Raw genomic sequence first — 54,334 nt, forward strand, 5'->3', positions numbered from 1 at the left:
CTATTGGCGCTTTCGGCGGCTTCCGCCACTTGGCGCGAGAAGGACGACGCTTCGCTGGCGCTGGCGGAGATCGAGCTGACGGTTTCGGCAAGCGTGCGGCTGGCGGCCGAGATCTGCTCGGCATTGCTTTGCTGGGCGCGTGCGCGCTCTTCCAGCATCTGCGACAGGTTGGCTAGCTGTGGTGCTTGTTGCGACAGGTGGATCGCCGTGCGGGCGATCTTCACCAGTGCCGTTTGGAACCGGTCGAGCAGGGTCTTGATCAACTGACCAACCCAGCTGAGGCTGCCTCGCTCATTTAGCTTGACAGTCAGGTCGACGCCGTCGCGAGTCGCATTGGAGAGCGGCTGCAGATACTGCGTCAGTTTTCGGGCGGATAAAAACATGAATGGACTCCCACACCGGACGAAACGCAACGGCTCGCCCGCCAAATTCGGATCACATGGCTATGCCAGCAGTGTGCACGCGACGCGCAAAGCACTGGGCACCTTACCCGGCATGCTGACATAGGCGCCGCGCCGGATGTTTGGTCTGTATCAAATAGAATAATATTAATTAATACTAATTAATGATTAAGTCAATAGCTACATGTCATTAACAATGTTATCAAGCTAGCCAACTGCTAAACTGTGCGCTCTCCCCGAACTTTGTGGCAGTCTCTATGCAGTTGAAGATTTCCGCCGGCATGCTCACCCCACTGATCGTCGCAACGGCATTGTTCATGGAAAACATGGACGCCACAGTGATATCCACCTCGCTGCCGGCCATCGCCGGCGATCTGCACATCGATCCGGTTTCGCTTAAGCTGGCATTGACCTCCTACTTGGTCAGTCTGGCCGTCTTCATTCCGATCAGTGGCTGGATGGCCGACCGCTTCGGTGCGCGGCGCATCTTCCGTCTGGCGATTGCCGTCTTCATGTTCGGCTCCCTGCTGTGCGCCTTCAGCCATTCCTTGCCCGGCTTCGTCTTTGCGCGCTTCGTGCAAGGGATGGGCGGTGCCATGATGGTACCGGTCGGCCGCCTGGTCATCGTCCGCACGACCGCCAAGTCGGACTTGGTTCGCGCCCTGAGCTACCTGACCATTCCCGCCCTGCTCGGGCCGGTGATCGGGCCGCCGTTGGGCGGGTTCATCAGCACTTATTTTCACTGGCGCTGGATTTTCTTCATCAACATACCCATCGGTATTGCCGGCATTGTGCTTGGCGGACGCTACATCGCCAATTTGCGGGAAGACCATGTGCCGCCACTGGACATCGTCGGTTTTCTGCTCAGCGGTATCGGGTTGTCGGCCTTGATGCTGGGACTCGCCGCCGAAGGCCGGCACATGATGTCTACCGCCGCGGCGCTGCTGATGACGCTGATGGGCAGTGCGCTGATGGTGCTCTACTTGCGCCATTACCGACGTTGTCGCGAGCCGCTGCTGGATTTGTCGCTGTTCCGTTTGCCGACTTTCCACGCCAGTGTGATCGGCGGCTTCGTGTTCCGCGTCGGGATCGGCGCCACGCCGTTCCTGCTGCCGCTGATGTTGCAGCTCGGCTTCGGCCTGTCGCCGTTCGCCTCCGGCATGCTCACCTGTTCGACCGCCATCGGCGCCATCTTCATGAAAACCATCGTGATGAGGGTGCTCGACCGTTTCGGTTTCAAGCGCGTGCTGACCGTCAACAGCGTGCTGGTCGCCCTGTCGATTGCCGCTTACGGTCTCTTTCGCGCCGAGACGCCGCATGCGCTGATGCTGACGGTATTTGTCCTGGGCGGCTGTCTGCGCTCGCTGCAATTCACCAGTCTCAACGCCATTGCCTTCGCCGATGTCGAGCCGGCGCGCATGAGCCATGCCACCGGCCTGTCGGCCGTCATGCAGCAATTGGCTGCCGGCATGGGGGTGACCGTCGGCGCGTTCGCCTTGCAGGGCATCGGTTGGTTGCGAGGCCATGGGGGCCTGGTGAGCGGCGATTTTGCCCTGGCCTTCGTTTTCATGGGGGGGCTGACGCTGTGTTCGACCTGGCTGTTTATGCCCTTGCATCCGCATGCCGGGGCGCAATTGACCGGTCGGCGCCCCGCCTGATTCACTGCCGGCAGGCCAGCTCTCCCAGCCGCTTTAGCCGCGCTTCCTGCGCATCGTCCCAATGACCCGAACCCGCCAGACGCAGGCAGTGGCGGTATTCGCCGCGTGGCGAGAACAACGGACCAGGGGCGAAGCCGATGCCCTCGGCGCGTGAGAGCTGGAACAACGCGACGCTGTCGCAATGGGGCGGTAATTCGACCCAGAGCGAGAAGCCGCCTTGCGGCGCGCAAAATCGGCTGCCGGCTGGGAAATAGCGTTCGACGCCGGCCAGCATCTGCATCATCTGTGCATAGAGCGCGCGGCGGAAGCCGCGCATGTGGCGCGCATAGCCGCCGCTTTCCAGGACGCGCGCCAGCACACGCTGCGAGAGTTGGGGCGTCGAGTGGGTGCCGAGATACTTCTGTAGCTCCACCTGCGGCAGATAACGGCCGGCCTCGATCCAGCCGATGCGCAATCCGGGTGCCAGGGTTTTGGTCAGTGTCGAGCAGTACAGCACATGGCCCGAGCGGTCGAAGGCTTTGAGCGGTGCCGGGCGCTTCGGGCCGAAGTGCAGTTCGCCATAAACATCGTCCTCGATCAGCGGAATATCCCGCTCGGCCATGAGGGCGGCAATACGCGCCTTGGTGGCGTCCGGCATCAGCGAACCGAGCGGATTGGCATAATTCGCGATGAGCGAGACTGCTTGCACCGCGCCGTTGCGTGTCGCCAGCTCCAAGGCCTCGTAGGACATGCCGTGCTGTGGATGTGTCGGAATCTCCAGCACCCGCAGGCCCATATTTTCCATGCTACGCAGCAGCGAGAAATAGGTGGGCGATTCCACCGCCACCACATCCCCCGGCCGTGTTACGGCGCGCAAGGCGAGGTTGAGCGCTTCGATGGCGCCGTGGGTGATGAGCAAATGGGCCGGTTCGAGTTGACCTCCCCACTCCAGCGAGCGGCGTGCGATCTGCAGACGCAGTTCGACGCAACCGAGCGGAGAACCGTAATCGCTCAGTAGCTCCGGATGGTGCCGCAAGGTATCGACCATCAGCTTTTGTAGTTGCGCGACCGGTAACAAGGACGGTGCCGGGGTCGCACTACGGAAACCTTCGAACACGCGCGGATTGTCCACCGGAATTTCCTGTACATAGCTCCACAGCAGCGGATCGACCGCGATGGCGGTCGGTGTGCCGAGCGCGGCCGGTACCGGGCTGGGCGCCGGCCGGCGCACGAAAAAGCCGGACTGCGGGCGCGCATCGACCAATCCCTGATCCTCCAGCAGTCGGAAAGCCTCCTGCACCGTGCTTAGGCTTAATCCCCGGCGCAGGCGCATTTCGCGCAGCGAGGGCAGTCGTTCGCCGTGCCGGAGAATACCGCTGTGAATCTGCAGGGCGATCTCGTCGGCCAATTGGCGGTAGAGCGGGATGGTGGCGATGGTTATGACTACATCATAACGATTGTCATGCCGCGCTGTAGTGACAGTTTCATGGGAAATGGATCGGTACAGTTAGGCCGAGACGGGCGCTGTACGGGATTGAATCGCGTCACTGTGTGGCTACTGGTCGGCGTGCGCGCTCGTTAAGCTGATCGGACTTACCCAGGAGATCGGCCATGCAGACTCTGCTTTTGACACCTTCGCGCCTGATTTGGTTATCCCGACATCGGGGCGAAACGATTCTCTGCCGCCAGGGACGGGTGTGGCTCAGCCACGCAGGGCAAGACGTGATTCTGGAGGCGGGGCAATCATGGCGCTTCGCGCCTGGCGAACGCCGGGCATTGGCGCAGTCGCTGGGCGGCGATGTCTTTTTGACCCAAACGGCGCCCGGCTGGCGCGCTTAACGCGGGAATCAGGTCATTACCCGATAGTCGACCGCCGACCGTGCCGGCACCATGCCGGCATGAACCGCTATCTTGACCCGGCAGGCGCTCTGCAATTTGTGGCAGGGCGGGTGACCGAACTTTGCTGGCCGGTTGCCGGGGTCGTCCTGTCAGGACGATTGGGCACCGGTCAATGCCGTGCGCGCAGCTTCGCCTACGGCCCGACCGTGGCGCTGACGGTCGAACGCGCACCCGCGCGGGCGGCCGAGGCCTGCCTGGTGCTGGCAGCGACGCCTGCGGCCAGCGATGACGGGCTCTATCTGGACGACGGTCGATTGTGGTTGTTGCGCCGTTATCCGCCGCGCTTGACCGAGTCGGAATTCGATTTGCTGCTCAAACAGCAGCAGACGCTGGCGATCTTGTTGGCCGAGCGTCGACGGCCCGCCGATTGCGCCATGCCGGTCATCGGACGCTTGGCATGATGCGGCGCATGGCACTTCTCTGCCTGTTTGCCGGGCAGGTCCAGGGGCAGGTCATCGCATGGCAAGGGCCGCCATTCTTTGTTTCCAGTCGGCACATGCCGCTATCGACGGTGTTGGATAACCTTGGGGCCAATTACCGCTTGCCGGTCGTCGTCAGTGCGAAGGTCGTCGAAGGGTTTTCCGGCCAGATCGAGGAGCGCCGGCCCGGCGAGGCGCTGGGTATTCTGTCCCGGCGCTATCAATTGCTGCCCTATTATGATGGCGCGGTACTGTATATCTACAAGGCGGCGGAGTTCGACCGCACCTTGCTGACCCCCTCCACCCTGAGTGCCTCGGAACTGGCCGCGATGCTCGGCGCCAGCGGGTTGACCGATGCCCAGTCCTGTCGAGTGCGGGCCGTCGGTAGCTCCCATGCGCTGCAGATCGCTGGCGTGCCGGTGTGTCTGGCGCGCCTGGACGCCTTGGGGCGTCAGCTGGACGAGCAACACCGGCAGCAGGGCGCAAGCAAGGAAACGGTGCGCGTCTATCCGCTCTCCTATGCCAACGCCGCCGATACGACCTACAGCTACCGCAACCAGACGGTGGTCGTGCCGGGATTGGTGTCGGTGCTGCGCGAAATGGCGAAGAGCCGAGCGCCGGCGGCACCGGGCGGGACGGTGTCCGCGGCCGAGAGCGGGCTGCCGGTCTTTGCCGCCGACACACGGCGTAATGCCGTGCTGGTGCGCGATCTGGTCAAGAACCACAGTCTGTATCCGGCGCTGATCGCACGTCTTGACCAGCGTCCGAGCATGATCGAGATCTCGGTGGTCATCATCGATATCGATGCCTCCGATTTGAGCCAGTTGGGGGTCGACTGGAGCGGCAGCGCCCAGCTAGGCCGCACGCGCATCGGCATCAATACCGCCACCGGACTGGCTGGGGGGAGTTTTTCGTCGCTGATCTCCAATACCGACTCATTCCTGGTGCAGCTCAACGCCCTGGAGCAGAACGCGCACGCGCGCATCATCTCGCGCCCCTCCGTGGTGACGCTGGACAATGTCCAGGCGGTATTGGACAGCAACGTGACCTTCTATACCAAGTTGTCCAGCGACAAAAATCCACAGCTGGCCTCCGTCTCCGCCGGGGCATTGATGCGCGTGACGCCGCGGCTGATCGATGAGACGAAAGTCTTGCTGACACTGGATATTCAGGACGGGCGGCAGATGCCGGCGGTCAGCGAGGCCGAAGGGTTGCCGCAAGTTCAGAACGCCGAAATCGCGACGCAGGCGACTTTGCAGACGGGCCAGTCCTTGTTGCTTGGCGGCTTTGTCCAGGATGAAGACCGGCAGGGGGAGCGCAAGGTGCCGTTTCTGGGCGATCTGCCCCTGGTCGGGCGCTTGTTCCGCTTTAACAGCAGCAGCGAACGCAAAGTCATGCGCCTGTTCCTGATCAAGGCCGAACCCCGCCCCCATGCTGTGCCGGTCAAGGAGTGAGCCGTGGAGATGGCATTCAAACTCTGGCTGCTCAATGGTCCCATGGCGGGTAGGGCGCTGAACTTGCCTCCCGGCGTATTCACGATCGGCACCGATGACGCCGATCTGGCGCTGCCGCTGCAACAGGGGCGGATGGCCACGCTCACGGTCGCGCCCGATGGTGTGCTGTTGCAGGACGACACCCCCTGTTGGGTCGATGGCCAATCGGTGAGACCGGGTGCGTTGCCGCTCGGACATTTCATCGATCTTGCCGGTTTGCACTTCGTATTGGGGCCAAGCGATGGCGAACGAGCCTCCGTATCGGCCGTAGCGCGCGCCAGGCCGCGCAGTGTCTGGCTGATGCTGGCGCTGGGGGTGTCGTGTGTGTTGGCAACGGCACTCGGCTTGGCTTGGTGGTTGGCCCCCGCGCCCACCGTTTCCCCTCCGCCGCAGCAATGGGTCGCCGCCGCGTTGCGTCCCTTCCCGGACGTGCTGGCCGAGTGGCAGGACGACGGTGTTTTGCGTGTGAGCGGTCGCTGTCCCGACAGTGCCGCGTTGGCCATGCTGCGAACGCGGCTGGATGCCGCCGGGGTGCGCTATCAATGGCTGGCGCAGTGCGATGACGAGTTGCTGCGTAGCGTGCAGGCGCTGCTGCACAACTATGGTTATCCGCATGCGATCGTGACGTTGACGGCGGACGGGAAAGCACAGATCCAAGAAACCGTGCGCAACGACGAACGTTTCGCCCAACTGACCGATGCGCTGGATCATTTGCCGGGGCTGGCCGGTTGGCAGATCGTCGACCGCTTCGGGCAGGAGTTCGACCGATTGCTGGCGCGGCTGCGCGCCGACCGACAGCTCGACGGTCTGAGCGTGCGGCAGGGCCGGTTCAGTTGGGTGGTTTCGGGCGAGTTGCCGCCGGCTCGGGTCGAGCGGGTGCGCGCGCTGTTGAACGATCTGACCCACCGTGGCGAGTTGTCCATGCCCGCACACCTAGTCAATGCCGCCAGCACCGCCTCGGCCGGGGAGTTTCTGCCAGCCGATATCGCCGGTATCGACGGCAGCCGTACCAGCCCCTTTCTGACGCTGACCAATGGCATGCGCCTGTTGTTGGGGGCGACGGTTCGCCAGCAGATGCTCATCGTCGCCATCCACCCGGACGGCGTCTCGCTGGCGGGACGCAATACCTTGGTATTTCTGCCGATCCACGCTTGAGAGGAGGAGAGGATGTTGACCCTGACCGCGCTGGAGGACCAACTGGCGGCGGATCTCCACGGAAGGTGGCGCACTCGGTGTCTGGCGTTGCTGAGAGACCTGGCCGAGGCTTGCGGCCGGCGCCTGCGCGAGCCGCTGCCGGCTGCCGAGTTCGCCGTACTGACGCGTCGGCGCGCTGCCTGCCTGGCGGCCATGGCCGTGATCGAAATCGTTTGGGCGCGTCAGCACGAATTCAGGTGCTAACCCGATAGCCTTTGCCCGGCCTGGCAACGATGATGTCTTTGCATGAAAAGAATAAGGAGGTGCGGTGCTGCGGTTGTTCATCATCCTGACTACCGGCCCAGGGCAAATCTTGATCGAGGGGCACGGTCATGCCGTGCCGATCGCCGGCGTTAGTCTGTTGTTGACGTCGACCGATCAGGTGCGTGTCGGCGCATCGGGCGCTTGCTATGGTTTTTCAAGCGCCGAACTGCAAGCGATCTACCGGGATATTCGTCATCTGCTGCCGCCGGTCGGCCTGAACATGTCGATGCTGCATACCGTGCATACGGTGGCGGCCGAGCCGGCATTGTTGTCGGCGATGCAAAGCCTGGCAAAGATGAACCCGGTGGCGATGCTGCACTTCGTGCTCATGTATTGCCTGACTGTCGACGGCGGTGTCGGCACGGCCTTGTTGCAGCAAGCCATCTCCGGCGACTGCGATATGTTCGAGTTCATCTACCGGCACCGCTTGCAGGCCTGGGCCGTGCAGCGCTACGCCGACGCGCTGGGCGTGCCGGTGCGCAAGTTCAATCAGATTTTCAAGGAGAAGTTCGGCGTATCGGCCAAGCACTGGCTGTTGGCGCAACGATTGGAGCACGCATGCCGGTTACTGCAGACCACGCCGAAAAAGGTGATCGACGTGGCCTTCGAGTCCGGCTTTTCCAACCACGCACATTTTTCCGATAGCTTCCGACGGCATTTCCAGTTATCGCCGAGCGAAGTCCGCCGCGGTCAGCCGGTGTTGCCCGCGGCCGGCCGGATTCCCCGCACCAAGAGGCCCCGCCATGAATCTTGACGCCATCGTCAATCAGTTGAACAGCCGAGTCGGATCCACGGAGAACGATTTACGCACCGCGATGAGCCTGGATGCGACCAACAACCCGACCGCCATGCTGCAAATGCAGTACGCGCTGCAGCAGTACTCGATGGTGGTCAGTTTCGAAAGCACGATGATGAAGGCCGTCAAGGACATGATGTCGGGCATTTTGGCCAAGATGTGAGGCGGGCGATGGCTGACGGTGTTAACGATGCGGCGATCCGCCGCTTGGTGGTCGAAGCCGGTTTTGCCGCGGTCAACCATGGATTGCAGAGGGAGATGCGCACCATCCTGGCGTCGTTGCCCGACTGGCTGGACGATCCGGCGGTCTTGGCCGCTTGCCAGGCCACCCTCTTGTTTGGCTTGGGCGATCGGGCCGGCGCCGAGAGCCGGCTCGACAGTGCCGACCCGGTACTGTGCGCACCGCTTAGGCAGCTATTGGGCGATGCCCCGGCTCGGGCAGAATCATTTGGAGAACTGACATGAAGACTGAAGCTGTGGGGGCGTTGCTGCCCGCGTTGAGTCGTCCGCAAGGCGACGCCATGCCGCCGCCGCCCGACCCGGCGTCGAGCGAGCGTTTCGCCGCATTGCTGGCCACCCCGGAGGTGCCGGGCTCTCCCGCCGAGCTGCTGCAGGCGCAGGCGCAATTGATGAGCCTGTCGATGGGGAGCGACTTGACGGCCAAGGTGGCCGGGCTGTGCACACAGGCGATCAACAAGCTGGTCCATATGCAATGAGGTCGGTACGCCTGCTTTGTCTGCTGATGCTGATGATGCTGGCTGGTTGTAAGACCGATTTATACAGCCGTCTGGAGGAGGGCGAGGCTAACCGGATGATGGCCTTGCTGTTGTCGAATCGTATCGCTGTCGACAAGTTGCGCGACAAGGATGGCGTGACACTACGCGTCGATGAGGCGCGTTTCGTCGACGCGATCGAACTCTTGCGCCAGAACGGCTTGCCGCGCAAGCCGCTCGTGGGGATCGAGGATTTGTTTCCCAGTGGGCAACTGGTCTCTTCGCCCGAACAGGAAGGCGCCAAGCTGCGCTACGTCAAAAGCCAGGAGATGGAAAAAATGCTGGCCAACATCGAAGGGGTGATCGTCGCCGAGGTATCGGTGGCGCAGCAAAGCACCGCCGAGGGCGCCGCCGACGTGCCGGCCTCGGCGGCGGTGTACATCAAGTACAGCCCCACGGTGAATCTCGCGGCGCACGAGGCGGAGATCCGCGCGCTGGTCAGCGACGGTATCCCCGGTTTGGCGCCGCAACGGGTTAGCCTGGTCTTGCAGCGTGCCTTGGTGCGGTTATCCGATCCCCCGCGCGAACCGCCCATGCTGCGTTGGTCGGTGGTGGTGGCGTTGCTGACGCTCGTCGGGCTGTTCGTCGGCAGCGCCTGGTTGCTCTGGCGTAGGAGACGCGCGTGACCACGGCGAAACGATCGGCAAGCTTGGCTTTATGGTGGCAGCCAGGGCGCTATATGGCCGACGACTGGTGGCATCGATTGGATCTGTCGGCCTGGCAAGCGGCGTACGGCCGGCACGCCGCACTACGGCCGGCACTCGACCGCCTGATCGCCGAGCGGCTCGGCCACGAAGGCGTGCCGCCGCCCGACGATGCCTGTGCCGACCGGCTGCTGGCCGAGGCGGATCGGCGCGACGCGCTGTGCGTGGGGCTGGGCCTGTGGGCCATGCGGTGCCCCGATTACTTGTTGCTGCGGCCGTTCCGTCAGACCCTCATGGCCACGTTGTCGCAGCAGCAGCAGACGCAGTTGCTGGCTTTGTTTCCCCGCACGCATCGGTGCGAGGCAAGGTTGGCGCCGCCGCAATTGGCGACGGTGGCGCGGCAAAGCGGCGCCGCTTGGTTGGCCCGGGCCGACGAGCCGGCGTTGGCGTTGTGCCGCCTGCTCTGGCCGCACTCGACGGGGCCGGCGCCCGATGGCCCGGTACGGCCGGTGTTGGACAAACTGGTGCGCTGGCTATGATCGCCAATCCCCTGCAATTGACTTTCATCCGCTTGCCGTTGTCCTGCCCGCAAGCCGAGCCGTTGCGCGCCCAAGCTTTGCGTGCCCCGCTAGCGCTGGCCGACGAACTGGCGGCGGCCGAAGCCGAGCTGACCGCTTTGCGCGCGGAGGCCGACGCCATGCGAGCGGAGGCGGAGCAGCAGGTCGAGGCGATACGCGAGGCCGCGGTGGCGGCCGCGTATGCCGAATGCGAGGTCATTCGCCGCCAAGCGCGCGAGGACGCGGTGGCGGATGCCGTGGCGTGGATGGTGAGCGAGGCCGAGTTGGAAGCCGAAGTGGCGCGGCAACTGATGCAACGCTGGCGGCCAATGCTTGCCGACGTGTTGGCCGCTTTGCTGGGGCAGGCCGAGCAGAATGAACAGTATCTGAGCCAGCTTGCGCGATGGGTGTTGGAACGGTTGCCGCAAGGGCGTTTTCGGCTCTCGGTATCGGTGGCGCAACACGCGGCGGTGGTCGCGGCGTTTGCCCACTTGGCCGAAGTGTCGGTAGAAGCCGATGCCGACCTGGCTTGCGGCCAGGCCGTGCTGGACAACGGCTTAGTCCGGGTGCGGCTGGATTGGCCGGCCCATCGGGATCGGTTGCTGCGGCAACTGGCAGGAGAATGCGAGGACGCGAAACATGGTTGATCCGATCATCCCCCAAAATTCATCGGCGCATATCGGCGCGAACTCGCCGGTGGTGTCGATCGCCGGCCCCGGCCATGCCGGAGAATCGGTATTTTCCCATGCCGCCGCGGCGTTGGAGGCATTGCAAAGCGATCTGTCCGAAACCGGCGAAGACGTCGGCTTTGCACTGGGCAGCCGGCGCGGCGGCGATGCGGCGCATCGACGCAACCGAGTGACGGCCTGGAAGTTGGTCGCCGAGCTGGGGGCGTCGGAGGAGGCGGTTCTCGATGGCTTGTTGACCGACGCCCAGGGCTGGTTGCAGGCCGCGTCGCCGCGCGCGGCTTTGGAGCTACTGACGCAGGATCGTGGGCGGCAGGCGCTGCTGTTGGCGGCTGCGTTGGCCCGCGGCAAGTTGTCGCCGCAGCAGAAAACCCGCCTGGAAGAGGCGCTGAGTGCCCTGTTGGCGGAAGAGGACATGGCGCTGGCGGTCTTCGGCGCCTTGCATGGCGGCGTGCGCACACCCGATTTGCGCCAAGCGCTGCGGCGCCTCTATCAGCGCGCGGGGGACACGCGCAGCAAACTATCCGAGTGGTTGGCCGAATTGGGCGAGCGCGAGACGCGCCGGCAAAAACTGGCCGCCATGATCCAGGTGCTGGCCTTCGAATTGTCGGCCAGCGGCGAGCCGATCGTCGGTAGCCACCTGGTCGCCGTGATCGGCGATTTACAGCGCTTGCTCAATCTACTTGGCCTGGAGAGTCATTGCCAGGAATCGGCGCATCGCCTGGCCTGCCCGGACGTCGACGGCGAATGGCTGCTGAACGCTGTGGTGCGCTTGAGCGAGCAGTTGTGGGCCGATGCCGAACTGGTGGCGCAGATGCTGCCGATGACCGAACCGACCTGGCGTTATCCGCTGATCCGGACGTTGTCTCAACTGATCCAGGTGATGCCGGCCCGCTGCTTCGTCGACGATGAGCACCAGGCGCGGCTGTTGTCTGCGCTGGCCGAATTACGCGATCGCCATGCCGATTGAAGATTCGCCCGCTTTCGGAGGACGGAGGATCCGCGTGCTTCTTGCGCTGCGCTAGAATCCTGCGCTGCATGACCTCGGACGTTGCGAGGCGCACTTGAACGGATCCCCAGAAAGAGAGGCGAAATGAATGTCGAGCCCTTGCGCGTGCTGATTGTCGAAGACCATGGTTTGCTTGCCGATGGCGTGCGCTATCTGCTCGAACGGCAGGCGTGCTACCAGGTGGCGGGGGTGGTACTGGACGGCTGCCAAGTGTACCAAGCTTGCCTTGAGCTCCAGCCGGAACTGGTCTTGCTGGATCTCGGCCTGCCAGGCATGGATGGCATCGACGTGATTCACCTGCTGCGCAAACGTTGGCCGGGGCTGCGTATCCTGGTGTTTTCCGCCGAGGCCGGCGAGCGCCGGTGCATGCAGGCGCTGGGTGCCGGCGCCATGGGCTACGTGCTCAAGCGTAGCGCCCGGCACGTGTTGTTGGAGGGGCTGAGCCAGGTGGCTGCCGGGCGCTGCTACGTCGATCCGGCGTTGGGTGGCGAGCCGCTATGCTGGCGGCCGGCCGCGGGCGATGGTTTGGACGAGCGCCTGACGCCGCGCGAGCGGCAGATCCTCAAGCTGATTGCCGAGGGCAAGCGCAATCGCGAAATCGCCAGCTATCTGTCGGTCAGCATCAAGACGGTGGAAACCCATCGCTGTAACCTGATGCGCAAGCTGGATGCACACAATGCCGCCGAGTTGTCGACCTGGGCGCGGCGCATCGGCCTGGTGGAATGCTGAAGCCGCGATTCCTACTCCGATAGCCGCGACTGAACCTGCCGCAGCACCTCGGCCACCGCTGCGAACAAAGGCTCGGGGATATAGTCGCCCGGCCGGGTATCGCGTAGCAGCGCCCGCGCCAGCCCGACTTGCTCGACAATCGGAATACCCTGCCGTGCGGCCAGTCGCACGATGTGGCGCGCGCGGAAATCGCGGCCGTTGGCGAGCACTTGCGGCAACGGCGTCTCGCCCGGCACGAAGCGCAGGCAGACGGCGATGTGGGTCGGGTTGCGCACCACCACCGACGATTGGGCGACGCTGCTGGCTAGACTGCCGCTTTGCACCTCCTGATGCTGCTCGCGCCGACGCCGCTTGATCTCGGGATTGCCCTCGCTGTTCTTGTGCTCCTGTTCGATGTCTTGGCGCGACATACGCAGCTGCTTGAGCAAGCGATAACGTTGCATGCCGTAATCGGCGATGGCGAAGACCGAGGTGGTGACGAGCAGCACCGCCCACAACCACAGCAGCATCTGCGTGCACATCATGAAGCCGGTCGCGAGATCGGCTTGCGCCAGGTGGGCAAAGGAGGGGCCGTACTGCTTGATCAGATAGGCGAAAGTCAGCCCGAGCACCGTCACCTTGAGCACCGACTTGCAAAGCTCGAACAGGTTTTTCAACGAGACCAGGTTCTTGAGGTTGCTCAGCGGATTGAGGCGTTCGGACTTGAGCTTCAGCGCCTTGGGCGCGAACAGGAATCCGCTTTGCAGCATGCCGGAGAGGCCCAGCGCCAAAGTCAGCACGACGGCCAGTCCGAAGGCGAAACGAAGCCATAAAAGCGCGAAGTCCCCAGCATATTGGGCCAGCGCGTGCTCGACCGGTTGCCGGCCGACGGCGATGGCCAGCGACACATTGTCGGCCAGCGCCTTGTACAGCGCCGGCCCTTCCATCATCAACCACAACAGCATGACGCAGCCTTGCACCAGGATGCCGATTTCTTGGCTGATGGCGACTTGGCCCTCCTCGCGTGCGTCGCGGATGCGCTTGGCGGTCGGCTTCTCGTTCTTTTCACTCATGGGACACGCTTTGCAAGCCGTGAACCAGTCCGCCGTCGAGGCGCGCGAACTGTCGCTCGACACCCTGCAGGCAGAACTGCATGGCGATGAGCATCAGCAACAGCACGGCAAGGCTTTTGATCGGCATGGCCAGCGAGAACACGTTCATCTGCTGCACGGTGCGGTTGATCAACCCAAGGCCGAGGTCGATCAGCACCATGATGACGATACCCGGCATGGCAAAACCCAGACCGAGGGTGTATAGCGTCCGCCAGTCGCTCAACAAGAATGGCAGGAAGCGGGTGCCGAACGTCCAAGGCTGACCCGGCGGCAGTAAGAGATAGGAGTCGAACAACGCCGTCAGTAAGGCATGAAAACCGCTCGAAACCAGGAACAGCGTCGAGATCAATTGCGCAAACAGCGTCCCTAGTACCGAGGATTGCACGCCCAGTACCGGATTGAGTACGCTGCCCATCGAGGCGCCGCGCAGGGTGTCGAGCAGGTGGCCGGCCGCATCGATGGCCCAAAACGGGATGGCGACGGAAAAGCCGAGCAAGACGCCGATGGTCAGCTCGCCCGCCAGCAGCCCGGCATAGGCCATCGGCTGCCGCCAGGGGTCGGGCAGGGCGAGCGACAGCATCAGCGGGAACGTCGGCAGCGCGGCCATGAATGCCAAGGCGTTGCGGATCAGCGCCCCGCCCAACATCGCCGTGCCGAACACCGGCGTGAGGAGCATGGCGCCCAGAGGGCGCATCATGGCCAGCGCCATGAGCGGCAGCGAGGTACTCAACCAGTCCATGGCGCTACCCCATGCGCGAGATCAGCGACAGACTGCGCTCGGTGTAGCGCATCAGAAGGTTTCCCATCCAATGGTAACTGGCCGCTAGCGTGATGCTGGCGGCCACCAGTTTGATCAGAAACGGCGTGGTCTGATCCTGTACCTGGGTCAGCGCCTGCAGCAGGCTGATCAGGATGCCGACGATCGCGGCCACCAGCACCACCGGCATGGACAGGATCAATACCAGCCACAACAGCTCTTGGGCCAGTTGCAGGATCGGAGACAGCGCCATGGGTTTTCCTTACTGATACGACAGCAGCAGTTGGTTGAAGAGTTTGTCCCAGCCGCCGACCAGCACGAACAGCAACAGCTTGAACGGCATCGAGACGGTCATCGGCGAGACCATCATCATCCCCATGGCCAGCAGAATATTGGACACGATCAGGTCGATGGCGATGAAGGGCAGGAACAGCAATAGCCCGATCTTGAAGGCCTCGATCAACTGGCTGACGGCGAAGGCCGGCATCAGGATCAGCAGCGAATCGTCGCCGATGCGATTGCGCAGCGCCTCGGGCCAGTGCTTGCGTGCGGTCTCGAGGAAGAATCGTGTCTGTTGCGGCGCGGTGTATTTCCGCAGGAATTGCCGGTAAGGGTCGAGAGTATGGTCCTCCAGCCGGGCCAACGGACTGGCGTTTGGGGTCGGATCGGCGGCCAGCCGGTCGCGCACCTGGTAGCCGATGGGCGCCATGATGAATAGCGTCAGCACCAGCGCCAGGCCGTACAGGGCGATGTTGGGCGGGATCTGCTGGATGCCGAGGGCATTGCGCAACAGCGAGAACACCACGGCCAGTTTGAGAAACGACGTGCCCATGACCACCAGCAATGGCAGCAGGGACAGGGCGGAGAGCAGCAAGATCAGCTCGATCGCGGCGGGCGGCGGCGTCATGGGGGGCGTCATGGCAAATTCTCGTGAGTTCGGCATGCGCCAGTTTGGCGTCTTGCCGCCGCGAACCCCATCGGGTCAAGACCTGACTCTGGCCAAATTCAGGTCTCCGCCCGATGGCACGCAACATCCCGGCCCGGCACCATGCGCCACTCAACGAGAGGAGCGGGCGGATGGATTTACAGTGGCAGCGACAAGTCGAGCTATGGCAGCGACTACTCGATCGCGACGCGGCGTGCCAGACAATTTGCCGGGTAGGCGGCGACCGGTTGCAGCTGGAGCAGCAGGACGGACGCGCATTGTTGACGGTGTCCAGAACGCTGGCCGACAGCTTCCTCGCGACCGCCCTGCAGCGGCTGCTGGTCTTCCTGTCGCCCGAGGCGTCCAACGGTTTGCCGTTGCGCGCCTGGATCGGCCAGGGACGGCTCTGGCTGATCGTGACCATGCCGAGAGAGACGCCGGCCGAGGATTGGTATGCCATGTCGCAACGGCTGACAGAGCTACTGGATCGCGCGAGCAGGGACGGTCATGGGTTGGGTCAATAAGAGCTTGGCGCTCCTGCGGGGGCGCCAGGATGTGGTGCTGGCCGCCGTGCTGTTGCTGGCGATCTTCATGATGATCCTGCCGCTGCCGACACTGCTGGTCGATGTGCTGATTGCCGTCAACCTGGGCTTGTCGATCCTGCTGTTGATGATGTCGGTGCACCTGCGCGAACCGATGGAGTTCTCCGCCTTCCCCGCGGTGTTGTTGATCACCACCCTCTATCGGTTGGCGCTGACGATCAGCACCAGCCGCCTGATTCTGCTGCAGCACGACGCCGGCGATATCGTGCAGACCTTCGGCGAATTCGCCATCGGCGGCAATCTCGCGGTGGGGTTGATCGTGTTCGCCATCATTACCGTGGTGCAGTTCATCGTGATCACCAAGGGGTCGGAACGGGTGGCCGAGGTCTGCGCCCGTTTCTCGCTCGACGCCATGCCGGGCAAGCAGATGAGTATCGACGGCGACTTGCGCAACGGCTCGATCGACGCCGCCGAGGCTCGACGCCTGCGCTCGATGGTACAGAAGGAAAGCCAGCTGTACGGCGCGATGGATGGCGCGATGAAGTTCGTCAAGGGCGACGCCATCGCCGGCATTATCGTGATCCTGGTGAACATCTTCGGCGGCATCGCCGTCGGCGTTTTCATGCAAGGGATGAGTGCCGGCGAGGCCGCCGCCACCTACGCCATCCTGTCGGTCGGCGACGGTCTGATCGCCCAGATCCCCGCACTGCTGATTTCCATTGCCGCCGGCATCATCGTGACCCGTGTGCCCGGCGAGACGCGCCGCAATCTGGCCGCCGAGCTGTCGAGCCAGGTGACGCGCCATCCCGGTGCCTTGTGGCTGGTGGCGGCCGTGTTGGCGCTCTTCGCTTGCTTGCCGGGTTTTCCGGCGCTGGTGTTTGTACCGTTGGCCGTCATGGTGGCGGGCGGTGCGTTTTGGCTGCAACGCCACCCGCAAGACGCGCAGGGCGAAGGAAAAACGACCGCCGCCGGCCAGCGCGGCGGCGACGAAACGGTGGAGCGCGAGCTCTCCATCGGCGCCGTGCCTTTGCTGTTACGGGTTGCGCCGGATCTGGCGCGCACCGGGCAACTGGAAAAGATGCTGCAAGCCCTGCGATTGGAGCGCTTCGAGTTAACGGGTCTGCCGCTACCCGAGGTGGTGCTGCAGGTCGATGCCTCTCTGTCCGCCGGTCAACTGGATTTTCTGCTGTTCCACGAGTCGATTCTGGCACTGACCCTGCGCCCGTTGGCGATGGTCGACCCGATGGCCGCGCCGTTGCCGCAGGCGGTCGCTCAAGACCCCTTGCCGTTTGGCGGCATGAGCGTGCAGTGGGTGGCGGCCGAGATGGCGCCGCTGTTAGCGGATCTGGGGGTGCGCTTGTTTCAGGGCGCGGAGCGCATCCGCCATTTACTGATCTTGCTGTTGGAGCGCCATAGCGCCGAGTTGATCGGGGTTCAGGAGACCCGCTTCCTGATGGACAAAATGGAGCTGCGTTATGGCGAACTGGTGAAGGAGCTGCAGCGTCAGTTGCCGGTGATGCGGGTGGCGGATGTATTGCGCAGGCTGGTGGCCGAGGGCATTGCGATCCGCGATCTGCGCGCGGTATTCCAGGCGCTGGTCGAGTGGGCGCCGGTCGAGAAGGACCCGGTGATGCTGGCCGAGTATGCGCGCCTGGCGCTCGGACGCCATATCCTGGGCCGCTATCGTGGCGGGCTGGTGTGGCTCAACGCCTGGCTGGTGGGCGCCGAGATCGAGGAGCGGTTGCGCGAATCGATCCGCCAGACCTCGGCCGGCTCGTATTCGGCGCTGTCGCCCGAGGAGAACGAGCAAATCGTGGCGGCCATCCGCGCCGCGCTGGCGCGCGACCGGCCGGCCGGCGCGGTGCTGGTCACCGCCATCGACGTGCGCCGCTTCGTGCGCAAATTGATCGAGCGCGAGCTGTTCGACTTGCCGGTGCTGTCGTTCCAGGAGGTGGGCAATGAAGTGGAGCTCAAGGTTCTGGGCCATATCGATCTGATGGTCGACGACCATGCGCTTGCCTGACGTGCCGGCCATCGTGGCGGCCATGGCGCCGCCGGCGATCGACCTGGGGCGTGCCGAGGTGCAGGAAGGGCGCGTGAGCGAGGTTCGACCGACGCTGTTGCGCGCCCATCTACCGCAGGCGGGCTTGGGCGAGTTGTGCGAGTTGGCGGGGGGCGGTCTTGCCGAAGTGATCGGTTTGGCGGCAGGGGACGCCCTGTTGTCGCCCTACCGCGAGCCGGTCGGCGTGCGGGTGGGATCCTTTGTCCGCCCCTGCGGTGCCAGAGCCCAGATCGGCGTCGGCCCGGCGCTGCTCGGGCGTGTGCTCGACGCGCTCGGCCGGCCGTGCGACGGACTGCCCGCACCGCGGGTCGAGTCGCGGCGCAGTGTGGATACCGATGCGCCCGACCCGATGCGCCGGCTGGCCATCGACCGTTGCCTGCCCATGGGCGTGCGCGCCATCGACACCACGCTGACGGTGGGGCTTGGGCAGCGGCTGGGCATTTTCGCGCCAGCGGGGTGCGGCAAGAGCACGCTGCTGGCCATGCTGTGTGCCGGCAGCCGCGCCGATGTGGTGGTGCTGTCGTTGATCGGCGAACGGGGCCGCGAGGTGCGCGAATTCCTGGAGCAGGTCCTGACGCCGGCTGCGCGGGCGAAGAGCGTGGTGGTGGTGGCGACCTCGGATCGGCCGGCGCTGGAGCGGCTGAAGGCGGCAGCGACCGCCACCACGATTGCCGAGTACTTCCGCGATCAGGGATGCAATGTGCTGCTGCTGGTCGATTCGTTGACGCGTTATGCGCGTGCCGTGCGCGAAATCGGCCTGGCGGCCGGCGAGCCGATGGTCGGCGGCGGTTACCCGCCCAGCCTGTATGCGCAGTTGCCTAGGTTGTTGGAAAGGGCCGGGCGCGGCGAAACCGGCAGTATCACGGCGTTTTACACCGTGTTGATGGAAGATCGCCACGATCCGCTGGCCGAGGAGGTTCGCTCCTTGCTCGATGGCCATATCGTCCTGTCGCGCAAGCTGGCCGAGGCCAACCACTATCCGGCAATCGATGTATTGGCCAGTATCAGCCGGGTGATGCACCAAGTGGCCGAGCCGGCGCATCGCGCCGCCGCCGGCCGCTTGCGTCAACTGTTGGCGACGTGGAACGAGGTCGAGCTGTTGCTGCGCGTCGGCGAGTATCAGCCCGGTCAGGATGCCGAAACCGACGAGGCGATCGACCGGCGTGCCAAGCTCAATGCCTTGCTGCGGCAGCCGGTGGATCAGTACTGCGACTTCGCCGACGCGCTGGCGCAATTGGCGCAGTCGGTGGGCGTGCCATGCTGAGCACCCTTGTGGCCATCAAGGCGCGGCGCGCGAGCCGGCTACGGGCAAAGCTTGCGCGTTTGGCGCTCGAAGCGGCCGAGCTCATGGCGCGTCGCGACGAGGTGCAGCGGCAGCGCGCGGCGTTGCGGCTGCAGCGGCAAGCCCTGTTGCACGAGAGCGGTGTGCTGAGCCAGCGCGACTTGGCTGCACTACGTACTCGCCTAGACCGCCAACGGCAATCGGAGCGCGCGCTCTTGGGCGAACTGCGGTCGCTGGCCGAGGCGCGGTGCGAACTGGATGTCATGCGCGACGCGCTGTCCGAGCAATTGCGCCGGCTGCTGCGGACGCAGGAGAAACTGTCGATGATGATGGAGCTGCTGTGAAAACGACTCTGGGCCCCAAGGCGTTTGCCTTTCCCGCCGCGGACGACGAGCACGAAACGCACCAGGCGCCGCCGGACGCCATGGCGACACGTTTTACCGCGCTGATGGCCGAGCCATCGGTCGACGATGTCGCGCACGCACCGTCCTCGGCCGCCTCGCCGCCTCTCGGATCGGGCCGGCCGCCATGCCAGATCGAGAGCGCACAGTCTTTGGTATTGCGAGTGAGCAATGGCCCGATGGCGGGCATGCAATTGCGCGTCTTCTGGCGCGACGGGCGGCTGGAGATTCGCTTCAATCCGACCGACCCGGCGCTCTCGCGACAACTCGATGAGCAAGACGCCGAGCTTGGCGCGGCATTGAGCCAGGTGTTGGGTGTGACGGTGCGGGTGGGGGCGGAGCGCGATGGCGCTGCATGACGATCCGACGCTCGACCTGTTTCTGCTCAGCCGCATCGGGGCGTCCGCCTTCAGCGATGAGACCCGGGTGACCGCCCGCCGTGCGCAACCGTCCGGCAGCGGCGTGCGCATCGACGCACAGTGCGACGGTGCGGCGCTGGCTTTCTGGGTGGCAGAAGCGGATTGGTGCGCCTGGCTTGCGCCGCATTGGCCCGTGCCGGCGTTGGCGGCGCTGGATAAGGCCTTATGGCCGCTGGCGGCGGGCATCACCTTGACGCCGCTTGAGCGCTTATTGACGGCCGCCGGTTTGGCCCCATGCCAGGCCGCCCGGCTGACCCCCGCCGAGGCGCCGACGGTGCGCAGCTGGTGCCTGCTGTGCGAAGACGAGGCGCGACGGCTGCCGCTCTATGTGCAGACCGCGCCGTCCGATTGGCTCGCGGGCTTGCTGCAAATGCTGCGCCCGGACGACTCGGCGATGTTGACCGTGCCGCTGGGGCTTGGCTGGTGCATGGCGTCGGACGGGTTGGCCTTGGGCGATGCACTGCCGGTGCTGGGGGCGGGGGACGCGCTGGATCGGTTCTGGCTGCATCCGGCGCTGGCGCCTGGCCGGATTCGACTATCGAGCGCCACGGCGGCGCAAATCGATGAGCCGCTGGCTCAGCCGACCGGCTTGGTGGGCGCCTGGTCGGTCGAGGTCGCGGCACTGCGGGCGGCAACCCACCAACTCTGGCCCTGGCAGCCGGGTGCGGCGGTGGATGTCCAGGTGATGACGCATCCGTTGGCACGGTTGGTGTCGGCGGGCCGGACGCAGGCATTGGGTACGCTGCTGCGCCTGACGGACGGCTGGGCGGTACGTATCGAGCGACTACGGCCGTAGGGTGCGTTCGCGAAGCAACGCACCGACCTCCATGGCGAAGGGGGCCTACGCGCCGGGGGGCAGCAGGCGGGCGTTGGAGAGCGAGGCGACTTCGGGGTGATCGGGCTCGATTTGTCCTTCGTCGTCGGCCAGTCGCAAGGGGAGGCGGGCCAGGTCGGCCATGACGTCGCCTTCCTTGCCGATTTCCGGGTCGCCGAGCAAGGCCAGCAGCGAGAGGCGGTAAGCGGTTTCGTTATACGTGTCGGCCAACACGGCCGCCGTCAGCGGCGTGGCCTGGCGCAATCCCGCCAGCGTTTCGTATAACGCCTCGGCAGCTTCCAGCCGCTCGATTTCCACCTCGGTCGATTCGGGCGCCGCCGCCGCATTAGGCAAAGCGGCATCGCGCTCGCGCGCCCGTTCGCGCGCCAAGAGTTCGAATTCGGCCACATCGGCCATCTCGGGCGTCGACAGGAACGCCGGTTCCAAGCAGAAAGCCAGGCGGTCGGCCAGTAGCGCGGCCAGTTTATCGGCCGACAGGTGGCGCAAGTAATCGGCGAGGTCGGTGGAGGTCAGGCCGGACGCGCCCAGGTGGACGCGCTGGGCGGCCAATTGTGCCAAGCGCCGTTCGAAGGTGCCCGCCAGCGCCAGCATGCGGCTTTGCGCCAGCGCGATGGCTTGTGCCTGGTTGAGCGTGGCCAGCGACAGATCGTCGCCGGCGGTCAGCGTGCGCACCACCTCGGTCGATTTGCCCACCCAGCGCCACACGGCTTCCAGGCGGTGCTGCGCGGCGCGGATGCGGAATTCCGATTGCGACTCCAGCGCTTCCTCGAACTCGGCATACAGCTCGTTGAGTCGGGCCAGCAGGTGCTTGAGCGCCTCATCCGATACCTGGCCCACGGCTTGCCCTGCGGCGACCTGGCTGGTCAGATAGCCCAGTTCGACGTCGTCGCCGGCGAAATCGATCATGGTCGATAGCGCGGCCAGTGCCACGCGCGCGCCTTCGGAGAGTTGGTACAGCCCGGTGTCGGATTGCCAGATCAGCAGCTCGCCTTCGCGCAGGCGCTTGAGAATGGTGTCGAGCTTGACCGGCTGCAAGTAGGCGAACCGCTGGGCCAGTTCCTGCGGACTCCAGAACGGCGTATCGGTCTGGGCGCCGAGTTCGCGCAGCACCAATAGGCGCATCAGCACTTCCTCGTCGCCCCCGCGGAACAGGGTGATGAAGACCGATAGATAGGGCCAGGCGCCGGTCAGGCGCGTGACCGTCGCCAGTTCGGCGGGTGCGATACCCGCCTGAAAAAACGCTTCCAGGGAATCCACGCAGCGTCCGTTAGTCGTCAACGCCGGCTACGGGTTGGATCAGACTGGATCGCTGCGCCTTGGCTTCGGCGGCCTGCTGTTTCTCCACCTCGGCGGCTGCCCGTGCGGCGGCGCGTGCCACTTCCAGATAGTCCATGATGGCACGGGTCAACTCGCGCGTCCCTTCGCCGGTCAAGGCCGAGATGGTGAACACGCGGTGGGCGGCCATATCGAAACCGTCGCGGTCGTCGGCAACGTCGCGCGGCCAATTCAGTCCGTCGAGGAAGGCTTCGATTTTCTCGCGGCGTTCGTCGTCGTCCAGCATGTCGAGCTTGTTGAGTACCAGCCAGCGAGGCTTGTTGTGCAGCGCCTCGTCGTACTTGCGCAGCTCCTCGACGATCGCTTGCGCTTCGCGCACCGGATCGACCTCGGGGTCGAACGGCGCCAAGTCCACCACATGCAGCAGCAGGCCGGTGCGGCTCAGATGCTTGAGGAAGCGGTGACCCAGGCCGGCGCCTTCCGCCGCGCCTTCGATCAGGCCCGGAATGTCGGCGATGACGAAACTCTGTGCATCGTTCATGCGCACCACACCCAGGTTGGGGTGCAAGGTGGTGAACGGATAATCGGCCACCTTGGGCTTGGCGGCGGAGACCGATCGGATCAGGGTCGACTTGCCGGCATTGGGCATACCCAATAGACCGACGTCGGCCAGCACCTTCAATTCCAGGCGCAACACGCGCTTTTCGCCTTCTTCGCCCGGCGTGCACTGGCGCGGCGCACGGTTGGTCGACGATTTGAAGTGCAGGTTGCCCAGACCGCCCTTGCCGCCGCGGGCCACTTGCACGCGTTGGCCATGCTGGGTCAGGTCGGCGATGACTTCTTCGGTGTCCACGTCCACCACCAGCGTGCCGACCGGCATGCGCAGCTCGATATCTTCGCCGCCCTTGCCGTAGCAGTCGGAACTGCCGCCACGTTCGCCGTGTTCGGCCTGGTAGCGCTTGACGAAGCGGTACTCGACCAACGTATTGATGTTTTCGTCGGCCACGGCATACACGCTGCCGCCCCGGCCGCCGTCGCCACCGTCCGGACCGCCGAACGGCACATACTTTTCGCGGCGGAAACTGGCGGCGCCATTGCCGCCCTTGCCGCCGACCACCTCAATACGTGCTTCGTCAATGAACTTCATCTCTATTCCTCCCGGAATTGATCTTGCTCGGTCGTGCCTGCGCCGGATCGTCGATCCGCGCTATGAAAAAAGCCCTATCACCAAGGATAGGGCTTTTTCAGGGGGGCTCAAGCGCTTCCCCTGCCGGTCGCGACGATTACTCGCCTTCGACACCGGTGTACGGAACCACGGTCACGTACTTGCGTTGCTGTGCACCCTTAACGGTGAACTGAACGTAGCCGTCAACCTTGGCGAACAGCGTGTGATCCTTGCCGCAACCGACGTTTTCACCTGCGTGGAAACGGGTGCCGCGCTGACGCACGATGATGGAACCGGCCGGAATCAGTTCGCTGCCGTATACCTTCACGCCCAGGCGTTTGGATTCGGAATCGCGACCGTTGCGGGAGCTACCGCCTGCTTTTTTATGTGCCATGACTGTTTACTCCTTACTTGGCAATCGCGTCGATACGGATTTCGGTGTAGTTCTGACGATGACCCTGATGCTTCTGGTAGTGCTTGCGACGACGCATCTTGAAGATGCGGATCTTTTCGCCGCGACCGTGAGCAACGACAGTTGCCGTAACGGTAGCGCCAGCGATGCGGGGGGTCCCTACGGTAACCTGATCACCGTCAGCAACCATCAATACTTCTTCAAGTACGATCTGGCTGTCGATGTCTGCAGGTATCTGTTCTACTTTGAGTTTTTCGCCAACGGCAACTTTGTATTGTTTGCCGCCAGTTTTTACGACCGCATACATTCGTATAGCTCCTAAAGTTCATATCTACCCGCCAAAAAGACGGGAAGCCGGTCATTCTATTCGGGCGATTGCAAACTTGTCAAATATTTCATGAGCTTAGCCTGTCATTCAGTTGGCATGGCGAGTCCGACGGCTTTTCTGCTAGAATCGAGCGGTTTCCTCGGCATAAACCAATAACTGGCTCATATAAACCGTGTCCGTGACCCCGCTTTTCCGTTCCCTGATCGCCGATGATATGCAAGCGGTCGACCGCGTCATCCGCACGCGCCTGCACTCCGATGTGGTTCTGATCCGCCAAGTATCGGAATACATCATCTCGGCCGGTGGCAAACGCCTGCGTCCCGCGCTGACCCTGCTGTCCGGTCAGGCCTGCGGCTATCGCGGCGAGCATCTGTTCGAATTGGCCGCCATGGTGGAGTGTATTCATACCGCCACGCTGCTGCACGACGACGTGGTGGACGAGTCCGAGCTGCGGCGCGGCCGGGAAACCGCCAACGCGCTGTTCGGCAATGCGGCCAGCGTGCTGGTGGGCGACTTCCTCTATACCCGCGCCTTCCAGATGATGGTCACCACCGACAATATGCGCATCCTGCAGGTGATGGCCGAGGCCACCAACATCATCGCCGAGGGCGAGGTACTGCAGTTGCTCAACATCGGCAATGCCGATGTCGACGAGACCGCCTATCTGCAAGTGATCGAATACAAGACGGCCAAGCTGTTCGAGGCGGCCTGCCGTGTCGGCGCCTTGCTCGCCGGCGCCGATGCCGCCACCGAAACCGCGCTGGCCGACTACGGCCGCTACCTGGGCTGTGCCTTCCAGATCATCGACGACGTACTCGATTACAGTGGCGATGCCGAAACCATCGGCAAGAGCCTGGGCGACGACCTGGCCGAAGGCAAGCCGACCCTGCCGTTGATCTATACAATGAAGCACGGTTCTCCGGAAGAGGCCGAATGCGTGCGGCAGGCGATCACGCATGCCAGTCGCGATCATTTTCAGCAGGTACTGTCTGCGGTACAATCCTGCGGCGCGCTGGGCTATGCCCACCAAGCGGCGGTACAGGCCTCGCAAAAGGCCATCGCCGCCATCGCCGGTCTACCCGAGTCGGACGCCCTTCGCGCCATGCGCGAACTGGCCGACTATGCGGTCAATCGGCAATCCTGATACTGGTCTCCGTAGTTAAATGGATATAACAGCCCCCTCCTAAGGGGCAGTTACAGGTTCGATTCCTGTCGGGGGCGCCAAACTCTTGTTTCATGGTATTTCATGAACCACAAAAACCCGTTGAGCGTAAGGCTTTGCGGGTTTTTTGTTGTCTTGGCGTGTTGCGCGGAGTTTCTTGATATACCGTCAAGCTTGGCATCATGCCCTCTTAATGACTACCTGGTATGCAACGAGTGTGATAAGGGGGGGCATGATCGTGAAACGAAACGCTGTTGGCACGCTGCCGGGGTCGTGGCTTAAAGTGAGAATTCGATGCCTCACCCCGTCAATGGCAGGCTAGAAGCAAAGCCCTAGAAAGCAACAGATTCGTGTAAGGTGATTGCGCTATCGTAAAAGGAAAATAATTGTAAAACCGTATGCCTAACTATATTAGTTAAAGTTTTTGATATTACAGGTTGACGGATGGATAAGTGTGTTGAAAAAAAGCCAGCAATGTTGTTTTTAACAATCTACCGGCTTTTGTTTTTAATGCCCCGCATGACTGAAGGTGTGGTGGCGAGGAGTGTGTGGTTTAATTTGTGAATGCTTGGTGTTCTTTATTTTGGAAACATAAAATTTTTTAATTATTTGGTTTGAGTGATGGGTAATGTGTTTATGTGATTTGTGATTTCTGAAATATATTTATTAAAATTTTTGTCTTTATTATCTGGCAACATGAAAATATGACCAATACTACTGTTTATTATTTGGGAAACAATCGCACCACCAATCGCACCTCCAACAGCACCATATCCTGCTGCCTGGCCGTAGCTAATTGAATTACTGTTTGAGACAGAACGGGATGCCAAGCCACCAGTGGCACCACCTAGAGCACCCGCCGTTGCAAACGCAACCGTATTGACGCCAGTTGATTTTGAGTCAGGGGGAAAATAGGCATTAGAGCAACTTGCACCAGAAGGGGCTGGTGTGAAAGTGGGTTCTGTTGTTGAGAAATATTGGTATATGAGAGGTTTTTTTCCTGGCGACTTAGGTATAAATATACCACCATCATGATTTTTGTGCATAAATGGTGTTGATGGTTTGTTAGCCAATTCATCTTGCATGAAGTATAGACCACCAACTGGTGCGCGATAGTAAACACCATTTTCATCTTCAAGCTCGGAAATATAGGGTCCATCGGCAAGTTTAATGGTCCATTTGTCTTTAAACAGACCATCTTCCCAATGTGCTTCAACCCCTTTGGGAACTTCAATGCAAGTCAATGGCCTGGGAGTTGTCAGTTGGCTTGGATTTATTTCCGTTGCACAACCACTCAGTAGGGAAACAGTGAAAACTAACACTGATGTTGACAATAATGTTGTGAAATTTTCCATGATTTTTTTATGAGAGCACTTGTAGAAGGTGAAAATTAATTCTGTAAGGGAATAATACAATATTTTTTCACTAATAGCAGCCAACACAGGACGAATGAGTTTTCTGAACAAAAAAATGGACGTACTGGCTGAGACGCGGTAGTGGTACCGTTGGAAGATGCATATATTAGGAAAATCATGGTTATCCCGTGGCTACCGTTGAAGTTTTTTGCCATATATTCATGGTCTTGCATTGGACTGTGGTGGGGTGTGTATCCCGGAATCAGGGACGATGGCTAGCAAGTGCCTGCGGTTGGCCGCCCACCTTCATGGACGGTGTGTTTGGCGATATGATATGAGTGGAGAAATTTTAAACCTATTAATATAAAATAGATGCGTTGCTTATTCGATTCCTGTCGGGGCGCCAAACTCTTGTTTCATGGCATTGCATGAGACATCAAAACTTGCTAAGCACAAGGCTTTTCGGGTTTTTTGTTGTCTTGGCGTGTGTCAGAGGGTTTCTTGACATACCAGTCATGGCTGACTGAGTTGTGTATTGTAAAATGAGGGTATGAATGGATATCCAATTTAATGAGCCATTTGAATTTCAGCTTGATGTGGTTGAGGTGGATGATCACGTTCCATCACTGCGGGCGCACGTCCACATAAATATGGGCATCGGGAAAAGCAAGCTGATATACGATGACTTTATTTGGATTGAATGCGAAGTATGGGATCGTTTTCTAAAGGCGTTGCGAAGCCCTCCAATCGATCCTGTCTCGTTGTATGATATGGACGAACACTGTGCATTATCGATCCATCGCTCAGAGCAAGGAGTCGTTTTGACGTGGAATCTCTTAGATCCATATGGGTTCTGCATCTGCCAACAAAGCATGACAGCCTTGTTTACGGCGGTGATCACTGAAGATGCCCATGCAAAGATTCGAGAAGCGTTTGAAGATTTTCCATCTTGGTGGTGATTATTGCTCGTCATTGGCAAATAGTGTTGCCTCACATCAAAGCCAGACATGACCATAGCCATTAGGCTTCAAATTTTGATGCGTAGGTTGCCAGGAGAGGCTCTTTGATTACCGCCATCATTCTCATTAGCCTATTTCTGATCTGCGCCCTGCAGTTGGTGATTGCCATCCACGCCTTTCGGATATCGACTCGCGAAGGGCTGTTGTGTTTGTTCTTTCCGCTATACGTCTACTTCTTCGCCCGCAAAACCGATAGCGCCCGTAAGTGGTTGTTGACGCTGTACGCGGCGCTTGGTCTATTGCTGGTTGGCGTGATTCTGGCGGCTGTCTGACAATCCCAGAGTGCTAGCGCGAATGGGTTGATCACACACGGCAATGGCTGTCGTTGCTGTAACGGCTTGAGCCGCGATTAGCCGTCAACATCACAGATTCGCGACCGCTCCCTCCGACCTCCGTGTTGTGCTTGCTACATGGCCGTCGCCCAAATGCCGACGCGGACATATTCCTGGCTTTTGGGTTGTATGCCATGCATGCTGCTAGAGATCTATTTGTTTTGTATAACGATTCGGCTGAAGAAGGCTAAGAGTTATGTCAGAACACTCATGGCGCCTGTGTCTGCTACTGCTGTTGTGCTGGCTGCCGAGCGCGGCGCGTGCGGTCGATGCTCGCTGCGATAAGGTGGTGATTTCGGCTGATCCGGCGTATCCGCCCTTGCACTGGTACGACGGAAACACGCTGCAAGGCGCCAGCATCGCGATCGCTACCCGGGTGTTGTCCGACCTGCACGTCCCTTACGAAGTTCGTTATGTCGGCCCGCTCAAGCGGGTGCTTGGGTTGGCCCAGAGCGGGCAAGTGGATGTGGTGGCCACATTGAAGATGACGCCGGAGCGCCAGGCGTTTTTGCGCTATGGCAGCACCCCGGCGCTGAACAACCCCGTTGCGGTGTTTGTGACGCGGCAAGGCCGCTTTCACTATACCGATTGGCAAGACCTGATCGGCAAGCGCGGCGCGGTGGCCGCGGGGAATCAGTTTGGCGACGGGTTTGACGACTATCTGCGTGGTCGTTTGACGGTTAGCGTGGTGCCGGATCTGACGCGGCTGTTTCTGCTGCTGCAGTACCAGCATGCCGATTATGCCGTGACCGGCCTGTATCCCGGCATGGCCTGGCTGGCGGCCAAAGGTGACGAAAACCGCTATGTCGCCTTGCATCCGTTTGTCGTCAATACACAGAACTATGTGACCTTCTCCCGCGCCAGTCCGTGTGCGACTTTATTGCCGGCCTTCGATCAGCGCCTGCGCACGTTGATTCATGCGCATGCCTTTGACCATATCGTCGAGGATTACATGGCGATGTGGCGCCAGCATCCGGTGCTGGGAAAGTGAGTGGCGCCAAGCGATCTGCATAATTTAGAAGGAGCGGCTGCAGCCGCTCCTTCTAATCTTTAGGGCGCGCTATTCGGCGCCCTGCGATTACGCGGTGATCGGCTTTTTCAGAATGCGCAACATGACCGCCGTCACGACCGTGCCGACGACCAGACTCAACACATAGAACCCCAAGTGCGTGACCGCATCGGGAATCAGCAGGACGAAGATGCCGCCGTGCGGCACATGCAGTTCGGCGTTCATCCCCATCGACAGCGCGCCCGTGATGGCCGAGCCGACCATCAGCGACGGGATGACGTGCAGCGGATCGCGCGCGGCGAAGGGAATGGCGCCTTCGGTAATGAAGGAAATACCCAGAACGGCAGCAGCCTTACCGGCTTCGTGCTCATCCTTGGTAAAGCGATCCGCGAACAGCATGGTGGCCAGCGCGATACCCAGCGGCGGGGTCATGCCAGCCGCCATCGCGGCTGCCATCGGGGTGTAAACCTGGCTTGCGAGCAGGCCGGTGGCGAAGGTGTAGGCCGACTTGTTGATCGGGCCGCCCATATCGAAAGCCATCATGCTGCCGATCAATGCGCCGAGCAGGATGGCGCTGGAGCCCTGCATGCCCTTGAGCCACGCGGTGACCGCAGCGAGCAATTGGGCGCAGGGGGTGCCGATGACAAAGATCATCAACAGGCCGACCAGCAGCGAGCCCAGCACAGGCAGGATCAGCACAGGCTTCAGGCCTTCCAGATGACGGTGCAGCTTGATATGGCGGTTCAGCCAGTCGGTGCTGTAACCGGCGAAGAAGCCGGCGACGATCCCGCCAAGGAACCCCGCGCCGGTGCTGGCTGCCAGCATGCCGCCAACCATCCCTGGGGTGATGCCGGGGCGGTCGGCAATGGAGTAAGCGATGTAGCCGGACAAAATCGGAACCATCAGTGCGAAGGCCGACTTGGCGCCAATCTGGAACAGCGCCCAGGCGAAGGAGCCTTGGTTGCTGTCTTTAAAGACATAAATGCCGCCCAAGGCAAAGGCGAGCGCAATCAAGATGCCGCCCGTCACCACAAAAGGCAGCATGAACGACACGCCGGTCATCAGGTGCTTGTATACCCCGCTGCGTTGCGCGGTCAGCTCGGCTTTGGCGGCCTTGGTTTGGTCGAGCAAGTCTGGTGCGGCGGTCCCATGTACTTTGGCCTCTGCCTGCGCCGTGTTCACCAGCCCGGCGCCATCGCCGATGGCGGCCTTGGTGCTGGTCGAGTACAGGCGCTTGCCGACGAAGCGGCTCAGGTCGACGTTGGTGTCGGCGGCAATGATGACGAGGTCGGCGCGCGCGATTTCTTCGGCGCTCAGCGTATTTTGCGATCCGACCGAGCCCTGAGTCTCGACTTTGATCTCATGACCCAGTTGTTGTGCGCCCTGGGTGAGCCCTTCCGCCGCCATAAAGGTATGCGCAATACCTGTTGGACATGAGGTAATGCCAACGATATAGAGTTGAGACATGTCTTTCTCCTGTTCTAATGAGCGTGCTGTGTGGTGTTGTGGCTGGTCTTGACTGCAATACGCGTAAGCATGACCTCGCCCGCCAGACGGGCGATTTCACGCTTCGGGGGGAGGTGCGGCCCTATCCGGGCAAGCTTGCCGGCGGCGAACGCCATGGCCTGCCGCATGGCGGTTTGCCATTCGAGTTGCTGCTGCTGCGCGGCAATCCAGCCTGCCAGCAGCGCGTCTCCCGCGCCAACGCTGCTAACGAGGTTGATCGGAGGTGGGGTGGCCAGCCAGCAGCCTTCCGCGCCGACAAAAAGTGCGCCTTGTTCCGCCAACGAAACGATGACGTGCCGCACGCCTTTGTGATGCAGCGCCAGCGCGCACTCGGCCACGTCGTCCAGTGTGGGAAGCTGACGCTGTGCCCATTGCTCCAATTCGTGGCGGTTGGGCTTGATGCAGAAGGGCAACGACGCGCCGGCCAGTGCCGCGCTCAATGCCGTGCCGCTGCTGTCCAGTGCCACCAGCGCGCCCTGGCCGGCCAGGCGCTCGCACAAGTGGGCATAGCAATCGTCGGCGAGGCCGGTCGGCAGACTGCCGGCGAGGACAAACCAGCGCTTGGCGGCACACTGTTCGTCCAAGCGTGCGATCAGTTGCTCAAACACCGCCTGGGGCACGTCTTGCCCTGGCAGATTGATATCGGTCGTTGCGCCGTCGTCGTCGCTGACGAGTTTGATGTTGACGCGGTTGGCGCCCGGTTGCGTTACGAAGCGATTGCTGATGCCCTTGGTGTCGAGCAGGGCGGCGAATGGCGCGATGTTGTCTTGTCCCAGAATGCCGGTTGCCACGACCTCGACCCCCCAGTCCGCCAAGCAGCTCGCAACGTTCACCCCTTTGCCGCCAGCGTTTAAGGTGACGCCATAGGCAATGTTGACCTGGCCATGTTGCAGCGCCGGCAGCCGGACTGTCTGGTCGATGGCCGGATTAAGGGTCACGGTGACGACGGGGCCGTTCATGATGCATCCCCTGCGAGGGCACGGATGGCTGCCGTGCTGTCGCACTCGAGTGCCTGCTGCGCGAGATCGACTAGTGCCGACTGGGTGCTGGCGCGTAACCGTGCCTTGACGGCGGGAATGTCGCGCGGGCTGAGCGACAGCTCGTTGACGCCCAATCCCGCCAAAATCGCCGCGCCCAGCGGATCGCCAGCCAGGCCGCCGCATACGCCGACCCAGATGCCGTGTTTGCGCGCGCCTTCCACCGTCTGCTTGATCAGTCGCAATACGGCAGGGTGCAGACTATCGGCTTCGGCGGCGAGATCGGGGTGCTGGCGGTCGATGGCCAGTGTGTATTGCGTCAGGTCGTTGGTGCCGATCGAGAAGAAGTCGGCGTGCGCGCCGAACTGATCGGCCATGGCCGCCGCCGCGGGCACTTCGATCATGATGCCGATCGGCATGGGGGCGGCGGATAGTTCTTGGCGAATACGCTCGCATTCTGCCCGCAACGCCATCAGCTCCGAGATGTTGGTGACCATCGGGAACATGAGGGAAATCGGGCCGTGCGCGGCGGCGCGGTAGAGTGCGCGCAGTTGCGTATCGAGCAGGTCGGGGCGGCGCAGCAGCAGGCGTACGCCGCGAACCCCCAGGAAGGGGTTCGCCTCGCTGGGCAGTCCGAGGTAGGGGACGTGCTTGTCGCCGCCGATGTCCAGCGCGCGGATCACCAGGGTGCGGCCTTGCAACGCTTCGACCATGGCGCGGTAGGCCTGATATTGCTCTTCTTCATCCGGGGCCGTGTCGCGCTCCAGAAACAAGAACTCGGTACGCATGAGGCCCACACCCTCGGCGCCGGCCGCGAGGGCTGCCGCGACCTGGTCGGCGCGGTTGATGTTGGCGCCGATATCGATGCGTAGGCCGTCCCGGGTTTGTGCGGGCAGCGCGCTTTGTGCTTCATCCTGGCGCGACTGCTCGCTTTGCCGGTTGATCCAGGTGCGTGCAGCGTCGATGTCTTGTTCGCCCGGATGGAGATACAGACGGCCGCTGTTGCCGTCGAGAATGGCGGGTGTACCGTCGGGAATGTCGAGGATCGCGTCCCCGCCGGCCACGAGGGCCGGCAGACCGAGTGTGCGGGCCAGGATGGCCGTGTGCGAGGTCGGTCCGCCTTGCGCGGTACATAGCCCCAGAATGCGCGAGGTGTCGAGTGTGGCGGTATCGGACGGGGCTAAGTCGGCCGCCAGCAAGATCAAGTTGGACGCCTGCTGACCGGCCTCGGGCTGGCGCTTTTCCTGTGGTAGCAAGGCGATAAGCACGCGCTGACCGACATCGCGAAGATCGGTGGCGCGAGTCGCAAGCAATGGATTGCTGTGTGCCGCAAGGGTGTTTGCCTGTTGTTCGATGGCCTGATGCCAGGACCAGGCAACGCCGTGTCCTTGCATCATCAGGCGGCAGCAATGCGAGATCAGGTCGGTGTCGGCCAGCAATTCCGCTTGCGCGCGGAAAATGCCGGCTTCGGTCTCGCCGAGGCGGCGCGCGGTGTCCTCGGCCAATTGCGCCAGCGCTTTGCGCGTGCCGATCAGCGCGTTATCGAGTTGTTCGCTGCCTTCCGCCAGGGGGGCGGGGATGTCTTGGATGCTGGCGATGGCCGATTTCCAGGTTTGAGTGGTGCCGACAACGAGGCCGGGGCTGGCGCCTATGCCCTTGATGGCGAGTTGGGCGGTGCTCGGTGCGAAGCCATGGTGCACGGCTTGCTCCGCTTTGATCTTTGCGGCGGCGGCGTCCGCCAGTTCTTGGGCGCTGACTCGGATCATGGTGTCGCGCAGGGCGGTCAACGCGGCGTCGGCTTGCGGTCCGCTGGCGGAGACCGCCAGTAGGTCGCCGCATTGCAGTCCGAGCTGCAAGAGGGCGACCAGTTTCTTTGCGTCGGCGATGTCACCGCCATGGCGTATCTGGATTTTCGCGTCGAAGCGCTTGGCGGTTTCAACCCATTTGGCGGTCGGACGCGCATGCAGGCCGTTGGGGTAATCGATGTGCCATTCGAAGGATTGTTCCAAATCGGTGGCCGGCACGGCCGGGGCGGCGGCCGGGGGCGCATCGCCGTTGAAAATGGCGCAGAGATAATCGGGATCGGTGGTGGCGAACAATTGCGCGAGCTGTGCCGGGTCTTGCATCAAACGTGTCAGGCGCTGCAAGAGCGTGATGTGTTCATCGGACTGCGCGGCGATGGCAACCATCAAATGCACCGTCTCCCCGTCATTCCATTCGAGGCCTTGCGGGATCTGGATGACGGCGATGCCCGTCTTGTGGATCAGGTGGCGGTCCTCGATCATGCCGTGCGGAATGGCGACGCCATGCCCGAGAAATGTATTGGAAACGTTTTCACGGCGCATCATGCTATCGATGTAGGCTGGCGCTATCACGCCCGATGCGGCAAGTAGATGGCCTGCTTCGCTTATTGCCTCTGATTTATCAATAGGTTTTGATCCGAGCTTGACGAGTTCTCTCCGTAATGTGCTGACGGACATATCCACCTCCCGTATACATTTATCTGATGTGATATTATGATTTCATTGAAAACGATTACCATTGGTTGTGTCAACTTTTTCCTAGTGCCGAACGGGTGTCGGGCGGGACGGACGTTTGTCGATTCGGCTGAGGCAAGGTTTGGTGGCGAACGGTGCGGGTAGGAACCTAGTTTAGATGAGTGCGAAGATCAAGGATGTGGCCGAGTGGGCGGGGGTGTCGGTGGCGACTGTGTCCCGTGTGTTGGGGGGTGGCGCCGTGAGCATCGAACTCAGGGAGCGTGTCGAGCTGGCGGTGGCTCAGTTGGGCTATCGTCCCAATCTGTCGGCGCGTCGTTTGCGTTCTCAACATAGCAAGACGGTTGGTCTGATCGTGTCCGATATCCGTAATCCCTTTTTTACCGCGGTGAGTCGCGCTGTCGAGGATGTTGCCTACCGCGCGGGGATGCGGGTGATCTTGTGCAATGCCGATGAGGATCCCGACAAAGAAGCCATGTACTTGCGCCTGATGCAGGAGGAGCGCGTGAGTGGGGTGATTTTCTCGCCCACGGGTATGACTGTGCGTTGTTTCCGTGCCGACCTCTACGAATTTCCCGTGGTGATGATCGATCGGGATGGCCCGACGGGGCTGACCGATGCCGTGGTGTTGGATAACCGGCAGGCAGGCAAGATGTTGGTGGAGCATCTGATTGGCCACGGCTATCGCAAGATCGGCGGCTTGTTCGGCAAAATCAGCACAACCGGTATAGAGCGCCATGCAGGGTATGAGGCGGCGCTGGCTCAGCACGGCCTGCCTTCCGCCGTGCGGTTCGTCGCACCATCGACCGAGGCGGCCGCGGCCGCGGTGCGCGCATGGCTTGCCGAGCCGGATTGGCCGGATGCGCTGATTGTCAGTAACGGTCTGCTGTTGCTGGGGGCTGTGCACGCGCTGACCGAGGCGGGTCTGTCGATACCGGATGACATGGCTTTGGCCGGATTCGACAACGATGTGTGGACGGGGTTGGTGGGGCATGGTCTGACCGTGATCGAGCAACCGGTCTACGACATCGGTGTTGTGGCCATGGAAATGCTGCTCGCCCGGTTGGAGAATCCGAGCATGGCTAAACGGAAGGTGGTGTTGAACGGCACCTTGTTGCCGCGCGCCTCGACGAACTGTCGGGCAGGGCTTGCCCAAACACGCGCTACATGAGGGGCCGGGCGTGCATTCGCCGCAGGCAATGCACGTCAGGCGTACGTGGCCAGGCAGGCTTGGCAAATGATGCCGAACGATTCGACATCCAGGGAGGCGCCGCCGACCAGCGCGCCATCGACGTTGTCGATCGCCAGGGTTGCGTCGGCGTTGTCTGCCTTGACGCTGCCGCCATAGAGCACGCGCACGGCCTCGGCGCCGCCGTGGGTTTGACGGCAGTGCTGCTTGATGCAGGTGTGCATCTCACGAATCTGATCCAGTGTGGCGACCTTGCCGGTGCCGATTGCCCAAATCGGCTCATAGGCGACGATGACGCGGGTGGGGGCGAGCTGGGCCAGGATGTCGAGCTGATCGCGAATGACGGTCAGATGGTCGCCCGCCTCGCGCTGTTGCAGTGTTTCACCGACGCATAACACCGGCGTGATGCCGGCTTCGAGCGCATTGATCAGTTTTTGATTCAACACTGCCGTGGTTTCCGATAGGTATTGGCGGCGTTCGGAATGGCCGATGAGCGCATAGCGGCAACCGATGTCGTGCAGCATGCCGGCCGAGACCTCGCCGGTATAGGCGCCGGCAAGGCCGAACTGACTCATGTCCTGCGCGGCTATCGCCATCGGGCTCGCTGCCAGCAAGTCCGACAGCTGCATCAGATAAGCATGCGGCGCGGCGATGGCGACGCCGTCGCGATTGATGTGCGCATCTTCCAGCATGGCCTTGATCAGTTTTCGGTTGGAATCCAGGCGGCCATTCATTTTCCAGTTTCCCATGACCAGTTTGCCAGACATTTCAGACCTCTCCATGTGGCGTGTGCGGTAGTTTTTTGTAAACGATTACAAATTTATATGGCAAAAATAGTGCTGTTTCATCTGGTAATTGCTGTTTATTTGACGCTTGAATGGATTTTTCAATCTGTTATTATTGAAAACGTTTACACAAGGGATGTCAATTTTTTCATGCTGGGAGAAATGAATGGCACTCGTTTCATTACGTCAGCTGTTGGATCACGCGGCCGAGTTCGGCTATGGCTTGCCGGCCTTTAATGTCAACAACCTAGAGCAGATGCGCGCAATCATGGAAGCGGCGGACGCGGTCGACGCGCCGGTCATCGTGCAAGCCTCCGCTGGGGCGCGCAAATATGCCGGCGCGCCGTTTTTGCGCCACCTGATGCTGGCTGCGGTCGAGGCGTTTCCGCATATTCCCGTGGTGATGCACCAGGATCATGCGACGACGCCGGATATCTGCCAGCGATCGATTCAGCTGGGCTTTAGCTCGGTGATGATGGACGGCTCATTGAAGGGGGATGGCAAGACGCCGTCGGACTATGATTACAACGTTGACGTCACGCGTACCGTGGTGCGTTTCGCCCACGCATGCGGCGTGTCTGTCGAAGGTGAAATCGGCTGTCTGGGATCGCTGGCCACCGGCAAGGCTGGCGAGGAGGATGGCGTGGGCGCGGAGGGAACGCTCGATCACAGTCAGATGTTGACCGATCCGGAAGAGGCGGCGCACTTCGTGCGCGATACCGGCGTGGATGCATTGGCCATCGCCATCGGCACCAGCCACGGTGCCTACAAGTTCAGCAGCAAGCCGACCGGGGAAGTGTTGCGCATCGATCGCATCAAGGAGATTCATGAGCGCATTCCTAATACCCACCTGGTGATGCACGGCTCGTCGTCCGTGCCGCAGGATTGGCTGGCGATCATCAATCAGTATGGCGGCGACATTCCCGAAACCTACGGCGTGCCAGTCGAGGAGATCGTCGAGGGCATTAAATACGGCGTGCGCAAAGTGAACATCGATACCGATCTGCGCCTGGCCTGCACCGGCACCCTGCGTCGCTTTTTGGCAACACACCGCGCGGAGTTCGATCCACGCAAATATCTGGCTGACACGGTGCAATCGATGCGCGACGTCTGCATCGCGCGCTATGAGGCTTTTGGCGCTGCGGGGCAGGCTGGCAAGATCAAACCGGTCGGCTTGGAGGCCATGGCAGGGCGTTATATCAAGGGGAAATTGGCGGCAATCGTCAATTAATCTGCGAAATGTCATGTAAATGTGGTTGCATTTCGAGCACACTAGTGTAGTAAAACTACATTTCTAGACTGAACGGAGTGAAAGAAAATGACTATCAAGGTTGGTATTAATGGTTTTGGCCGTATCGGCCGGATGGTGTTCCGTGCCGCTGTTCAGAACTTCGCCGATATTGAAATCGTCGGTATCAACGATTTGCTGGAGCCGGACTATCTGGCCTACATGCTCAAGCATGATTCCGTGCACGGCCGCTTCAAAGGCGAAGTCTCCGTCGACGGCAACACGCTGATCGTCAACGGCAAAAAGATCCGTCTGACGGCGGTGAAAAATCCGGCTGAGCTGAAGTGGGACGAAATCGGCGCGGACGTCGTCGTCGAATCGACCGGCCTATTTCTGACCAAGGAAACCGCGTCGGCTCACCTGGCCGCGGGTGCCAAGAAAGTCGTCCTGAGCGCGCCGTCCAAAGATGACACCCCGATGTTCGTCTATGGCGTGAACCATCAGTCCTATGCTGGCGAAGACATCGTTTCCAACGCTTCGTGCACCACCAACTGCCTTGCGCCGCTGGCCAAGGTCATCAACGACACCTTTGGCATCAAGCGTGGCCTGATGACCACCGTGCATGCCGCCACTGCCACCCAGAAAACCGTGGACGGCCCGTCCAACAAGGACTGGCGCGGCGGCCGCGGCATTCTGGAAAATATCATTCCGTCGTCCACCGGCGCCGCCAAGGCCGTGGGCAAGGTGATTCCGGAACTGAACAAGAAGCTGACCGGCATGGCCTTCCGCGTGCCTACCTCCGATGTTTCGGTGGTTGACCTGACCGTCGAGCTGGAGAAGGCGGCGACTTACGAAGAAATCTGCGCCGCCGTCAAGGCCGCCTCCGAAGGTCCGATGAAGGGGGTGCTGGGTTACACCACCGACAAGGTGGTCTCGACCGACTTCCGTGGCGAAGTGTGCACCTCGGTGTTCGATGCCGACGCCGGCCTCGCGCTCGACACCACCTTCGTGAAGCTGGTTGCTTGGTACGACAACGAAATGGGCTACTCCAACAAGGTGTTGGAAATGGTTCGCGTCGTCGCCGGTAAGTAAACTGCCAGCGCTTGGCGCATACATGCCGTTCACTTTTGCAAGTGAACGGCATTTTTATTTTTTGAGGCTTTGCGACTGTCGACAAATTACAACTGTCAGAACTTTCGCAGCATAATGCCTACACTTGCCTAGCAATGGAGGCGGACAAGCGTGGTGTGCAGAGGGATCTGTCCAAGGAGTGGGGGCTGATGGGGGCGAAGATTAAAGATGTGGCCGCGTTGGCCCGCGTGTCGATTGCGACGGTGTCGCGCGCACTGGGAAACGGCCCGGTCAGTGCCGATCTGAAGGAACGTGTGGAACAGGCGGCGGCGCAATTGGGCTATCGCCCTAATCTGTCGGCGCGGCGCTTGCGCTCGCAGCAGAGCCGGACGGTGGGGTTGCTCGTTTCGGACATTCGCAATCCGTTTTTCACCGCGGTCAGCCGCTCGGTCGAAGATGCGGCCTATCGTGCCGGTATGCGCGTGATCCTGTGCAACGTCGATGAGGACGTGAAGAAGGAAGCGATGTACCTGCGGTTAATGCAGGAGGAACGTGTCTGTGGCGTGATTTTCTCGCCGACCGGCGACACGGCGAGCCACTTTCGACCTGATCGTTTCGAGTTTCCGGTGGTGATGATCGACCGCGCCGGCCCGCCGGGCGTGACCGATGCCGTGGTATTGGACAACATGCTGGCGGCGCAGCAATTGGTGACGCACCTGATTGAGCGCGGCTACCGCAGGATCGGCGGTCTGTTCGGCAATAGCAGCACCACCGGGGCGGAGCGCGCCGCGGGGTACGAAGCCGCGCTGATGGCGCAAGGCTTGCCGGTTGCGGCGCGTTTTGTTTCGCCTAACGTGGACGCTGCTGTTTCCGCCGTCAAAGCTTGGTTGGCCGAGCCGGACCATCCCGATGCGCTGATCGCCAGTAATGGCCTGCTGCTGCAGGGAGCCGTGCGGGCTCTGATGGAGGCGGGCATGTCGATTCCCGGCGACGTGGCGCTGGCCGGCTTCGATAACGACGCCTGGACGGGACTCGTCGGCCAAGGGCTGACCGTGATCGAGCAGCCGGTGTACGACATCGGCACGCTGGCGATGGAAATGCTGCTCTCCCGTCTGGAAAACCCCAGTCTGGCCAAGCGCAAAATGGTGCTCAACGGCGTCTTGCTGACGCGTGGATCGACGGCCACCAAACAAGTGTAAGTGGAACGGGCTTGTCATCGACGAAATCTGTCGACACCTTGTGTCATGCGTCTGACGAGTGAGTCCCCTGAGAGGCGCGGGTTCGAGGTGTTCGCAGCACCACCGAACCCGCTGGCCAAACCCACTCGAACAAGGCGTCAGTAAGGAATTGAATAGCTAGCTAGATATCGATTGCTTTGCCTATTTAAGCCAGTGCATTGCCATCGCATGATTACGCGCCACCGATACAGCTCGTATAGGGCGCAGGCTCTCCGGGAACAATGGGACACAATTTGATCGGTGCAAGCCTTTTGAAACGGTCCATCCATTTCGATTTGTCGAACTTAATCGGCTCTGAGGAAGCGTCGCCCCTCTCTGCCCATTGGATCGTGTAGTAGTCGCTCTCTCCCCTGATGACAATCAACAGCGTGGATTCGCTATACAGATTGCCAGTCGGGTTTGCAACGCCACAACTGATGAGCGCAGCAAATGCATCATAGTTGCCGAGCTTGAATGCCCCTAAGCCTGTTCCGTTAAACGAGGTCGGGCAGTCATTCTTGAAACCGCCAGCCATTCTGCTTGCAAACAACAGCGGTGTGATGTTGGGATTCGACGCAATGCCTTTGGCTCCCGTAATCGTTACCATCTGCGACCACTTCTGTGTGCTCTCTCCAGTGAGAACCGCTTCTCGAATGTATTGAGGACCTTTTGCATCCTCAAAAACCGTTGTGAAGCCCTTAGGAAACGAGAACATCACGAGTTGGCCAAAAATTGGGGAGATGGTCCTAACCGAGTATCCTTGCGATCTCAATGTGTCGATGTTGTTCGAAGGGTTAGTCGGGCATGGAAATCCTTGGGACAGCGCTTGATAGATGTCGGCTTCCGTCAAATCCTGTTTTTCCGGGTGCTGGCTCATGTACTTCCTGAGTGGGAGCATGAGATTGTCGAGTGTTGTCCCCGGTGGAGTACAAATTCCCTTGCCATTATTTTCAGTAGCAATTTTCGAAGCCGCTATGGCAAAACTGGCTGGGTCGCTATTTTGTGCAAAGGCCCATGTACTTGTTGCCAAAAAGATGGCCATGAGCCAAACATCCTTGAGCGTGTAGCGATTCATTCGATTGCCTATTCTCCAATGGTCAGAGCGGGGCGTATGAGCACCCTTAACGAGGCCGTTGTACCCCATTTGTCATCGTCGCATCCTGTCACTATCCAAATGGAATGGCAACAGCAACAACGGGGAATTTTCAGCATTTTCTGACGGTCGCGCTTGGTTGTCAGTTTGTATCTGGCTGGGTAAGGTATTTGGTGCGGCGTTTGCCGCGAAGAGGCGCGGGTTCGGGGTGTATCCAGCACCGCCGAACCCGCTGACCAAACCAACTTATCGGAGCAAGTTAGAATGGCTACTCGAAATGTTAATCCAGCCCCAGTCTTTTTTCCAAACCAGGATTTCCGCCAGCAGCAGTTACTTTCCCTGATTTCCATGTTGTGCTTGCCGCGTGGCAGTCGTCCAAATTCCGACGAGTGCCGTTTGGTGGTCGATAGCCGTTTGCCGTGGGCGTTCGAGTCGATCGATGGCAGCACTTCCTGGATGTATCTGCCCAAGGCCGCGCGCGTGCGCGAGCTGGCGGGTTGCCTGGTGCTAACGGCCGATTAAGGCTTTCGCCGGAGGCGGGGGGCGAAGCCCCCCGGCAGGCCGCCGCATGATGGCGATGCAAGCCGCAGATCGCCATTCGGCATGTTTTACACGCTCATGACGGGTTTTCTGTTGTCAGGCGATTTCATGTCGGTCGATGGGGCGTGCAACGGCAATGCCACGTCGATGCCGATAATCCCACCCTCGGGGCCATGATGCACCACCACGATCTTTCCTTCTTGCCCGCTTTTCAGCATAGAGAATGACAGTGCCAGGTCGTCGGCGATTTCCGCCAACGAGGCGTTGGCGATCGGGCTTCGGCGATCCATGCCGGAAAAACGCCACAGGTTGATGCGCGACCACAGCACCAGCGCGCCGCCCAGCCCGACGGCAATCGACCCATAAATCAGCAGGATGTCGAGACTTTCCCGCAGGTTGCCGGATCCGGGCTGAATGTCCGGGTCGAAGTTCAGCACGAGTGCCAAGGCGAGGGCGGGTAGCCACAGATAACACCAGATTCCCCAACCCAATAGCGTGAGTAGCCATGACAGCGCTCGCTGGCGCAATGTCAGCACATGGCGTGCCTCGATAATCAGATCATGCCTGGTTGACATGGTGTACTCCCCGGTCTGGGCTGGTCCAACGCGCCCGTTTGCCTTTTTTACGCACCAGTGCCTGCGGGAAGGCGACGATGGTGGTGCCGACGTTGATCAACCAGAAAGCCAAGGGGTACCAGATCATCCAATAGTAATTGCGCCCAAGCCCGTGGTCGTAGTGACCGTCGATCAGCTTACTGACGGCGAACTGCACCATACAGGTGAAGCCGAGCACCAGGCCGTACCAGCCGGGGATGAATGGACTGGCCACCGGCACGGGGTGCCCGGGCAGCAAGGGGCGAAGCAACCAGTAGGCGATGACAAAGGCCATCGAGTACGACCACAGCACGCTGGCAAAGTACTCGAGATAAATCGGCACCATATGCCGATGGCGCCAGCGGCCCAGTACCCAGGCATTGCGCCACAAGGCCTGCGTACCGCCCTTGGCCCAGCGTAAGCGTTGCTTCCACAGCCCGCGCAGGGTTTCCGGCATCAAAATCCACACCAGCGCGCGCGGCTCGAAACGCACGTTCCAATGGCGCAGCTGAATTTTCCAGCTGATGTCGATGTCTTCGGTCAGCATGTCCTCGCTCCACAAGCCGGCCTGAAACACGGCGGTTTTGCGAAAGGCGGTCAGGACGCCGGAGACCGTGAACAAGCGGCCATAAGTGCGTTGCGCACGCTTGATCAGGCCGATGATGGCGGTGAACTCGCCGACTTGCAGACGGCCGAGCAGGCTGGTGCGGTTGCGGATGCGGGGGTTGCCGGTGACGGCGCCCACGCGCGGCGAGGTCAGGAAATGGCGCATCAGCCACTTGCCGGCATAGGGGTCGAGCACGGCGTCGCCATCGATGCACAACAGGAACTCGTTCCGTGCCAGCAACAGCGCTGTGTTCAAGCCGACCGCCTTGCCCTGGTTGGGATCCTGATGGATGACGCGCAACCGCGGATGCTCGATGGCCATCTGGTCGAGGATGGCGCCGGTGTCATCTCGACTCCCGTCGTTGACGGCGATCACCTCGAAGTCGGGGTAGTCCAGCGCCAGCGCATAGCCGATGGTTTCGCGCACATGGGCTTCCTCGTTGTAACAGGGCACCACCACGGACAGCGGCGGATAGGGCAGATCCGGCGGCTGATCCAGCGGCGGATCCTTGCGCTCGTAATGAAAATAGTAATGGGCCGCGCCCTGCATCCACAGCCACGCCATGAACAGCGGGTAGTAGAAGGCAAAGGCCAGCAGTATTTCGATCAACTGTTTCATGTCGTCACATCCGCCTCATTGCAGCGGCAGGCTTCGCATGGAGAACACGCGTTTAAATTCGGCCAGGGCCGGGTGATCGTTGAAGACGTCGTCGGGGTAATAGGCGATGCCTCGGGCGCCGAGGGTATTGAGCAGGCGCACCCAGTCCGCCATCTCCTTGGTCGGCACGGGCATTTTGGTGCGCCAGTTTTCTGCCTGCAGCTCGAACACCGTCTTGTCGAGCGCACCCGGGACCGTCGCCACTTGCTGGAACAAGCGCTGCAACCAAGCCTTGGGATCGCTGGCGTTCTCCATATACGGCATGGCCATGATGGCGACGCTGTCGTAATGCGCCAGGCCGCTCTTCAGGGTCTGGGCATACCATTCGCGCGCATTCGGATTGAGGATGGCCTCGGCGTAATAGTTGCGTGCGGTTTTGAGGCCGGGCTGCCATTCGTTCACCGCTTGCGCCAGCGTCATGCTGAAATCGTCCAGCACGGCGATCTTATCGTCCGTCCAACGCGCCATCGCGGTGGGCTGGCTGCGGATAGCGGCCAGCGAGTCGCCCAGCCCGTCGTGGCGGTACGCCGCGAGGGCTTCGGGACTGGCATCCTCGAAATCGGACAAGGTGGCATCGTCGTGAAACAGCAAACCGCTGAAGTGGGCGTTTTGCGCCAGATCCTCGTACAGCTCGCGGATCACTTGGCGCGCCTGTGGCGAATAAGGGCTCAGCCGGCGGTAGCCGCGCACCCGCGGGGTGGGGTCGTCGCGGCTATCGGACAGCACCAGTTGGTTGCCGGCCGGGTTGTCCGGCGGCAGGCGAAAGGCCAGTAGCGGCATCCAGGCATAGACCTTGACGTTGCAGCGGGTTTGCAGTTGCCAGGCGACGCGGTTGAAGAGATCGGCCCGCATCGGCATGTGACGGTTGGGGAAATACAGCGCGCTGGCTTCGCCGCGGCCTTCCGGGTCGACAAAAGCCTGCAGATAGACGGTGGAGGCGCCCATCGCCTTGACGCGGTCGAGCAGGCGACCGAGATTGATTTCGGTCTGCTTCGGATCCGGGTCGTAAATGTAGTCCAGGTCGATGTGCATGATGCGGCTGGGACTCGGGGCGATACCGTTCGGATAGCGCATGAAATCGCGGAACTGGTCGGCCATCTCCGCCAAGCTCGTGCGCGCATCCATCAGTTCGCGCCGCAGCACCGCTAGCGGAACCTGCGCGGTATTGACCCCCGCATCCAGCGATAGGGTGATCGGCATGCCCAGTTCGCCGGCAATCCGGGTGGCCGGCAAGGTATAGCTGCCATAGGGCCAGATCATGACCCGTGGCGCCTTGCCGGTTTCTTTACTGATGAGTTCGCTGTTCTTTTGCAGGTCGTCGTGTACGCGCCGCAGATAGGCCGCGGTGGATTCATACTGGCCATTGAGATAGAGGTGGCTGCTGAGCGCCGGCTCGGTGTTGCCCTGCGGGTTGGCCACCATGCCGGTGTGTAGCGCATACGAGTGGCTGGCCACTTCGATCAGGCCGCTCGCTTGCATTTCGCGCACCTGCTCCCAGGTGAGGAAACGGTTGCGCGGCACCCATAGATCGCCATATTTCACTTCTTGATCGAGGCGCGGCGTGAGCCAGGAGCCGACCAGCGCGATCACGGCCGGCGCGTTGAACTGGCGCAGCACCGGGAACACCTTGGTGTAAACACTGCGGTAGCCATCGTCGAAGGTCAGCAGCACCGACTTGTCCGGTAGCGGTGCGCCGCCGTTTCGATCGGCCAGGATCTGATCGACGCTAACGAAGTGATAGCCTTGCCCTTTCATCCAGGACAATTGCTGCGCCAGCAATTTGACATCCACGGCATAGGGATCGGCGAGGCCGGCATCGGCCTCCGACACCTCGTGGTAGCACAGGACGATCAGGCGGGCGTTCGGGTTACCGGTGGCCAACGCCGCCGGGCCACAGGCCGCCAACCAGAAAAGCAGAAGAATTTTGAGCAGGGTTTTCATCGGAATCGCCAGTCGAGATTGAGATAGGCACGGTTATTCAAACTTTGGCTACCGTCGTAGGGATGGCTACTGCGCGTCAGTCCATAGGTCAGCGAATTGCCGTGGCCCCATTGCCAGGATTGCTCTACCGACAGCCCCCACAGATTGTCGGTGCCATCGGTGGCTTGGTAATAGCGGCCGCGCGTCAGACCGAGCCGCTGATGCCAACTGCTGTCGTACCAGCGCCAGAGTGTCCAGTCGTTGGTCACCGTCAGGCTGGTTTCCAGATCCTTGAGCGGGTTGAAGTACATCGCCTGCGCGACCTGCTGGTTGTGGCTGGTGGCGACAGCGGCCAGCGTACCGAGCTGCCAGAGGGGGCCGGTCAGCCAGTGTCGATCCCAGCTGAGCGCGAAGCTCTGGCGACGATTGCCATCGGAAAAATCGAGTTGGCTGGCCTGCAGCAGCCATTGGTTGTCATCGTTCGGGCGATATTGCAGGCTGCCGCGCAGCAGATTGCCAGCGACATTGTCCAGGTGCGCGGGCAGCGGCACTTCCGCACTGTTCTGCTCGAAGCGCAAGCCCAAGGTCCAGCGGTCGTCCGGCGTCCAGTCGTAGCCGGCAAAGCCTCCCTGACGGTCACGGCCATCGATTTCGCTGAACAGTCCGAACTCGCCCGTGCCGTACTGGCCGCGATGCTGTCCGCCCATGCCCAGGGTTTCGTAGCGGGCTTGCTGCGTGGGTGTCACGTTCGTGAAATCGGCCGTTTGCAGTTGGTGCTGGCCAAATAGCCGCCAGTGCCCAAACGCCTGGCTATAGACGCGGGTCAGGCTGTCCCAGGCATTCTGATCCGCCACCCCCTGGTTGCCGCCCATGTCGTGCCCGCTCTCCACCACCAGTTGCGGGCGCAAGGCATCGGCGAGGCGCAGCTGACGTTCTTGTAGCTCGGTTCCGTCGGGCTGTTCGGTGGCCAAGGCGTTCAATATTTGCCCCGCCTGGCCGAACTCCATCAGTTCCAGGGCCACATCCGCCTGCCCCAGTACGGCCGTGCGCGCGGATTCCGGCTGCTGGTCGACCTGAATACGGCGGAAGGTTTCGCCTGCCTGACGCGGCCAGCCGCGCAGCAGTTGATTTTCGCCCTGGCCCTGCCGCAAAACATTGTCGTACGGGGCGTCCGCCAGCAGATCGTCCAACTGGTGCGCCGCGTCGGCGTTACCTTCCAGGTAGGCCGTCATCATCGCCTGATGGTAGGCCACGGTTTGATAGTCGGGATTGAACGTCGGCAAGCCGTTCGCGCTATCGATCTGATCGCGCGGCACGCTGGCCAGCAAGCCGCTCATGAATTGCCGGGCATGGCGGTATTGCCCCGATTCCAGCAGGGCGTACGCCAGGCCAATCTGCCATTCGATGGCGTCCTCGGCTTGCGGTGCTTGCGCCAGCGCTGCGCGGTACAAGCCTTCCGCCTCGCGCGGTTGACGCAACGCCAACATGGCGCCCGCGACCGCGGCTTGTGCCGGGGCCGACCAGGCCAGGGCGGCATGCTGGCGATACAAGTCGACGGCTTGCCGCCATTGCAGCCGCTGAGCGAGCAACTGCACGCGCAGGTCGAGCCCTTGGCGCCGCATGTCGTCGTTTAAGTCCGGTGCGGCCAGCCAGGCCGCGTTGAGCGCCAATGCTTGGTCGGTCTGCGCATGGCGCGCCAAACCCTGTTCCTGCCCGGCCTGAATTTTGCCCCACAGTCCCAACTCGACACTGCGGTTAAAGGCGGCTTCTTTCGCCGGCGAGCGTCCGGGGCGCATCGGCGCGGCAGCGGCCAGCGTTTGCTGTTGGGCCACCAGCCCCAAGGCCTCCAGCACGGTCATATAGGCATCGTTGAGCACGGGGTCGGTCGCGTAACGCGGCTGCCAGCGCATGAGCCACACCAGCGCCTGCGTCCATTCGTTCGAACCGATCAGCAACAGCGCCCGCTCCCGCGCTTCCTGCAAGACGGCATCGGGCACCGGTGTGTCGCTTGCCTGTGCCGCGACCTGGATGGCGTTACCGTTTTGTCGCTTGGCTCGCCACTGGGCCACGAGCGCCCGCTGTGCGTCGTCGCCCTTTTCGTCGACCGCGCGCTGCAACTGCGCCAGGGTGCGGGAGGTCAGCACGCGATCGTGTCCTTGCGCCAACAGCAGTGCCTGAGCAGCCCGCCCTTGCCGGCACAACATCACGAGGTAGTCGTTGAAAAAAGCCACCGGCGGCAAAGCGCGCTTATACACCTCCGTCACCCATGCCGTCTGGCCGCTCCCCACTTTCTGGCCCAGTCCGGAAAAACGGTATAGCGCAGTCCGGTCATCCGCCTGCAAGTCCCCCGACGGCATCGGTACGCCAAGCCGTGTTAGCACGGCGCGATAGCGTTGATCCAGTTCGGCGTCGGCGGGAAAGTGATCGCGTGCATCGCGTAAATAGTCGAGCGTGCGCGCATAGTCGCCCGTCAACATGAGCACATAGGCGCGCGCCCGCGTCAGCACCAGCGTGTCCTGTTCGCCATGTGGCGAGGCCGCGTCGAGCGCGGCCAGGCCATCGGTCGGTCGGCCAGCCTCGGCCAGTACCATGGCCAGCGCCGCCTGTATGTCGGCGCGGGGCGCGAGCCCGGCTTGCCGCCGGTAAAGTTGCTCGGCCAGGGTGAAGTTCTTCGCGTCGCGCGCGGCATTCGCCAACAGGCGAAGGGTATCCGGGCGCAAGTCGCCCTCACGTCCCGCTAGTAACGCCAAGGCCGCGGGCGACTGTCCCGACCAGCACAGCAAGGTCAGATAATCGTTCCACAACGGGGCACTCAACGGGCCCTTGGCGCGCTCGGCGGCCAGCATGGTCAGTGCTGCGCTGGGATCGCCCGCGCGGGCAAGCTCGATGGCTTGCACATAGGGGGGTGTTTGCCACAAAGGAAGCGCGCCGAGCACGCGGGGGGCAATCAGGCAAAGACACAGCGTGCCGGCAAGTAGCGGTCTTGGTCTTAGTTTCATGCTATTTATGTATTTGTCATAATAGATGGCAACAAGTCGCCGCTGCACAAAAAAACCGGCTCAATTTGGATCTCTCATCCAAGGGGAAAGTACGAATACAAAAGAAAAACAGGTGGTTAGATGACAGATTCAGCGTGTCGCCGAATGCTGATGTCAGCAACCAACGTAACCCCTCGCAATAGATAGATGTGCAATTAAATTTATTTAGTTATTCTTACAAATAGTATTCTATCAGATTTTTTAACCACTATGAATACATGAGTTGCATTTTTGATTGTTTATGACAATGCATTGCGCATTGCCCTGCGCTTCGAGCGCGGCAATGCCAGGGATGAAATCGCTTCTCATGCGGCGTGGCTAATGCTCATTCCTCTAGCCGGTATTTCTTCTTGAGCGGGTCTAGCTGGCCGGAAGCCTTTAACTGATCGAGCCCGGTATCGATGGCCCGGATCAGATTCGACGCTGCCGGATTGCGCTTGGCGATACCGATCACGAGCATGAGCGGCTGCTCAAGGCAACCCGCCTTGCGTATCTGGGACGAGACGCCAAGCCTGTCGGTCAAATGATCCATGACAGCCTGATGTTCGAGCATGACTGGGTAACGTTTGGTAAGCAGTTTGCTGAGGTTGGTTTCGCCGGCGGTCTGGCCTTTGTTGAAGTCGAAGAGCACGCCATGGCTGGTCGGGGCGGCAAGCAGGCGATCGAATGGGCCACCATCGTAGCCATAGTCGGCGATCACGCCGATGGTGACGTCATGCAGGGATTTCAGGTCGTGATACTGCCATTCGTTATCCTTGAGCGTATAAAAACAGGCACGCGAATAGGCCATGGGCTTGCTCAAGCGTAGGCGATTGTCGAGCGCGGGTGCATAGACGCCGTCGATCAGGCCTTCTTCGGCCATGATCATCGCGCGATTCAAGGGGAGAAACACCGATTTGAGCTCGTACTGCTGCAAGGCCAGTGCTTGCTCTGTCAAATCGACCAAGAAACCGCCGACGATCTTGTTGTGATCGGCGCAGATGTACGGACACCAATCGTCCGACGCGATTTTCACTACGCGGGCAGAGGGTGCCGCCAGCGCCGCTGCGCACAGTGTGCCAACCAATATCCCGGTCAATGCCAGCCATACTTTCGCCACGACGATGTCTCCCGTGTGAACGGTTTATTCTCATCATAGCGACTTAAAATCCGCAGCAAGCCGACAGACTCAAAAGGGTCGAAGGAAGCCGACCATGCGGGCAATCAAAGCAAGCGGCTGCCGTTGGCCAGCGACATTGGGAATTCCGCCAACACCACCCGGCCGGCTTCGTCATGCACGCCGGTCACCAGCACTTCCGACGCCACGCCGGCAATGCGTTTGGGCGGGAAGTTGCAAACGCACAGTACGCGTTTTCCGATCAGACTAGTCGTGGTGTAGTGATCGGTGATCTGGGCGCTGGAGGTTTTGATGCCCAGCTCGCCCAAGTCGACCTTCAGCACATAGGCCGGCTTGCGGGCGCGTTCGTTCGGTTCGGCCTGGACAATGGTGCCCACCCGCAGATCCACTTTGAGGAAATCGTCCCAGCTGATCGAGTCCATGCTCGCCTCCTGTAGTCAAATGACGTGCCAGTATGGCCGTGACAGGAATGCGTTGCGCGTGTCGGACGCCGGTTTAGCTGCGCCGGACTCTGGCGCGCCCCTGGCCGGGCGGGTAGCCGTAGTGTTGCCGATAAGCGGCACTGAAGGCCGAGGCGGACTGGTAGCCCACCTGCAGTGCGACATCCAGCACGCTAGCGTGCAGACTTTGCAGTAGCCAGTGCGCCCGTTCCATGCGCATGCGGGTCAGGTAAGCCATGGGGGAGAGCCCGGTTTCCGCTTTCAAGCGTGCGTGGAAATGACTGGGCGACAAACGGCAAGCCGACGCCATATCCACCACAGCCAACGGCCGCGCCAGCCGGGTTTGCAGAAAACGATCCAGCCGCGGCGCGAGCACGAAGCCCGACGGCGCCAGCCACTGCAGCAACAATCCGGCCAGCGCCGGCTGGCTGGTGTCCGGCAGCGGATGGCGCGCCGCCCAAAGCACGAGTTCTCGTGCGGCGGGCGGCAGGTCGAGTTGTCGCGGCGATGGCTCGCCGAGTGCGGGCAGGTTGAGCACCAATTGCCGATTGCCCGTGCCGCCCGCGTAGCAATGGGAAAAACCGGCCGGGATGCATACCGCGCGCCCAGCGGCGTTGCGGTACGCGTGCCCCGCCATTTCCAGCTCGAGCGCGCCCTCCAGGCCAACCACCCACTGATGGTGACTGCCGTGTACGTGACTGACGCTTTCGCTGCCGTAATGCAGCAGCTCGATTTGGGGGCGGAACATGGCGGAGGCGGGGGAGTGTAAAGCCATCACGATAAGCAAATCGTGAGTCCAGAACAAGCGTTCATCGGAACTTCGTCTGCCGTCATCGTCGGTCTGGTCACTCCTATTCTATTTTCGTATCGCCCCTGTACCAGTCATTGCCTACTTGCCGCAAGTCCGGTGCCTGGGCCGGCCCTAAGGCGCCTGAACCCGTCCTGGAGTCGTCGATGTAGCTAATTCTATCGAGTTGGACGGTTGTATCTAGGTCGTAAGTCACGCTGTAAAGCACGAGCGTGCCGTTTGCCCAATCGATACTTTTCAATTTTCCCTGTTCGATGGTCGGATTGATCGTGTAATCGTTGAACTTTCCATGGAGCATGAGATAAGTGCCCACTTGAATCGCGCTAAGCTGATCTTTTAAGCTTTGGTCCATTTGATTCTCCGTGGTTTAACGGGGGGAGACATGGCGATTACTGCTAGCCGAATGGCTAAATCCGTTTTTTCCAGCACCACATCACAAGCGTTCTGCACGCGAGTGAACTCTAGCCTAGGTGCCAAGATGGACAACTGCCCTCTTTGGCAGCGTCACGGGAGATTTCGCCTTTTCATGCCGCAATCTTTTTCAAGCGAGGCGAGGGGGGGGGTTAGGCGCTGGAGGGGGGTACGCAATTTCAGCTTTTTCTGACGGTCGCGCTCGGTTGTCAGTTTGTGTCTTGCTGGGTAAGGTATTTGGCGCGGCATCTGCCGCGTAGAGGCGCGGGCCCGGGGTGTTTGCCCACCACCGAACCCGCTAACCAAACCAAACTATCCTGGAGTTCAGAATGGCTGCCGTCGATAGTAAAACAGTCCCTGTCTTTTCTCAAAACCCGGATTCCCGCCAACAGCAGTTACTTTCCCTGATTTCCGTGTTGTGCTTGCCGCGTCACAGTCGTCCAAATTCCGACGAGTGCCGCCTGATCGTCGATAGCCGCCTGCCGTGGGCGTTCGAGCCGATCGATGCCAACACGTCTTGGTTGTATCTGCCGCAGGCCGCGCACGTGCGGACACTGGCGGGTTGCTGGGTACTAACGGCCGATTAACGGCCGCAACCGGAGGCGAGGGGCGAGGCCCCTCGGCTGCTGTTACTTCAACTGCGTGTGCCAAGCCTCGATCAGCGCCGCATCAGCGCCGACGCCGATGCGATCGTCGTGGTAGAGCACCCGCCCTTGCGCATCCAGCAGCACGATTCGGGTGCTGTGGTTGATGGTGCCATTGTCCAGACGGCGGTATTTGATCCCCAGTACGCTGGCCAATTGTCGGGTATCCGCTTCGTTGCGCGCGACGGCAAGGCGAAATACTTTGGGGTCGAGCTTGTCGTCATCGATCAGCATGTTCAGCGAATCGGCGGTATCGTTGGCGGGATCCAGGCTGACCAGCAGGATGCTCAAGTGTCGATAAGCATTGGTCGGCAGCTTCTTGGCGCTGGCTTGCAGCTTCTTGAGCAACACCGGGCAGGCGGAGCTGCAGTTGCCGTAAAACATGCTGACAGTGAGCGGTTGGCCGGCGAAGTCGGCCAGTTTGACTTGCTTGCCGGCCATGTCGGTCAGCGATAGATCCAGTTGATAGATCGAGTCTCCCGGCAGCGGCGCGGCCATGAGCGATGTCCAGAACAGCAAGCCCGACAGGGCCAGCAGCCAACGGCTTTTCTTTTGCATATTTGTCCCCCGTACCATTTAGCGATGATCGACCGGCTTGGCGCAGCGAAAGCCGACCAGGCCGAGCGTATCGTTCCCGTCCAGCGCGGCCAGCATGGCGATGCGCATCAAAATCGCGTAGTTCTGCCGGTCGCCCAGCGACAGCGCCGCGGCGCCGCAGGTTTCCAAATTCTGAACCACCCCTTGCGTGCGGCTGTCGCTGTTGACGAACAGCCCGTTGTAGTCTTCGACCCATTCGTAGATCAGCCGGTGCAGATCGTAGATGCCGAACACATTGCGATCGGAACCGACCGGCGGCAAGGCGCCGTGCTGTGGGCTGGCGTACCAGTCGAGCATCGCTTGGCGCCAAGCCGGATCGTCGCGCGCGTCAGCGCGGCTGGCGTCGGCCGCCGCGGCGAATTCCCATTGGTACCAACTGGGCAATGTCGCCCCTTCGCTGGCGCAATAAGCGCGGGCGGCATACCAACTGACCCGGGTGACCGGCGCTTGCGGATCGATCTTGCCCAACTCGGTCGGCCCGGCCCAATCGTCCAGATAACCGCGAGCGGCGAACAGTGCCGGCACCCGGTCGCGCCGCCATTGCGGGTTCTGGCGCACGAATGCCAGGAACTCGCCCTGCGTGACCGGCAGGGCGCGCAGGGCGTAGGGCGGCAGCGACACGGTCGGTCGATCCGTGGGGGGGAGCGCAGTGCGGAACTCCCCGCCGGGAATCGGGCGATACTCGGCCGCGCCGGCCTGAATGCTGGCCAGTAGCAGCAAGCCGGCCAGCCAGATCGCTCTCACGGATGGGCCGCCTTGGCCGTGCGCAAGTCGCGGACGCGTTCGGGCGTGATGGCCACCTTGCCGTCGTTGAACTCTTTACTGACATAGTTCAACACGGCGGCGATCTCCTGGTCGGTCAAGGACTGCGGCGGCATGACCGAGTTGTAGGTCACGCCTTTGACCGTGATCGGGCCGGCTCGCCCGCCCAATACGATGCGCGCGGCTTCGTCGAGGTTCTCCTTGAAAAAGTCGGAGCCGGCCAGCGGCGGGAACACGCCGGGAATCCCCAGTGCCGTGGCCTGATGGCAGGCGGCACAGACGGTTTCGAACACGGTTTTGCCGTTGGTGGCTTGCGGTTTGCCCGGGGGCTCGGCGTTGACGGCCGTGCTGTCCGTGATATGCGGTGCCGCGCCGGCGGGCCCATCGGCGCTGATGATGCCCTTGCCGTAGATCTCAGGCTGGTTTGCGCCAGCGACATCGATCAAACCAATCGCCCCTTTGTTGAACGCGCGTGTCAGCGAGTGATCGACCAGGGTGAGTTTGCCCGGCACGCGCGTGGTGAATTCGATGATGGCCGATCCGCCGGCCGGCACCATCGTGGTCTGTACGTTCTGCTGATAGTGAGTGCCGCCCTCGGTGTACACCTTGTCCATGATGGCGCCGATGACGTGGAAGCTGGATGTCAGGTTCGGCCCGCCGTCGCCGAAGAACAACCTGATTTTTTCGCCCGTCTTGGCCGGCAGGGCGTTTTGCCCCGTCAGCGCGCCGTCGGCGCCATTGAACAAGACATAAGTCGGTTTCTCATCGATGGCCTTTTGCATATCGAAAGGTTGCAGACCCCCCGCACGATAAGCGCCGGAGGTATAGAAGTCGCCCTGCATGACGTAGTACTCGCGATCGACCTTGGGGAGTCCCTGCAAGGGCTCGACCAGGATCATGCCGTACATGCCGTTGCCGACGTGCATGCCGACCGGCGCGGTGGCGCAGTGGTAGACATAGAGGCCTGACTGCAAGGCCTTGAAGGTGAAGTTCGCTTGCTTGCCGGGCGCGACCAGCGTCTGCGGCGCGCCGCCACCCGGGCCGCTGACGGCATGCAGGTCGATATTGTGCGGTAGCTTGTTGCTGGCCAGGTTATGCAAGTGCAGTTCGACCGTGTCGCCCTCGCGTACGCGGATCATCCGTCCCGGCACGCTGCCGCCGAAGGTCCAGAAGGTATAGGAGGTGCCGGGCGCGATGTCGCGTTCGACTTCTTCCACCGTCAGATCGACGACGACGCGCGCCGGCGACTTGCGGGTAATCGGCGGCGGCACCTGCGGCGGCGCGACCAGCGTCTCGTGAATGGTGGGAAGTGCGGCGGTGCCCTGGGCCTGTCCCCAAGCGAGCACGAGACTACAGAACAGCAGATGCGAGCGCTTCATAACGTGTTTCCTTATAGGGTAATCGGGAACATTGAAACTTCGTGTCTTGTTGTTCAACTGGTCTGGATATCGTTGTTTTTGCTCACGATCGCCGTTGGCCTAGGCACCGAGGCGAGGCGCGGTCTCGCACCCCAGATCCATATCATTATTGTCTGTGGGATGGATGTGATAGCCGTTATTTGTATGTCGTATTGATATATTTTATATGCATCTTTATGTTGCGCCAGAGGGTGGCATGATGCAAATCAAGTATTTAAAAATAATAGATATGTCAGAAGGGATGGGCGTGAGCGGGGCGATTAGGCACCCCGCCCGCGGTGTTTCGTTAGCCGCGCAAGTCGGCGCGTGCGCTGGAAAAATCGATCTCGCGTAGCGGGATCAGGCGTTG

General features: G+C 61.4%; 59 protein-coding genes and 1 tRNA gene (1 of these 60 cut by a window edge). 32 read left to right on the forward strand and 28 right to left on the reverse strand.

The genetic code is table 11. The annotated features are described in order from the left end of the window. Nucleotides 1-383, reverse strand: a 383-nt coding sequence (locus DFP86_RS12560; protein ID WP_133681738.1) for a methyl-accepting chemotaxis protein, incomplete at its 3' end; no start/stop codon positions are given. A 275-nt stretch (nt 384-658) separates the two neighbouring features. On the opposite strand from DFP86_RS12560, the gene DFP86_RS12565 reads away from it, so the two are divergent. Then, entirely contained in the window at nt 659-2,059 is a 1,401-nt protein-coding gene (locus DFP86_RS12565) for a DHA2 family efflux MFS transporter permease subunit (RefSeq protein WP_243729387.1), read from the forward strand. Between the two features lies 1 nt (nt 2,060). Here the strand turns inward: DFP86_RS12565 and DFP86_RS12570 are convergent, their stop codons facing one another. Then, on the reverse strand, nt 2,061-3,446 hold the full coding sequence (locus tag DFP86_RS12570) for an aminotransferase-like domain-containing protein (RefSeq protein ID WP_208108325.1): 1,386 nt from the start codon (nt 3,444-3,446) through the stop codon (nt 2,061-2,063). A 203-nt stretch (nt 3,447-3,649) separates the two neighbouring features. Here DFP86_RS12570 and DFP86_RS12575 point away from each other — a divergent pair, with 203 nt between their 5' ends. The 14 genes from DFP86_RS12575 (at nt 3,650) to DFP86_RS12640 (ending at nt 12,501) form a co-directional block, all read left to right on the forward strand. Continuing rightward, nucleotides 3,650-3,877 carry a DUF2917 domain-containing protein gene (locus DFP86_RS12575; RefSeq protein WP_133681740.1) on the forward strand — a complete coding sequence of 76 codons (228 nt, stop codon included), beginning with the start codon at nt 3,650-3,652 and terminating at the stop codon, nt 3,875-3,877. Nucleotides 3,878-3,936: 59 nt separating this feature from the next. After that, on the forward strand, nt 3,937-4,338 hold the full coding sequence (locus DFP86_RS12580) for a protein EsaB (RefSeq protein ID WP_133681742.1): 402 nt from the start codon (nt 3,937-3,939) through the stop codon (nt 4,336-4,338). Nucleotides 4,339-4,346: 8 nt separating this feature from the next. Next, entirely contained in the window at nt 4,347-5,810 is a 1,464-nt protein-coding gene (locus tag DFP86_RS12585) for an EscC/YscC/HrcC family type III secretion system outer membrane ring protein (protein WP_208108326.1), read from the forward strand. A 9-nt stretch (nt 5,811-5,819) separates the two neighbouring features. After that, nucleotides 5,820-7,004: a type III secretion system inner membrane ring subunit SctD gene (gene sctD, locus DFP86_RS12590; protein WP_133681744.1), complete on the forward strand. Its 1,185-nt coding sequence runs from the start codon at nt 5,820-5,822 to the stop codon at nt 7,002-7,004. A 12-nt stretch (nt 7,005-7,016) separates the two neighbouring features. Continuing rightward, nucleotides 7,017-7,247 (forward strand): EscE/YscE/SsaE family type III secretion system needle protein co-chaperone, encoded by a 231-nt coding sequence (locus DFP86_RS12595; RefSeq protein ID WP_133681746.1) that lies wholly within the window; start codon nt 7,017-7,019, stop codon nt 7,245-7,247. A gap of 64 nt (nt 7,248-7,311) precedes the next feature. Then, the gene (locus DFP86_RS12600; RefSeq protein WP_208108327.1) at nt 7,312-8,061 is read left to right on the forward strand and encodes a helix-turn-helix domain-containing protein; all 750 of its coding nucleotides are present in this window, start codon (nt 7,312-7,314) and stop codon (nt 8,059-8,061) included. Continuing rightward, entirely contained in the window at nt 8,051-8,266 is a 216-nt protein-coding gene (gene sctF, locus DFP86_RS12605) for a type III secretion system needle filament subunit SctF (RefSeq protein ID WP_133681748.1), read from the forward strand. Before DFP86_RS12600 ends, sctF begins: the two co-directional genes overlap by 11 nt. Before the next feature lie 8 nt (nt 8,267-8,274). Further along, complete coding sequence (locus DFP86_RS12610; RefSeq protein ID WP_133681750.1) at nt 8,275-8,568, forward strand: EscG/YscG/SsaH family type III secretion system needle protein co-chaperone; 294 nt, start codon at nt 8,275-8,277, stop codon at nt 8,566-8,568. Further along, nucleotides 8,565-8,819 carry a type III secretion system inner rod subunit SctI gene (gene sctI / locus DFP86_RS12615; protein ID WP_133681752.1) on the forward strand — a complete coding sequence of 85 codons (255 nt, stop codon included), beginning with the start codon at nt 8,565-8,567 and terminating at the stop codon, nt 8,817-8,819. The genes DFP86_RS12610 and sctI overlap by 4 nt, the downstream gene beginning before the upstream one ends. After that, nucleotides 8,816-9,502 (forward strand): type III secretion system inner membrane ring lipoprotein SctJ, encoded by a 687-nt coding sequence (gene sctJ, locus DFP86_RS12620; protein ID WP_133681754.1) that lies wholly within the window; start codon nt 8,816-8,818, stop codon nt 9,500-9,502. Before sctI ends, sctJ begins: the two co-directional genes overlap by 4 nt. Continuing rightward, nucleotides 9,499-10,059: a type III secretion system domain-containing protein gene (locus DFP86_RS12625; RefSeq protein WP_133681756.1), complete on the forward strand. Its 561-nt coding sequence runs from the start codon at nt 9,499-9,501 to the stop codon at nt 10,057-10,059. The genes sctJ and DFP86_RS12625 overlap by 4 nt, the downstream gene beginning before the upstream one ends. Continuing rightward, nucleotides 10,056-10,724: a type III secretion protein gene (locus DFP86_RS12630; protein ID WP_133681758.1), complete on the forward strand. Its 669-nt coding sequence runs from the start codon at nt 10,056-10,058 to the stop codon at nt 10,722-10,724. Before DFP86_RS12625 ends, DFP86_RS12630 begins: the two co-directional genes overlap by 4 nt. After that, on the forward strand, nt 10,717-11,733 hold the full coding sequence (locus DFP86_RS12635) for an HrpJ domain-containing protein (RefSeq protein WP_133681760.1): 1,017 nt from the start codon (nt 10,717-10,719) through the stop codon (nt 11,731-11,733). Before DFP86_RS12630 ends, DFP86_RS12635 begins: the two co-directional genes overlap by 8 nt. A gap of 123 nt (nt 11,734-11,856) precedes the next feature. Next, nucleotides 11,857-12,501, forward strand: coding sequence for a two component system response regulator (locus DFP86_RS12640; RefSeq protein WP_133681761.1), 645 nt, complete (start codon nt 11,857-11,859; stop codon nt 12,499-12,501). An 11-nt stretch (nt 12,502-12,512) separates the two neighbouring features. On the opposite strand, the gene DFP86_RS12645 is transcribed toward DFP86_RS12640, so the two are convergent. From DFP86_RS12645 to sctR, 4 genes are read right to left on the reverse strand one after another with little or no spacing between them, the layout of a single operon-like run. Further along, nucleotides 12,513-13,553 (reverse strand): EscU/YscU/HrcU family type III secretion system export apparatus switch protein, encoded by a 1,041-nt coding sequence (locus DFP86_RS12645; protein WP_133681763.1) that lies wholly within the window; start codon nt 13,551-13,553, stop codon nt 12,513-12,515. Next, nucleotides 13,546-14,331 (reverse strand): type III secretion system export apparatus subunit SctT, encoded by a 786-nt coding sequence (gene sctT / locus DFP86_RS12650; RefSeq protein ID WP_133681765.1) that lies wholly within the window; start codon nt 14,329-14,331, stop codon nt 13,546-13,548. Before sctT ends, DFP86_RS12645 begins: the two co-directional genes overlap by 8 nt. A gap of 4 nt (nt 14,332-14,335) precedes the next feature. After that, nucleotides 14,336-14,602: a type III secretion system export apparatus subunit SctS gene (gene sctS / locus DFP86_RS12655; RefSeq protein WP_133681767.1), complete on the reverse strand. Its 267-nt coding sequence runs from the start codon at nt 14,600-14,602 to the stop codon at nt 14,336-14,338. A 9-nt stretch (nt 14,603-14,611) separates the two neighbouring features. Then, nucleotides 14,612-15,268, reverse strand: coding sequence for a type III secretion system export apparatus subunit SctR (sctR, locus tag DFP86_RS12660; protein ID WP_279526899.1), 657 nt, complete (start codon nt 15,266-15,268; stop codon nt 14,612-14,614). Nucleotides 15,269-15,426: 158 nt separating this feature from the next. On the opposite strand from sctR, the gene DFP86_RS12665 reads away from it, so the two are divergent. The 6 genes from DFP86_RS12665 to DFP86_RS12690 are packed head-to-tail and all read left to right on the forward strand — an operon-like array spanning nt 15,427 to nt 20,776. Continuing rightward, nucleotides 15,427-15,798 carry a type III secretion system chaperone family protein gene (locus DFP86_RS12665; protein ID WP_133681769.1) on the forward strand — a complete coding sequence of 124 codons (372 nt, stop codon included), beginning with the start codon at nt 15,427-15,429 and terminating at the stop codon, nt 15,796-15,798. Beyond that, a complete protein-coding gene (locus tag DFP86_RS12670; RefSeq protein WP_133681771.1) occupies nt 15,782-17,839 on the forward strand; it encodes an EscV/YscV/HrcV family type III secretion system export apparatus protein in 2,058 nt (685 codons plus the stop codon). Before DFP86_RS12665 ends, DFP86_RS12670 begins: the two co-directional genes overlap by 17 nt. Further along, nucleotides 17,826-19,142, forward strand: coding sequence for a FliI/YscN family ATPase (locus DFP86_RS12675; protein ID WP_133681773.1), 1,317 nt, complete (start codon nt 17,826-17,828; stop codon nt 19,140-19,142). The genes DFP86_RS12670 and DFP86_RS12675 overlap by 14 nt, the downstream gene beginning before the upstream one ends. Further along, nucleotides 19,136-19,504: a hypothetical protein gene (locus DFP86_RS12680; RefSeq protein ID WP_133681776.1), complete on the forward strand. Its 369-nt coding sequence runs from the start codon at nt 19,136-19,138 to the stop codon at nt 19,502-19,504. The genes DFP86_RS12675 and DFP86_RS12680 overlap by 7 nt, the downstream gene beginning before the upstream one ends. Continuing rightward, nucleotides 19,501-19,920: a hypothetical protein gene (locus tag DFP86_RS12685; RefSeq protein WP_133681778.1), complete on the forward strand. Its 420-nt coding sequence runs from the start codon at nt 19,501-19,503 to the stop codon at nt 19,918-19,920. Before DFP86_RS12680 ends, DFP86_RS12685 begins: the two co-directional genes overlap by 4 nt. Then, complete coding sequence (locus DFP86_RS12690; protein ID WP_133681780.1) at nt 19,907-20,776, forward strand: hypothetical protein; 870 nt, start codon at nt 19,907-19,909, stop codon at nt 20,774-20,776. The genes DFP86_RS12685 and DFP86_RS12690 overlap by 14 nt, the downstream gene beginning before the upstream one ends. Before the next feature lie 45 nt (nt 20,777-20,821). Here DFP86_RS12690 and DFP86_RS12695 read toward each other — a convergent pair whose 3' ends face one another. The 4 genes from DFP86_RS12695 to rplU all read right to left on the reverse strand — a co-directional run bounded on the left by DFP86_RS12695 (nt 20,822) and on the right by rplU (nt 23,974). After that, a complete protein-coding gene (locus DFP86_RS12695; protein ID WP_133681782.1) occupies nt 20,822-22,072 on the reverse strand; it encodes a hypothetical protein in 1,251 nt (416 codons plus the stop codon). Between the two features lie 10 nt (nt 22,073-22,082). Then, a complete protein-coding gene (obgE, locus tag DFP86_RS12700; RefSeq protein ID WP_133681783.1) occupies nt 22,083-23,237 on the reverse strand; it encodes a GTPase ObgE in 1,155 nt (384 codons plus the stop codon). Between the two features lie 136 nt (nt 23,238-23,373). Beyond that, the gene (rpmA, locus tag DFP86_RS12705) at nt 23,374-23,649 is read right to left on the reverse strand and encodes a 50S ribosomal protein L27 (protein ID WP_133681785.1); all 276 of its coding nucleotides are present in this window, start codon (nt 23,647-23,649) and stop codon (nt 23,374-23,376) included. Nucleotides 23,650-23,662: 13 nt separating this feature from the next. Then, nucleotides 23,663-23,974 (reverse strand): 50S ribosomal protein L21, encoded by a 312-nt coding sequence (gene rplU, locus DFP86_RS12710; RefSeq protein WP_133681788.1) that lies wholly within the window; start codon nt 23,972-23,974, stop codon nt 23,663-23,665. Nucleotides 23,975-24,173: 199 nt separating this feature from the next. On the opposite strand from rplU, the gene ispB reads away from it, so the two are divergent. Then, nucleotides 24,174-25,139, forward strand: coding sequence for an octaprenyl diphosphate synthase (gene ispB, locus DFP86_RS12715; RefSeq protein ID WP_133681790.1), 966 nt, complete (start codon nt 24,174-24,176; stop codon nt 25,137-25,139). Between the two features lie 5 nt (nt 25,140-25,144). Then, nucleotides 25,145-25,219 (forward strand) — tRNA-Arg (locus DFP86_RS12720). A gap of 543 nt (nt 25,220-25,762) precedes the next feature. On the opposite strand, the gene DFP86_RS12725 is transcribed toward DFP86_RS12720, so the two are convergent. Continuing rightward, complete coding sequence (locus DFP86_RS12725) at nt 25,763-26,512, reverse strand: hypothetical protein (RefSeq protein WP_133681792.1); 750 nt, start codon at nt 26,510-26,512, stop codon at nt 25,763-25,765. Between the two features lie 554 nt (nt 26,513-27,066). Between DFP86_RS12725 and DFP86_RS12730 the strand changes: the two genes are divergently transcribed. The 3 genes from DFP86_RS12730 to DFP86_RS12740 all read left to right on the forward strand — a co-directional run bounded on the left by DFP86_RS12730 (nt 27,067) and on the right by DFP86_RS12740 (nt 28,854). Next, a complete protein-coding gene (locus DFP86_RS12730; RefSeq protein ID WP_133681794.1) occupies nt 27,067-27,471 on the forward strand; it encodes a hypothetical protein in 405 nt (134 codons plus the stop codon). A 104-nt stretch (nt 27,472-27,575) separates the two neighbouring features. After that, nucleotides 27,576-27,803, forward strand: coding sequence for a hypothetical protein (locus DFP86_RS12735; protein ID WP_133681796.1), 228 nt, complete (start codon nt 27,576-27,578; stop codon nt 27,801-27,803). A gap of 256 nt (nt 27,804-28,059) precedes the next feature. Further along, on the forward strand, nt 28,060-28,854 hold the full coding sequence (locus tag DFP86_RS12740; protein WP_133681798.1) for a substrate-binding periplasmic protein: 795 nt from the start codon (nt 28,060-28,062) through the stop codon (nt 28,852-28,854). Nucleotides 28,855-28,941: 87 nt separating this feature from the next. On the opposite strand, the gene DFP86_RS12745 is transcribed toward DFP86_RS12740, so the two are convergent. Genes DFP86_RS12745 through ptsP form a run of 3 tightly spaced genes read right to left on the reverse strand, consistent with a single transcriptional unit; the run spans nt 28,942 to nt 33,835 of the window. Beyond that, a complete protein-coding gene (locus DFP86_RS12745) occupies nt 28,942-30,339 on the reverse strand; it encodes a PTS fructose transporter subunit IIC (protein WP_133681800.1) in 1,398 nt (465 codons plus the stop codon). Nucleotides 30,340-30,353: 14 nt separating this feature from the next. Beyond that, a complete protein-coding gene (gene pfkB, locus DFP86_RS12750; protein WP_133681802.1) occupies nt 30,354-31,337 on the reverse strand; it encodes a 1-phosphofructokinase in 984 nt (327 codons plus the stop codon). Continuing rightward, nucleotides 31,334-33,835: a phosphoenolpyruvate--protein phosphotransferase gene (ptsP, locus tag DFP86_RS12755; protein WP_133681804.1), complete on the reverse strand. Its 2,502-nt coding sequence runs from the start codon at nt 33,833-33,835 to the stop codon at nt 31,334-31,336. Before ptsP ends, pfkB begins: the two co-directional genes overlap by 4 nt. Nucleotides 33,836-34,010: 175 nt before the next feature. Here ptsP and DFP86_RS12760 point away from each other — a divergent pair, with 175 nt between their 5' ends. Then, nucleotides 34,011-35,021, forward strand: a complete 1,011-nt coding sequence (locus tag DFP86_RS12760) for a LacI family DNA-binding transcriptional regulator (RefSeq protein WP_133681806.1) — start codon at nt 34,011-34,013, stop codon at nt 35,019-35,021. Nucleotides 35,022-35,056: 35 nt separating this feature from the next. On the opposite strand, the gene tpiA is transcribed toward DFP86_RS12760, so the two are convergent. Next, nucleotides 35,057-35,806: a triose-phosphate isomerase gene (gene tpiA, locus DFP86_RS12765; RefSeq protein ID WP_133681808.1), complete on the reverse strand. Its 750-nt coding sequence runs from the start codon at nt 35,804-35,806 to the stop codon at nt 35,057-35,059. A 184-nt stretch (nt 35,807-35,990) separates the two neighbouring features. Between tpiA and fba the strand changes: the two genes are divergently transcribed. The 3 genes from fba (at nt 35,991) to DFP86_RS12780 (ending at nt 39,322) form a co-directional block, all read left to right on the forward strand. Then, nucleotides 35,991-37,055 (forward strand): class II fructose-bisphosphate aldolase, encoded by a 1,065-nt coding sequence (gene fba / locus DFP86_RS12770; RefSeq protein ID WP_133681810.1) that lies wholly within the window; start codon nt 35,991-35,993, stop codon nt 37,053-37,055. A gap of 87 nt (nt 37,056-37,142) precedes the next feature. Then, on the forward strand, nt 37,143-38,144 hold the full coding sequence (gene gap / locus DFP86_RS12775; protein ID WP_133681812.1) for a type I glyceraldehyde-3-phosphate dehydrogenase: 1,002 nt from the start codon (nt 37,143-37,145) through the stop codon (nt 38,142-38,144). Between the two features lie 188 nt (nt 38,145-38,332). Further along, nucleotides 38,333-39,322: a LacI family DNA-binding transcriptional regulator gene (locus DFP86_RS12780; RefSeq protein ID WP_133681814.1), complete on the forward strand. Its 990-nt coding sequence runs from the start codon at nt 38,333-38,335 to the stop codon at nt 39,320-39,322. A 211-nt stretch (nt 39,323-39,533) separates the two neighbouring features. Here the strand turns inward: DFP86_RS12780 and DFP86_RS12785 are convergent, their stop codons facing one another. Beyond that, nucleotides 39,534-40,415, reverse strand: coding sequence for a Rap1a/Tai family immunity protein (locus DFP86_RS12785; protein ID WP_133681816.1), 882 nt, complete (start codon nt 40,413-40,415; stop codon nt 39,534-39,536). Between the two features lie 282 nt (nt 40,416-40,697). On the opposite strand from DFP86_RS12785, the gene DFP86_RS12790 reads away from it, so the two are divergent. Continuing rightward, nucleotides 40,698-40,955, forward strand: coding sequence for a hypothetical protein (locus DFP86_RS12790; protein ID WP_133681818.1), 258 nt, complete (start codon nt 40,698-40,700; stop codon nt 40,953-40,955). Between the two features lie 86 nt (nt 40,956-41,041). Here the strand turns inward: DFP86_RS12790 and pgaD are convergent, their stop codons facing one another. The 8 genes from pgaD to DFP86_RS12830 form a co-directional block, all read right to left on the reverse strand. After that, the gene (pgaD, locus tag DFP86_RS12795) at nt 41,042-41,548 is read right to left on the reverse strand and encodes a poly-beta-1,6-N-acetyl-D-glucosamine biosynthesis protein PgaD (protein WP_133681820.1); all 507 of its coding nucleotides are present in this window, start codon (nt 41,546-41,548) and stop codon (nt 41,042-41,044) included. Further along, nucleotides 41,532-42,791 carry a poly-beta-1,6-N-acetyl-D-glucosamine synthase gene (pgaC, locus tag DFP86_RS12800; RefSeq protein WP_133681822.1) on the reverse strand — a complete coding sequence of 420 codons (1,260 nt, stop codon included), beginning with the start codon at nt 42,789-42,791 and terminating at the stop codon, nt 41,532-41,534. Before pgaC ends, pgaD begins: the two co-directional genes overlap by 17 nt. A 15-nt stretch (nt 42,792-42,806) precedes the next feature. Continuing rightward, the gene (gene pgaB, locus DFP86_RS12805) at nt 42,807-44,771 is read right to left on the reverse strand and encodes a poly-beta-1,6-N-acetyl-D-glucosamine N-deacetylase PgaB (RefSeq protein WP_133681824.1); all 1,965 of its coding nucleotides are present in this window, start codon (nt 44,769-44,771) and stop codon (nt 42,807-42,809) included. Then, nucleotides 44,768-47,749 (reverse strand): poly-beta-1,6 N-acetyl-D-glucosamine export porin PgaA, encoded by a 2,982-nt coding sequence (gene pgaA, locus DFP86_RS12810; RefSeq protein ID WP_133681826.1) that lies wholly within the window; start codon nt 47,747-47,749, stop codon nt 44,768-44,770. The genes pgaB and pgaA overlap by 4 nt, the downstream gene beginning before the upstream one ends. Before the next feature lie 364 nt (nt 47,750-48,113). Continuing rightward, nucleotides 48,114-48,887 carry a transporter substrate-binding domain-containing protein gene (locus tag DFP86_RS12815; protein ID WP_243729388.1) on the reverse strand — a complete coding sequence of 258 codons (774 nt, stop codon included), beginning with the start codon at nt 48,885-48,887 and terminating at the stop codon, nt 48,114-48,116. A 104-nt stretch (nt 48,888-48,991) separates the two neighbouring features. Further along, on the reverse strand, nt 48,992-49,327 hold the full coding sequence (locus tag DFP86_RS12820; RefSeq protein ID WP_133681828.1) for a tRNA-binding protein: 336 nt from the start codon (nt 49,325-49,327) through the stop codon (nt 48,992-48,994). Nucleotides 49,328-49,400: 73 nt separating this feature from the next. Beyond that, entirely contained in the window at nt 49,401-50,120 is a 720-nt protein-coding gene (locus DFP86_RS12825) for a helix-turn-helix transcriptional regulator (RefSeq protein ID WP_133681830.1), read from the reverse strand. Nucleotides 50,121-50,196: 76 nt separating this feature from the next. Further along, nucleotides 50,197-50,505, reverse strand: a complete 309-nt coding sequence (locus DFP86_RS12830; RefSeq protein ID WP_133681832.1) for a hypothetical protein — start codon at nt 50,503-50,505, stop codon at nt 50,197-50,199. Nucleotides 50,506-50,893: 388 nt separating this feature from the next. Between DFP86_RS12830 and DFP86_RS12835 the strand changes: the two genes are divergently transcribed. Next, nucleotides 50,894-51,151 (forward strand): hypothetical protein, encoded by a 258-nt coding sequence (locus DFP86_RS12835; RefSeq protein ID WP_133681834.1) that lies wholly within the window; start codon nt 50,894-50,896, stop codon nt 51,149-51,151. A 42-nt stretch (nt 51,152-51,193) separates the two neighbouring features. Here the strand turns inward: DFP86_RS12835 and DFP86_RS12840 are convergent, their stop codons facing one another. The 4 genes from DFP86_RS12840 to DFP86_RS12855 all read right to left on the reverse strand — a co-directional run. After that, on the reverse strand, nt 51,194-51,766 hold the full coding sequence (locus DFP86_RS12840; RefSeq protein WP_166642262.1) for an SCO family protein: 573 nt from the start codon (nt 51,764-51,766) through the stop codon (nt 51,194-51,196). A gap of 18 nt (nt 51,767-51,784) precedes the next feature. After that, complete coding sequence (locus DFP86_RS12845; protein WP_133681839.1) at nt 51,785-52,549, reverse strand: formylglycine-generating enzyme family protein; 765 nt, start codon at nt 52,547-52,549, stop codon at nt 51,785-51,787. Further along, the gene (gene nirK, locus DFP86_RS12850; RefSeq protein WP_133681840.1) at nt 52,546-53,946 is read right to left on the reverse strand and encodes a copper-containing nitrite reductase; all 1,401 of its coding nucleotides are present in this window, start codon (nt 53,944-53,946) and stop codon (nt 52,546-52,548) included. The genes DFP86_RS12845 and nirK overlap by 4 nt, the downstream gene beginning before the upstream one ends. Nucleotides 53,947-54,271: 325 nt before the next feature. Then, nucleotides 54,272-54,334: the 3' portion of an amino acid permease gene (locus tag DFP86_RS12855; protein ID WP_133681842.1), read on the reverse strand. It continues 1,419 nt past the right edge of the window; the window shows 63 of its 1,482 coding nt (coding positions 1,420-1,482); its start codon lies off the right edge, out of view; the stop codon is at nt 54,272-54,274.

It is taken from the genome of Paludibacterium purpuratum (genome assembly GCF_004363805.1).
Taxonomy (GTDB): domain Bacteria; phylum Pseudomonadota; class Gammaproteobacteria; order Burkholderiales; family Chromobacteriaceae; genus Paludibacterium; species Paludibacterium purpuratum.

What these genes read in the sequence shown, in the direction of transcription:
- sctT (WP_133681765.1), bottom strand. Translation starts at nt 14,331, where the DNA reads ATGGACTGGTTGAGTACCTCGCTGCCGCTCATGGCGCTGGCCATGATG.
- DFP86_RS12745 (WP_133681800.1), bottom strand. Translation starts at nt 30,339, where the DNA reads ATGTCTCAACTCTATATCGTTGGCATTACCTCATGTCCAACAGGTATT.
- rplU (WP_133681788.1), bottom strand. Translation starts at nt 23,974, where the DNA reads ATGTATGCGGTCGTAAAAACTGGCGGCAAACAATACAAAGTTGCCGTT.
- DFP86_RS12595 (WP_133681746.1), top strand. Translation starts at nt 7,017, where the DNA reads ATGTTGACCCTGACCGCGCTGGAGGACCAACTGGCGGCGGATCTCCAC.
- sctD (WP_133681744.1), top strand. Translation starts at nt 5,820, where the DNA reads ATGGCATTCAAACTCTGGCTGCTCAATGGTCCCATGGCGGGTAGGGCG.
- pgaA (WP_133681826.1), bottom strand. Translation starts at nt 47,749, where the DNA reads ATGAAACTAAGACCAAGACCGCTACTTGCCGGCACGCTGTGTCTTTGC.
- DFP86_RS12670 (WP_133681771.1), top strand. Translation starts at nt 15,782, where the DNA reads ATGGGTTGGGTCAATAAGAGCTTGGCGCTCCTGCGGGGGCGCCAGGAT.
- DFP86_RS12635 (WP_133681760.1), top strand. Translation starts at nt 10,717, where the DNA reads ATGGTTGATCCGATCATCCCCCAAAATTCATCGGCGCATATCGGCGCG.
- tpiA (WP_133681808.1), bottom strand. Translation starts at nt 35,806, where the DNA reads ATGTCTGGCAAACTGGTCATGGGAAACTGGAAAATGAATGGCCGCCTG.
- DFP86_RS12630 (WP_133681758.1), top strand. Translation starts at nt 10,056, where the DNA reads ATGATCGCCAATCCCCTGCAATTGACTTTCATCCGCTTGCCGTTGTCC.
- DFP86_RS12780 (WP_133681814.1), top strand. Translation starts at nt 38,333, where the DNA reads ATGGGGGCGAAGATTAAAGATGTGGCCGCGTTGGCCCGCGTGTCGATT.
- pfkB (WP_133681802.1), bottom strand. Translation starts at nt 31,337, where the DNA reads ATGAACGGCCCCGTCGTCACCGTGACCCTTAATCCGGCCATCGACCAG.
- DFP86_RS12610 (WP_133681750.1), top strand. Translation starts at nt 8,275, where the DNA reads ATGGCTGACGGTGTTAACGATGCGGCGATCCGCCGCTTGGTGGTCGAA.
- sctF (WP_133681748.1), top strand. Translation starts at nt 8,051, where the DNA reads ATGAATCTTGACGCCATCGTCAATCAGTTGAACAGCCGAGTCGGATCC.
- pgaB (WP_133681824.1), bottom strand. Translation starts at nt 44,771, where the DNA reads ATGAAAACCCTGCTCAAAATTCTTCTGCTTTTCTGGTTGGCGGCCTGT.
- DFP86_RS12725 (WP_133681792.1), bottom strand. Translation starts at nt 26,512, where the DNA reads ATGGAAAATTTCACAACATTATTGTCAACATCAGTGTTAGTTTTCACT.
- DFP86_RS12760 (WP_133681806.1), top strand. Translation starts at nt 34,011, where the DNA reads ATGAGTGCGAAGATCAAGGATGTGGCCGAGTGGGCGGGGGTGTCGGTG.
- DFP86_RS12640 (WP_133681761.1), top strand. Translation starts at nt 11,857, where the DNA reads ATGAATGTCGAGCCCTTGCGCGTGCTGATTGTCGAAGACCATGGTTTG.
- DFP86_RS12820 (WP_133681828.1), bottom strand. Translation starts at nt 49,327, where the DNA reads ATGGACTCGATCAGCTGGGACGATTTCCTCAAAGTGGATCTGCGGGTG.
- DFP86_RS12580 (WP_133681742.1), top strand. Translation starts at nt 3,937, where the DNA reads ATGAACCGCTATCTTGACCCGGCAGGCGCTCTGCAATTTGTGGCAGGG.
- pgaD (WP_133681820.1), bottom strand. Translation starts at nt 41,548, where the DNA reads ATGTCAACCAGGCATGATCTGATTATCGAGGCACGCCATGTGCTGACA.
- DFP86_RS12680 (WP_133681776.1), top strand. Translation starts at nt 19,136, where the DNA reads ATGCTGAGCACCCTTGTGGCCATCAAGGCGCGGCGCGCGAGCCGGCTA.
- DFP86_RS12835 (WP_133681834.1), top strand. Translation starts at nt 50,894, where the DNA reads ATGGCTGCCGTCGATAGTAAAACAGTCCCTGTCTTTTCTCAAAACCCG.
- nirK (WP_133681840.1), bottom strand. Translation starts at nt 53,946, where the DNA reads ATGAAGCGCTCGCATCTGCTGTTCTGTAGTCTCGTGCTCGCTTGGGGA.
- DFP86_RS12790 (WP_133681818.1), top strand. Translation starts at nt 40,698, where the DNA reads ATGGCTACTCGAAATGTTAATCCAGCCCCAGTCTTTTTTCCAAACCAG.
- DFP86_RS12675 (WP_133681773.1), top strand. Translation starts at nt 17,826, where the DNA reads ATGCGCTTGCCTGACGTGCCGGCCATCGTGGCGGCCATGGCGCCGCCG.
- DFP86_RS12830 (WP_133681832.1), bottom strand. Translation starts at nt 50,505, where the DNA reads ATGGACCAAAGCTTAAAAGATCAGCTTAGCGCGATTCAAGTGGGCACT.
- DFP86_RS12645 (WP_133681763.1), bottom strand. Translation starts at nt 13,553, where the DNA reads ATGAGTGAAAAGAACGAGAAGCCGACCGCCAAGCGCATCCGCGACGCA.
- DFP86_RS12785 (WP_133681816.1), bottom strand. Translation starts at nt 40,415, where the DNA reads ATGAATCGCTACACGCTCAAGGATGTTTGGCTCATGGCCATCTTTTTG.
- gap (WP_133681812.1), top strand. Translation starts at nt 37,143, where the DNA reads ATGACTATCAAGGTTGGTATTAATGGTTTTGGCCGTATCGGCCGGATG.
- rpmA (WP_133681785.1), bottom strand. Translation starts at nt 23,649, where the DNA reads ATGGCACATAAAAAAGCAGGCGGTAGCTCCCGCAACGGTCGCGATTCC.
- DFP86_RS12840 (WP_166642262.1), bottom strand. Translation starts at nt 51,766, where the DNA reads ATGCAAAAGAAAAGCCGTTGGCTGCTGGCCCTGTCGGGCTTGCTGTTC.
- sctR (WP_279526899.1), bottom strand. Translation starts at nt 15,268, where the DNA reads ATGACGCCCCCCATGACGCCGCCGCCCGCCGCGATCGAGCTGATCTTG.
- sctJ (WP_133681754.1), top strand. Translation starts at nt 8,816, where the DNA reads ATGAGGTCGGTACGCCTGCTTTGTCTGCTGATGCTGATGATGCTGGCT.
- obgE (WP_133681783.1), bottom strand. Translation starts at nt 23,237, where the DNA reads ATGAAGTTCATTGACGAAGCACGTATTGAGGTGGTCGGCGGCAAGGGC.
- DFP86_RS12565 (WP_243729387.1), top strand. Translation starts at nt 659, where the DNA reads ATGCAGTTGAAGATTTCCGCCGGCATGCTCACCCCACTGATCGTCGCA.
- pgaC (WP_133681822.1), bottom strand. Translation starts at nt 42,791, where the DNA reads ATGAAACAGTTGATCGAAATACTGCTGGCCTTTGCCTTCTACTACCCG.
- ptsP (WP_133681804.1), bottom strand. Translation starts at nt 33,835, where the DNA reads ATGTCCGTCAGCACATTACGGAGAGAACTCGTCAAGCTCGGATCAAAA.
- DFP86_RS12690 (WP_133681780.1), top strand. Translation starts at nt 19,907, where the DNA reads ATGGCGCTGCATGACGATCCGACGCTCGACCTGTTTCTGCTCAGCCGC.
- DFP86_RS12665 (WP_133681769.1), top strand. Translation starts at nt 15,427, where the DNA reads ATGGATTTACAGTGGCAGCGACAAGTCGAGCTATGGCAGCGACTACTC.
- sctI (WP_133681752.1), top strand. Translation starts at nt 8,565, where the DNA reads ATGAAGACTGAAGCTGTGGGGGCGTTGCTGCCCGCGTTGAGTCGTCCG.
- sctS (WP_133681767.1), bottom strand. Translation starts at nt 14,602, where the DNA reads ATGGCGCTGTCTCCGATCCTGCAACTGGCCCAAGAGCTGTTGTGGCTG.
- fba (WP_133681810.1), top strand. Translation starts at nt 35,991, where the DNA reads ATGGCACTCGTTTCATTACGTCAGCTGTTGGATCACGCGGCCGAGTTC.
- DFP86_RS12575 (WP_133681740.1), top strand. Translation starts at nt 3,650, where the DNA reads ATGCAGACTCTGCTTTTGACACCTTCGCGCCTGATTTGGTTATCCCGA.
- DFP86_RS12740 (WP_133681798.1), top strand. Translation starts at nt 28,060, where the DNA reads ATGTCAGAACACTCATGGCGCCTGTGTCTGCTACTGCTGTTGTGCTGG.
- DFP86_RS12585 (WP_208108326.1), top strand. Translation starts at nt 4,347, where the DNA reads ATGGCACTTCTCTGCCTGTTTGCCGGGCAGGTCCAGGGGCAGGTCATC.
- DFP86_RS12825 (WP_133681830.1), bottom strand. Translation starts at nt 50,120, where the DNA reads ATGGCTTTACACTCCCCCGCCTCCGCCATGTTCCGCCCCCAAATCGAG.
- DFP86_RS12730 (WP_133681794.1), top strand. Translation starts at nt 27,067, where the DNA reads ATGGATATCCAATTTAATGAGCCATTTGAATTTCAGCTTGATGTGGTT.